Genomic DNA, 52,901 nt, shown 5'->3' with positions numbered 1-52,901 from the left:
GAGCTGCCCCGGGCCGACACCTCCTTAGAGCGCCTGGCTAAGCTCAAGCCGGCCTTCAAGGAGGGCGGCACCGTGACCGCCGGCAACGCCTCGCCCTACTCCGATGGAGCGGCGGCCCTGCTGGTGATGAGCAGGGAGAAGGCCCAGGAGCTAGGCCTGAAGCCGCTGGCCCGCTTTGTCTCCTTTGCTACGGGGGGTGTTGAGCCCGACATCATGGGGGTAGGGCCCATCAAAGCGGTACCTAAGGCCCTAGCCAAGGCCGGGGTTCGGCTGGAAGACCTGAAGCTCATCGAGTTCAACGAGGCCTTTGCCGCCCAGGTGCTGGCAGTCATGCGGGAGCTTGGGATGAACCCCGAGGTGGTGAACGTCAACGGGGGGGCCATCGCCCTGGGCCACCCCCTGGGGGCCACCGGGGCTAAGCTGACTACCCAGCTTGTGCACGAGCTGGGGAAGCGCGGGGGCGGGCTGGGCATGGTGACCATGTGTATCGGCGGGGGGATGGGGGCTGCTGGCATCTTCGAGGTCTACCCGGCGGCCTGAGCCAGCCTGTCATGCAACTAAGCTGCCCGAGCCTTAGGCTAAGGGCATGCGAAGGGTGCACCTGCTGGTTCTGCTGCTTGCGGCCTGTGCTCCCACACCTCTGGGCAGTGCCCCCTACTATCCCTACGACCTGGACGAGTTCCCCGTCTTCACGAGCCCAGCTGGGGCTCCCCTGTACGGTCTGCGCCGCTACGAGGAGCGGCGATGGAGGACCCACGCGAGTGCCCTGACCTTTGGTGTGTACTTCAGCCTCGAGCTTGGCTTCCCGGAGCGCATCGCCCCTCCCTTCCCCGATGCCCTGGTGCGCTGCCGGCAAGGAAGCCAGCACGAGCGCCCGGCGCCCGAGGTGCGGTTGGAGGTGCTGTCGGCTCCCCCGGGCTTTGGGGTGAGCCTGGAGAGGGCTGTGTACAAGTTGCAGTGCGGCCCCTTCGAGCGGGATGCCCGTGGGCTGGAGTCCTTCCGCTACCGCACCTGGCTCGAGCTGCTCTACCGCTTCGAGCCGCCTGCGGTGCCCGGCACCTACGCTCTGCGCTGGCTGGTGCTGGAGGGCACGCGGGTGGTGGCAGAGGAGGAACGCCGTTTCACCCTGAGCGAGCCCCGCTAGCCTGGGCCTCCCAGGCCGCCAGGGCTTCCAGGGCAGGTTGCAGGCCCTGGCCTCTGGCGGTGAGGGCGTAGTCCACCCGGGGGGGCACCTCGGGGTGCTCGGTGCGGCGGATGAGGCCCAGCTCCTCCAGCTCCTTGAGCCTCAGGGAGAGGCTGCGGGGGGGCAGGGCGGTAGCCTGTTGAAGGCTCCCGAAGCGCAGAGGGCCATCCCGCAGCGCGCGCAGGATGGTGTACACGCCGCGCTGGCCCAGGAGCTCCAGGAGAGCCTCCAGGGTGGGCCCTTCGTTTTTGGTCATGGGCCACAATTTATACCTCCTTCGGCCCTGGAAGTTGCACCGAGACTACAAAATCTATTGGGGAAAGCGCCCCTGCCGCACCACCTCAATCAACACCTCGGGAAGCTCCCAAGCGGCGAGGTCGAAGGCTACCTGCCCGTAGTCGTAGGGGAGTTTGAGGAAGCGGTTCAGCAGCTCCCCATGGATGTCGTCCTCTAGGATCAGCACGTCGGCTCCGGGCTCCCCACCGAGGCTGAGCCCCACCGATCCTGGGTCGAAGACCAGCCCTTTGTGCACTGCCCGGCGAAAGGGGATGTGCTTCCCTGCCACCACCGCGTAGCGGGAGCGGATGCGCTCCAGCATCCCGAGGATTTCCTGGGGGTGGGCCTCGTTCAGGTCTATTTTCTGCTCAGGGTCTTCGGGTGACCCGTGGAAGACCAGGAGGCGACCCCCGGGGGTTTCGCAGCGGTGGCGCAGGCGCAGGTTCCGCAGGAAACCCACTTCTCGCTCGCTGAGCTGTTCGCGCGTCCAGGCAATGGTTACCTCGGCGATGCCCTCGCGGCGGTGGGTGGGAAGGGGGTAGGCCACCCGCAAGTCGGCTGCTCCAGGAACGCAGGGAATGCCCTCCCGGTCCAGTTTGCGGATGACCTGCCGGGGGTGGGGCCCATACCCCACCAGATCCCCCACCGCCAGCACCTGCTCCACCCCTTCTTTGCGCAGGGCTTCCAAGGCGGCCTCGAGGGCCGGCAGATTGGCGTGAATTTCAGCGATAATTCCTATGCGCATGGCTGTTAGCCATTCTGCCACGAAAGCTCCCCTTGCCCTCGCTCATATCTGCACCTGAGCAGTCCCCGTCATGTGGCGCGCTGAGGGTGGGGGTCGTTTATGCTTGGGCCGTGCGCCTTTGGGTTCCGTTGTTGCTGGGTGGGGGTCTGGCCCTTTGCCTTCCCCCAAGCCCCCTGGGCTTCCTTGCCCCTCTGCCCTTGGCGGGTCTGCTGTTTTGGGGTGGGCTCGGCTTTGGGTTCTGGGCAGGGGTGGGGTTCTGGGGGGTACACCTGGTATGGCTTCCCTTGAGCTTTGTGCTGCTCTTTGAGACCCCTTGGGGGGCAGTGCCCTACCTGCCCCTGGTTCTGGTCAAGGCTGTCCTTTGGGCTGGGGTATTCGGGCTTACGCGGGGCCGGCCGCTGGCTCGAGCCGGGCTCTGGGTGGTGCAGGAGTACCTTACTTCTTTAGGCGAGCTGGCTTTTCCCTGGGGGTTTCTGGGCTACGCCTTGGTGGAGGCCCCAGGGCGGATGCTGGCCGCTTTGGGAGGGGTTTATCTGCTCTCTTTGGGGGTGCTGGGGGTCGCGCTGGGCTTGCTTTACTGGGGAGGGCGCCTCTGGGCTGAGGGGGTGCTCTTCTCCCGGGCAGGGCTTGGGCTGGTCGGGGTGCTGGGGGTATGGGGGGCGCTTTGGTTCTGGCCGCTGCCCCAGGAGGTAGGCAACCAAACCGCCTTGCTAGTGCAGGGCAACATCAACCCTTTGAGGAAGCTCGAGGGCTTCCCTGCCGAGGAGATCTATCAAGAACTCACCCGTCAGGGCCTGCGGGCCTACCCCGAGGCTGCGGTGGTGGTCTGGCCTGAGACCGCGGTGGCCCACCTGCCCCCCGGTTTGGCCCTCCTGCTGGGTCCCCGCGAGCTTTTGAGCGGCCTTGAGACCGGCTTTTCCAACCGAATAGTTCTGTTCAAGGAGGCTCGAATTGTCTATCAGTACGATAAAAATCGGCTGGTACCCTTTGGCGAGCGTTTTCCTTGGGATGAGGCTTTGCGTCCCCTGTATCGCTTCTTCTTCCGGGCGCTGGGCTTTGAAGGGGAGCTGGTGGGGCGAACCCCGGGCCAGGGGTACGCTCCTCTGGGACGCTATGGGGCTTTCATATGCTACGAGTCGGTTTTCCCCTCGGTGGCCCGGGCCCTGGTCCTGCAGGGTGCTGAGGTACTGGTGCTGGCCTCCAACGACGCGTGGTATGGCCCTAGCTTTGGCGGCCTGCAGCACTTTCAGATGGGCCGCTTACGGGCGGTCGAGACGGGCCGCTGGCTTCTCAGGGCGGGAAACGACGGGGTGACCGCCGTTGTGGACCCCTATGGCCGGGTGACGGCGCGGCTTCCCCAGCGCCAGGCTGGTTTTCTGGGGAGTAGCTTTGCCTATCGGCAGGCTCAAACCCCCTACGTGCGCCTGGGCGACTGGGCGGTCGGGCTGGCTGGGCTCCTTGGGCTGGTTGGCTTGCGCAGGAGGGCAAAAGGGGCTATAGTCTAGACTTGCCGGTTTGCCGGGATGGCGGAATCGGTAGACGCACCCGACTCAAAATCGGGCGGTTAGCAGCCATGTGGGTTCGAGTCCCACTCCCGGCACCAAACGAGGAGGCGCGCGTTGGAACTGCTGCAGAATGCCCTGATATTCCTCTACATCGTGGTGGCCGGTTTTCTGGTCTACCTGGTGCTTTCCCAAGAGCCCAGGCAAGGGGCAGGGGACATGTTTGGTGGCGCCACCGACCTTTTCAGCACCCGCGGGGTGACCGGTGGGCTTTACCGCATCACCATCATTCTTGGGGCTATATTCGTCCTCCTGGCCTTTTCCTTTCGCTACTTCCAGCGCTAGCCAAGGCCCCCCTCCAGCAGACCTCCTGTACCTGAAGGGGGGCTCTGCTTTTTGGCCTTGCCCTATCCACCGTTTGGTGGATGCTCATTGGTCGCAAATTCCGCGTTGAGCCCTTGACAGTCAAGAAGTGGCTGTATAGCTTTGTACCAAGTCCATGCTCGCTTCAGTTCCGTTTGCGGAGAGCGAGGGTGGTGTAGTTTAGCCTTGAATGGTACAGGAGGCATCATGAGAAAAATCCTTTTCCTAGGCTTGTTGGTCCTGGCTGGGGCGGCCCTAGCCCAGCCCAAGGTTTTCAAGGGTACCGAGATAGGCCGCCAGGGTGGCGCCTACCGGATCACCTCTATCTCTGACCCCCGCACCTGGAACCCCTTCGTGGCTCGGGAAACCTCTTCCACCGACATCATCTCGCTTTTCCTGCCCTACCTCACCTCCTACGACCCCTATACCCAGGCCCCAGAAGGTCGGTTGGCTAAGTCCTGGGAGATTCGCAACAACGGCCTTACGGTCATCTTCCGATTGCGCGAGGGGGCGCGCTGGTCGGATGGGCGGCCTATCACCGCTGATGACGTGATCTTTAGCGCGACCGTGCACGCCGACCAGCGGGTTAACTCCAATGCCCGCAGTAGCTTCATCCTGGACGGCCAGCCCATTCGCTGGACCAAGGTTGACCAGTACACCGTTCGGGCTGACTTCCCCAAGCCCTACGCGCCTGCCCTCATCCAAGGCTGGTACATCGTGCCTCAGCACATCTTTGAGCCGGCCTACCGGGCTGGGGTTCAGCAACTCCAGGCCCTGTGGAACCTGGACACCCCGCCGGCCCAGATTGTCTCGGGGGGCCCCTTCAAGCTGGAGAGCTACGTAAAGGGCGAGCGGGTGGTGCTGGTGCGCAACCCCAACTACTGGGGCGTGGATGAGCGCAACAACCCGGTGGCCTACCTCGAGCGCTACACGGTGCAGATCGTGCCTGACCTGAACGCCCAGCTGGCCCGCTTCCTGGCCGGGGATGCGGATACCTTTGCGGCGGCCAACGCTGACCAGGTGGCCCAGGTGCTGGAGCGCATCCGCGCTGGCCGTCTGCGGGCTGAAATCTTCCCCAACGTGGATGTGACCCTGGGCACCAACTTCATCGTCTTCAACTGGAACCACAAGGACCCCTTCAAGGAAAACCTCTTCCGCCAGGTCAAGTTCCGCCGGGCCATGGCCCACCTGATGGACAAGAAGTCCATGATCGAGGTGGCCCTAGGCGGCCTGGGCCAGCCCCAGTGGAGCCCCATCTCCATCCCCAACAAGGCCTTCTTCACCGATGATGTGCCCAAGTACGAGTTCAACCCCCAGCGGGCCCAGCAGCTGCTGGCGGAGCTAGGCTTCCGCACTAAGAACCGCGACGGCTGGCTGGTGAACGCCCAGGGCCGGGTGCTGGAGTTCAACCTGGTGACCAACCAGGGCAACACCGTGCGGGAGCGTATCGCCCAGATCTTCCGCGACGAGGCGCGCAAGATCGGGGTTAAGGTGGAGTACCGGCCCATCGACTTCAACGAGCTGGTGCGCCAGCTCACCAGCCCGGCGGCCGACGGCACGCGCGAGTTTGACGCCATCCTGATCGGCCTCACTGGGGGCATCGAGCCGGCCTTTAGCCGCAACGTCTGGGAGCTGGACGGTAGCCTGCACATGTGGAACCTGGGCGTAGGCGGTAAGCGCCCGGCCAAGGTGGAGGCCTTCGAGGTGCTCATCGACACCCTGATGAAGCGGGGCGCGACCACCCTCGACCAGGCCCAACGTCGGCAGATTTATGTTCAGTTCCAGCGGGTAGTGGCGGAGAACCTGCCCATCATCTACACCGTGGCCCCGGCCTACAACCCGGCCCGCCTGACCCGGCTGGGCGGGATGTTCCCCAAGGAGCAGATCAACTCCATCGTCGGCCAGGCCCCCTACATCGAGACGGTTTTTGCCAAGGAGTAGGCATCTCCTGGGGGCAAGGGGTGGCCCTCCACCCCTTGCCTTCGTGCTGAGGTCTTATGTTTGGTTACGTCGTGCGAAGGTTGCTCCAGCTCGTCCCCACCTTTTTTGGGGCTACCCTGCTGGCCTTTCTGGTGATTCAGCTGGCGCCGGGTGATTTTGTGACCCGGCTCGAGCTCGACCCCACCCAGGACCGCGAGTCCATTGCCAATCTGCGCCAGCAGCTTGGCCTTGACCAGCCTCTGCCGGTTCAGTACGCCAAGTGGCTCTCGGGAATTTTTCAAGGGTATTTGGGCCTCTCCCTTTCCTACAAAACCGACGTGTGGAGCGTGATAGGCCAGCGCATTTTGAACTCTATGGTGCTGGTGGTGCTGGCTACCCTGATGATTTACCTGATCGCTATTCCCATCGGGGTCTATTCGGCGATTCACAAGTACACCTGGCCCGACCGCATCTTTACGGTGTTGGCCTTTTTGGGGCTGGCGATTCCCAACTTTTTCTTCGGCCTTATCATGCTCTTCCTGGCAGTCTGGCTCAATGACCTGACCGACATGCGCATCCTCCCCATTGGCGGGATGACCAACGAGTTCCTGCATCTGGGCAATATGACCCGTGCTGCCCAGTGGCTCTTCCCTTTTGCCCTTGTGGGTACCCTGGTCTACGGGACTCTCTTCTGGTTGCGTAGCCGCCGCGGCCAGACCCCTACCTTCGGTGTGTGGTTGGGCCTGGTGCTGTTTGGCGTGAGCAGCCTGTTGATGTTGGCGCCGCTTCTGCAAGGGCCGGGCCTGCCTGAACGTCTGCCCTACACCGAGTCGCCCCTTTGGGCCCGGGTCACCAACGTGCTGTGGCATGCTTTCCCGGTGGTCATCGTGGTGGGCACCTCAGGTCTAGCTGGGCTGATGCGGGTCATGCGGGGGCAGATGCTGGATGTGCTCTCCCAGGACTACATTCGCACCGCCCGGGCCAAGGGGCTCTCGGAGCGGGTGGTTATCTACAAGCATGCTCTTCGGAACGCGGTGATACCCTTCATTGCAGGGATTGGCGGGCTGTTGCCGGGCCTTATTGGCGGGGCGGGCCTGGTGGAGGTGGTCATGGCTTGGCCGGGCATTACGCCGGCCTTGCTGGAGGCCATATCGGCCATCGATGTCTACGTGATTATGGGCCTCATCACCATTACCACGGTGCTCCTGATGGTTGGAAACGTCATTTCCGACCTGCTCCTGGCCTGGGTAGACCCGCGCATCCGCTATAGCTAGGGGGTTGGGATGCCGAACCATAGCAAAGCTAACACTTCTGCTCAGAGCCGAAGCTTTTTCCAGCAAGCCTGGGTGCGCTTCAAGCGGCATCCCCTGGCCCGACTGGGCGCAGCGGTGCTCTTGGTCTTCTACCTAGGGGCTTTGTTCGCCGATTTTTTGGCACCCTATCCCGAGGAGAAGAGTTTTCGGGACTTTTCCTACGCACCCCCTACCCAGATTTTCTGGCGAGACGAGAACGGGCGCCTAACCCGCCCCTATGTCTGCGCTTCAGAACGGCGCAGGAATCCCGAGACCTTCAAGGTTGAGGTCATCACGGATTGTGAAAAGGGGCGTTACCCCATCTACTTCTTTGTAGAGGGTGAACCTTACCGGTTCTTGGGGGTCATTCCCTCCAACCTACACCTCTTCGGGGGGCCGTGGCTTCTGGAGGATAAGGCCAAGCTCTTCCTGTGGGGTGCCGACGATTTTGGCCGGGACATCTGGGGACGCATCTGGTTTGGGGCGCGCATTAGCCTCACCATCGGTATTTTTGCGGTAGCCTTGGCCCTCATCATCGGCATTTTCATGGGCAGCCTTGCGGGGTACTACGCGGGTCGTCCAGTCACCTTCAGCATCGGGGTTCTGAACCCCCAGTTCTGGCGTTTTATCCGGGCCAATCGCCCGGTGGATCACCTGATGGCCCTGCTGGGCCTCCTGCTCCTTTTGGGGCTAGTGTGGGCCATGGGCCAGGGCTACCAGCAGTACATCCGCCCCGACCTGCAGCGGGTGAGCACCCTAGCCCTAGCTGGCTTAGGCTTGGTTGTGGGTACAGCGCTGATGGGTATGTTGCTCTACTTTCTGGTCTGGCGCAGCCATCTGGCTCGAGCCTTGCTCTGGCTTTTGGTCTGGGTGGGGGTGGCCTGGTTGGTCTGGATTACGGTCTACGGCTTTTTGCAGACCAGCCGCGGCCTGGAGGCGGTCCTGGCCGGACTGGTTGGGGCGGTTTTGCTCGCGGCCATCGGCTACGTGCTGCTCTGGCCGCGGGTGGAGTTCGACCTGGACACGATTATCATGCGCACCGTGGAGGTGCTGGCGGCCATTCCTGACCTGTTCTTGCTTATCATCCTCTCGGTGCTCATACCCATGGAGGTGCCTCCCGCGGTGCGGTTTGTGTTGGTAGTGACCATTCTCTCCTTTGTGAACTGGGGGGGGCTGGCCCGGATTATCCGCAGCCAGGTGCTGCAACTTCGGGAGATGGAGTACGCCCAGGCTGCCCAGGCCCTTGGGGCTGGAGATGCCCGCATCGTTCTTCGGCACGTGCTTCCGGGGACCTATACTTACCTGATCGTGGCGGTCACCCTGGCGATTCCTGGGTTTATCCTGGGAGAGTCAGGCCTTTCGTTCCTGGGGTTGGGTATTCAGGAGCCAGCCACCTCCTGGGGGCTCATGCTCTCCAAGGCTCAGGCTACCGGCATTACTGCCTTTACTGAGCGACCCTGGCTTTTGATACCAGGGGTGTTCATCCTTTTGGCGGTGCTGGCCTACAACTTTTTGGGCGATGGTCTTCGCGACGCGTTGGACCCGCGCACCAAGGTGTAGGGATATAATGACCTGACGTTTGGGAGTAAGAATGGACGAGAACAGACTGGTTGAGGTCAAAGACCTAAAGGTGCACTTCTTCACCGACGACGGTGTGGTGAAGGCGGTGGATGGGGTTTCCTTCCACATCAATAAGGGGGAGACCCTGGCGGTGGTAGGGGAGTCGGGTTCAGGTAAGTCGGTAACCAGCCTGGCGATGATGCGCCTGATTCCCACCCCGCCGGGGAAGATTGTGGGTGGTCAGATGCTCTTTCGCGGCAAGGATGGAAAGCTGCGCGACCTGGCCAAGGAAGATGAGGCCACCATGCGGAGGATTCGGGGCAACGATATCGCCATGATTTTCCAAGAGCCCATGACCAGCCTGAACCCGGTTTACACTGTGGGCGACCAGATTGCTGAGGCCATCGTGCTGCACCAGGGTAAAAGCAGAAAGGAGGCCCTCGAGCAGGCCGCCGAGATGCTTGACCTGGTGGGCATCCCCGAGCCCAGGAAGCGCCTAGCCAACTACCCCCATCAGATGTCAGGGGGGATGCGCCAGCGGGTGATGATCGCGATGGCCCTCTCCTGCAACCCCTCCCTCCTCATCGCTGATGAACCCACCACGGCCTTGGATGTGACCATCCAGGCCCAGATTCTGGAGCTGATGAAGAAGCTTCAGGAAGAGATTGGTATGAGCATTCTCTTCATCACCCACAACCTGGGGGTGGTGGCCGAGATGGCTGACCGGGTGGTGGTGATGTACGCCGGTCGGGCGGTAGAGGAGGCCGATGTGGTGCCTACCTTCAAGAAGCCCCTGCACCCCTACACCATGGGCCTTCTGAACTCGGTACCCCGGCTCGATCTGGCGGCAGACCACCAGCAGCGGCTGGAGGCCATTCCGGGTAACGTGCCAAACCCCTTGGACCTGCCGCCAGGGTGCGCGTTTCACCCCCGCTGCAAGTTTTACAAGCCGGGCCTTTGCGACCAGGAGATACCCGTGCTTCAGGACGCGGGCGGCGGCCATATGGTGCGTTGTGTGCGCTGGGCTGAGATTGAGCGGGGAGAGGCGGTGGAGGCATGAGCGCGGTTGCTCCTGAGGTGGCCACCAAACCCTTGGTAGAGGTGAAACACCTCAAAAAGTGGTTTCCCATCCGGGGAGGGGTGCTCTCCCGGGTGGTGGCCCACGTCAAGGCGGTCAACGACGTGAGCTTCGCGGTGAGGAAGGGGGAGGTGCTGGGCCTGGTAGGGGAGTCAGGCTCGGGCAAGACCACCGTGGGCCGGACCATTTTGCGCCTTATTGAGCCCACCGAGGGCGCCATTAGCTTTGATGGGGTGGACATCACCCACCTTCCCAAGAACCAGCTCCGGGCCTACCGGCGCAAGATGCAAATCATCTTCCAGGACCCCTTTGCCTCCCTCAACCCGCGCATGACGGTGGGGGACATCATCGCCGAACCTTTGGTAATCCACAACCTCGAGAACTCCCCCAAAGCTCGGACCGAGCGTGTGGCGGAGCTTTTGCGAATGGTGGGATTAAACCCCGACCATGTGCGCCGCTACCCCCACGAGTTTTCCGGTGGGCAGCGGCAGCGCATCGGAATCGCCCGGGCCCTGGCGGTGCGCCCTGAGTTCATTGTGGCTGACGAGCCGGTCTCGGCGCTGGATGTTTCCATCCAGGCCCAGGTGGTGAACCTCCTGCAGGACCTCAAAGAGCAGCTTGGCCTGACCATCCTCTTCATTGCCCACGACCTGGCGGTGGTGGAGTACATCTCCGACCGGGTGGCGGTGATGTATCTGGGCAAGATCATGGAGCTGGCCACCTCCAAGGAGCTCTACCGCAACCCCCGCCACCCCTACACCGAGGCCCTGCTCTCGGCAATTCCCATGCCCGACCCCACCTTGAGGCGGGAGCGCATCGTACTTCAGGGGGATATCCCGAGCCCCATCAACCCCCCCTCGGGTTGTGTTTTTCGTACCCGCTGCCGCTACGCCATTTCCGAGTGCGCCCAGGTGGTGCCTGAGCTGAAGGAGGTGGCCCCCGGTCACTTCAAGGCCTGCATTCGCGACGACATACCGGGCCTTAGCTAGCGCCAGCCCCCATTTGCAGCGCCCTGTCCGCCGAAGGTGGGTTGCTAGCGGGCTTAGTTTGTGGGGGCGTACGGTAAGGGGAGTTTTGAGCTCCCTCTCACGCGGGCCTCTTGCTGTGGTGGTTAACTAGCCCTGTGCGGCGGGTTTGGTTCTGCCTGTTGGTGGCTGCGGTGGGGTTTGCAGAGGGTCAGGAAGCCTCGGTATACAAGGGTTTTGCCGAGCTGCGGCAGCCGCAAAACCTGCCTCCCAGGGAGTGGGTCTGGGAGCCGGGGGCGGCCCTATTTGAGAGCCTGGTGCCGGGCACGCTACGCCTTTTGGGGGTAGAGGAGCTCTCCCGTTGGGTAAGGGAGCCGGCTAAGTCAAGCCCTCTAGAGGCCTACGTGGGTAAGGAGGTGCAGTTCTATTGGGAGGGGCAGTGGCGTCGCGCCACCCTGGTGAGTGCCCAGCAGAACCTCTACCTCTACGAAGGGCGCTACTTGGTAGGCCTGCCTGGGGTGGTGGCCTACCCTGACCCCGGGGGTTTTAGCCTCCCTCCGGGCCCAAGGGTGGTCTTCCGCTACCGGGGAGGTGGGGATGCGGTGCTGGCCTACCTGACACGGGGGCTGAGTTGGAGCCCGCGCTACTCCTTGGAGGACGGGGTGTTGGTGGGGTGGGCTGCTCTAACCAACACCCTAGGCTACCCTTTGCGGCTGGGCCGCACCGAGTTGGTTGCGGGGCAGGTGCCGTTGGTGCAGGGGGAGCTCGCTGGGGCTGCCGTGCTGCGGGCCGCTCCGGTCATGGCGGAGGATCTGGGGGAGGTGGCTGGCACCTACCGGTACCGCCTCCCCGGGGAGGTAGAGGTAGGACCCGGGGTCACCGAGCTGCCCTTCCTGCAGGCCCAGGTGCAGCCGGTCTACGTCTGGCGCTTGCAGACGGGCTTCAGCACTGGCCGGGAGCTGTTTTTCAACCGAGGCTTCCGCTTTGTGGCGCCCCAGGGTCTGGCCGCTGGGGTGGTGAGCCTTTGGGAGCGAGGGGTTTTTGTGGGGCAGGCCGCCTTGGGGGATACCCCTAGGGGGGCGTCGGTGGTTCTCGTGCTCGGTCCTGACCCGGAGGGACGGGCTAGCCGGCAGGTGCAGGAAGTGGCCCGCAACCGCTTCCGGGTGACCACCGCCGTTCGCAACCCGAAGGCCTACCCCCTAGAGGTGGAGATACAAGAGGTCTTTCCCCAGCCTTTTGAGCTCGAGGCCGACGGCCTGGAGCGCCTGCCCGAGGGCTACCGCCTGCGCTTTGCCCTAGCCCCAGGCCAGAGCCACAGCTACGCTTATACCCTGGTTCTCCAGCCACGGTAGCGGTTTTCAGGTGCACAAGCATGGAGGTTGCTGGGCATGGATAGTTGCAGGCGTTTTGGGTTGGCGCTGGGGGGTGGGGGCGCGCGGGGCTATGCCCACATCGGGGTCATGCGGGTGTTGCAACGGGAGGGCTTCAAGCCCTGTTCCATCGCTGGCACCAGCATGGGCAGCATTATGGCCGCGATTTTCGCGGCGGGCCACAGCGCCGATAGGGTACAGGAACTGCTTTCGCAGACCTCTTTTTGGCGCTTCCTGGACATCAATCCCTTTGACGACATGCTCAACTTCAGCGAGCTGGTGCGGGTGCTGGAGCCCTTGCTGCCCCGGAGGATAGAGGATTTTCCCATCCCCCTGGGCATTACCGCCACCGACCTGGTTACCGGTACCGAGGTTTACTTCCGCCAGGGGGATGTTTTTCAAGCTATCCGAGCCTCCATCGCTTACCCCGGCGCCATCAACCCCATATGGGTAGACCACCAGCTTTTGGCCGATGGGGGTATCCTCAACCAGATTCCCGTGGACTTGGTGCGCTTCTTGGGGGCTGAGCGGGTGATTGCGGTGGACGTGACCCCCCTCCAGGTTCTGCGCGAGCAACCGCACAAGAAAACCTGGTGGGAACGGGTTTTTCGCCGAGGAATTGAGTCCAACCCCATTCAGAACGTTTACCGGGCGGTGGAGATCATGCAGATCCGGTTGGCTGAGGTAAAGCTGGCGGTTGCCCGCCCGGACCTGGTGCTGCGGCCTAGGCTAGAGGGGATTGGTCTTTTTAGCTTTCAGCAGCTCGAGCAGGCCATCCGAGATGGTGAGTCTGCGGCTGAAGGCGCACTGGAGGCCATTCGCGAGCTACTGCTGGACGGCTCAGACCAGGGGTCGGCTCAGCCCCCAGGCCTCTAGGGTACGGAACAACAGCTCCCGGGCTTCCTGGTCATCGGCGTAGTTGATGGTGTCGGTAGAGACCACCAGCACTGGAGAGAGGTCGTAAGCGGTTATCCAGGCCTCGTAGAGCTGGTTGAGCGAGGCCAGGTAGGCCTCCGGTATGCTCTGCTCGTAGGCCCGCCCCCGCCGGGCGATGTGGGCCTTCAGGGTCTTCACCGAGGCCCGGACGTAGATTAGAAGGTCGGGTTTGCGCAGGGCTGGGGCGATGCCCTCGTACAGGGCCAGATAGGTCTGCCAGTCCCGCTCGGTAAGATACCCCTGAAGCCTGAGGTTTTGGGCGAATATGAAGGCGTCTTCGTAAATGGTGCGGTCCTGAACCACGTGCTGGGCCGGGTTGATCTCCTCTAAGTGCTGCTTGAGCCGCTTTGCCAGGAAAAAGACCTGGGAGTGAAAGGCGAAGCGGCCCATGTCGGCGTAGAAATCGCTCAGGTAAGGGTTTTCATCTACCGCTTCGTAGACAGGGTGGAGCCCGTAGCGCTCCGCCAGGAGCTGGGTGAGGGTAGACTTGCCGGAACCGATATTGCCCGCGATGGCAACGTACATAGGACCCCTAAGACCAACCCAGACGACGCTGTACCTCTCCTACAACCCACTCCCGGTCGCTCTCCAGCTCGGCGAAGTTGAGCGTCTCGGTGTCCAACGTCAGCAGGGGATGGGGGTAGGTGGCAAAGTGCTGCTCGTAGGCCTCCTGAAGGCGCTCCAGGTAGGTGGGGGATATCCCCTCCTCAAAGGCCCGTCCCCGCCGGCGGATGCGCTCTAGGACAACGGGAAGGGGTGCCCTCAGGTAGAGGGTAAGGTTTGGGGTGGGTAGCTTGAGGGAGAGGCTGTTGTACAGCTCCCGGTAGAGCTCCCACTCTGCGCCGTTGAGGTTTATGGAGGCGAAGATGGCGTCTTTGTCGAAGAGGTAGTCGGCCACCACCCCCCGCACGAAAAGGCTTGGTTGGGCCAGGGGTAAGAGCTGCTTGTAGCGTGAGAGGAGGAAAAAGACCTGGGCTTTGAAGGCGTAGCGCGGGGGGTCTTGGTAGAAGAGGGGCAGGAAAGGGTTTTCCTCCACCACCTCCAGCAGGCTCTCGGCGCCTAGCCGCTGGGCCAGGAGGCGGGCCAAGGTGGTCTTTCCGACGCCAATGATGCCCTCAACAGCGACGTACACGCCCCATAGCCTCCCGGTTGGTGGCGGGGCTGTCAAGCGGGGGCTAGCGTCGGGCAATCATGGTCACCGTTACCTCCAGGCGCCGGCCGTTGCGCCAGACGGTGAGGTTGACCCGATCCCCCGGCCGAAAGCGAGCGATGGTCTGGGTGATCTCGCTGGCGTTGCGGACGGTGCGGCCGTTGATGGCCAGGATGATGTCTCCCAGGCTGACCAGCCGGCCCCTCGAGTCTCGCTCGGCCGCGCGCAGACCAGCCCGGGCTGCCGGTCCGCCAGGCTCCACCTTTTCAATCATGGCTCCGCGGGTGGAGAGCAGCCCGACCCGGCCCAGGAGGAGGGGGTCGAGCTCGTCCAGGTTGCGCAGGGTCACGCCCAAGTTGCCGCGTTGGGGTACGCCAAAGCGCTCGAGGTCGCTCACGCTTTGCCGAACCAGGTCAGCGGGAATGGCCACCCCCACCCCGCCCACCCCGCTCAGGTCGCCCAGCGTAGCGTTGGCCACGCCTACCACCCGCCCTTGCAGGTCGAGAACCGGCCCCCCGGAGTTTCCCTGCACGATTCGCGCGTCGGTAAAGAGCAGGTCGCCGATTTCCGAACCTACCTCAGGGTCGAGGTCGTTTTTCTCTGCCGTGGTGGGGCCAACACCGGCTAGGATTCCGTAGGAGGCCAGGTTGCGCTGGCCAAAAGGGCTACCGATCACCACCAGGCCCATCCCCACCGGCAGATTTTGGGAGCTGCCGAAGGCGAGTTGGGCTGGAGCGGTTACTCCCTGGACGCTCAGGATGGCGATGTCTATGCCTTTGTCCACGGCGAAAATTTGGGCAGGGAAGCTCCGCCCATCGAAGAGTTCTACGGTGATGTCCCGCAGGTCTTGAACGACGTGGTAGTTGGTGATGATGCGGTTGGGTGCGTAGAAAAAGCCAGAGCCGTTGGTGGGGCCTTCGTTTCCGGTTTGCGGGTCCCGCAGAATGCCGGTGACCTTGACCACGGCCGGCAGGGCCCTGCGAATTACCTCCACCCGGGCCACTTCCTCAGGGGTAGTCAGGCGGGGGGGTTGGGCTAGGGCCATGGAGAGAGCCCAGGTGAGGATGAGGAGGGGACGCATCATCGGCAAACCGCCCTCATTCTCATATGCCCTGGATAAGTAATCAATAGCCGTGCTGTTTAGGGTCTGCCTCGGGGATGGCTGGGCGGTTTAGCAGACCCCCAATAGGGGCCCCTTCTGAGAGGTGAAGAAGCCCCCTGCACAGCTGCTTGGGCAAAGAGGGGCCTCGGTAGACCAAGGCGGTGTACACCTGCACCAGCGTGGCCCCCTGCTCGAGCCGCTCCCAAACGTCCTTTGGGGTGAAGATGCCCCCCACCGAGACAATGGGCATACGGCCCCCCAGCTGCTTGTTCAGGTAGCGCAACACCTCCAGCGACCGCTGGGCCAAGGGGCGCCCTGAGAGGCCTCCCTCTTCCGGGTAGGGGGTCTTCAGCCCTTCCCGCTGGGTGGTGGTGTTGGTGGCGATGAGGCCCGAGAGGCCAAACCGCTCGGCCAGTTCCAGCACCTCGTCTATCTGGGGCCAGGTGAGGTCCGGGGAGATTTTGAGGAGAAGGGGTTTGCGCCCTTGCAAAAACCCGCTCAGCGTTCCCAGCAACTCTGCCAACAGCTCCTTCTCCTGCAACCTACGCAGGCCCGGGGTGTTGGGGGAGCTTACGTTGACCACAAAGTAGTCGCCGTAGGGCAGCAGCAAGGCCAGGCTCCTCAGGTAGTCCTGCGCGGCCTCCTCCAGGGGCGCGGCCTTGGACTTGCCCAGGTTGATGCCCAAGGGTACCGGAAGCTTGCCGTAGGCCTGCTGCCAGGCTGCGAGCCGCTGGGCCAGGGCCTCCGCACCGTCGTTGTTGAAGCCCATCCGGTTGACCAGGGCCTCCTCCTGGGGTAGGCGGAAGAGGCGGGGCTTGGGGTTGCCGGGCTGTGCCAAAGCGGTGACCGAGCCTATTTCCACAAAGCCAAACCCCAAAGCGGGCCAGGCCCGCAGGGCCAGGGCATTCTTGTCCAGACCGGCCGCCAGCCCCACTGGGTTGGGAAAGCGCAGGCCGAAAGCCTCTACCTCAAGACGCTCATCCTGCAACGAGAACAGCCGCTGAACCAGCCTCAACAGGGGGCCTCTTCGGGCCAGCCAGGCCAGCCCCTCGAGCACCCGGTCGTGCGCGGTTTCAGGGTCTTGCCGGAAAAGCCAGGGTCTGAGGAACGCGTACACGCTAGAGCATAGCACCCACCGAAGGACCCTAGCGGTAGCGCTCCAGCAGGTTTTTGGCGATGATAACCCTGAGAACCTCGCTGGTGCCCTCGCCAATGCGGGTCAGACGGGCGTCCCGCCAGTAGCGTTCCACCGGATACTCCTTGGTGTAGCCGTAGCCTCCTAGAATTTGGATGGCCTCGTCGCAGGCCCGCACCGCTGCTTCGGAGGCAAAGAGCTTGGCCTGGGCCGCGGCATGGCCGTAGGGCTTTCCCGCATCGCGAAGCTCAGCGGCTCTAAGGTAGAGCAGGCGGGCGGCTTCTAGCTCGGTCTCCATCTCGGCCAGTTTGTGGGAGATGGCCTGGAATTCGGCGATGGGCCGACCAAACTGCTCACGTTCCAGGGCGTACTTGGCTGCAAACTCCAAGGCGGCCCGCCCCAGCCCTACGGCCATGGCCGCGATTCCGATACGCCCCCCTTCCAGCACCTTCATTACATCGTAAAAACCTCTGCCGCGCTGCCCCAGCAGGGCCTCCTTGGGTAGCCTCAGGTTTTCAAAGATGAGCTGAGCCGTGTCGGAAGCGTTGAGGCCCAGCTTTCTCTCCTTGCGCCCCACCCTTAGGCCCTCAACGGGGGCGCTGAAGACCAGGGCCGAAATCCCCAGGTGCTTCTTCTGAGGGTTTGGAGCGGGGTCGGTGCGGGCGTTGATCACGTACACACCGGCCACCGAGCCCTGAGTGATGAACTGCTTGCTTCCGTTGAGCACGAACCCCTCGGGGGTTTCCTCGGCCCGGGTGCGCAGGGACGCCGCGTCGGAGCCACTGCCTGGTTCGGTCAGCCCCCAGGCCCCGAGGACCTCGCCGGAGGCCAGCGGGGGTAGGAACCTCCGCTTTTGTTCCTCGTTGCCTGCCAGGAGGATGTGACCCACGCAGAGGCTGTTGTGGGAGGCCACGGTAAGGGCCAGCGAGCCATCTACCGCTGCGATTTCCTCTACGATCCGTGCGAAGACGCGGGTGGGAAGCCCTGCACCTCCGTACTTCTCGGGCACCTGCGCCCCCATCACCCCCATCTGCCCCAGCTTGCGCACGATTTCAAAGGGGAAAGCCCCGCTCTCATCCCGTTCGGCTGCTGTGGGGGCTACCTCGGCCTGAAGGAATTCGCGCAGCGCGCCGATGATCTGGCGCTCCTCTGAGTCCAGCTCAAACCAAAGCTCCCGGGGGCGTTCGGCGGTCATGGTGGGTTTCCTCCTGTCAGGAGTATATCACTTTTTTGGTTGTGTGTTTTAAATACGTTACAAAATGACCCTGGCCCTTTCCAGAGGTGCGGGGAGTGGTATAGTGAGGGCACCGTGAATCCCCCACAGCTTGCCCATGCAGTTGTTTTGGGATTTCGCGCGGTGCTGGAGGAGCCTTTGAATGGAGCTTGAAGCCGGAGCCATCGTGGAAGGCCGAGTTACTCGGATTACCGATTTTGGCGCTTTTGTAGAGTTCCCCAACGGGGAGTCGGGCCTGGTGCACATTTCCCAGATCGCCCATCAGTTCGTGCGCAACATCCGGGACCACCTCCAGGAAGGGGACGTGGTTTCGGTTCTGGTCCTCGGCCGCGACGAGAGGGGTCGCCTCGACCTTTCTATCAAGGAGCTGACCCCGGCTCCGGTTGAACCCCCTCGGCCCAAGCGTCTGCCCCGCCAGGCCCCCGAGTTTGAGAACAAGCTCAAGAGCTTTTTGCGCGGCTCCGGGGGTGGGGGAAAGAAGCCAGGGGGGAAGGGAGGTCGCAAGCGTCGCTGAGGGCTAGCTGCCCTCTTCCTCAAAGCTCATTCCCATGATGCTGTAGCCCGCGTCCACGTAGATGGTCTGCCCGGTGGTACCGCTGGACAACGGGGAGAGCAGGTAAAGGCCCAGGTTGCCCACTTCCTCGTGGGTGATCATTCGGCCCAGGGGGGCGGTGGAGCTGTATTTGGCCACCATTTTGCGGAATCCGGGGATGCTCATGGCGGCTACAGTCCGTACAGCACCGGCGCTTATGGCGTTGACACGGATGTTTTTTCTCCCCAGCTCGTAGGCCAGGTAGCGCACGCTGGCCTCCAAGGCAGCTTTGGCAATGCCCATGACGTTGTACCGGGGTACTACCTTTTCCGAAGCATAGTAGGTGAGGGTGACCAGGCTTGCTCCTTCCCGTAAGAGCGGTTCGGCCTCGCGGGCCACGGCTACCAGGGAGTAGGCCGAGACCTGTAGAGCAGTGTTCCAGTCGGCAGCGGTGGTGTCTATGAAGCGCCCTTCCATAGCCGCTCTGGGGGCGAAAGCGATGGAGTGCACCAGACAGTCTAGCCCCCCCCAGGCGGCCGCCAGGTCGGCGAACATGGCCTTTAGGGCGGCCTCGTCGGTAACGTCCACCTGGTAGAGACGCCGATTGGGGTAGTCTGCGGTGAGCTTTTCCAGCTTTTCCCGCAGCCGCTCACCTTGGTAACTGAAAGCCACCTCGGCGCCGGCGGCACGAAGCTTCTGGGCGATGGCCCAGCCCAGGCTGTGTTCGTTGGTAACCCCCATGACCAGGGCCCTCTTGCCGGTTAGGTCTATGGCAACCATGACCCCCGTATCTTAACCCCTCCGGGCCCGTGGTAGGACATTTTTCTCTTTACAAAAAGAGTCAAGTAAGGCCAGACTGGACTCAAGAAGGGGGCTTTGTGGGAGGGTAGTTATGACAGCTGAGCGGGTGCAGAGGTTGGGTATCCAGTGTGAGTGGGTTCCGGGCACCATGGACCGGGTCTGGGTGCATCTTCCCGATCACGACCTGGAGGTTTCGCTCGAGCAGCTCCAGCGGGTGGCGGGGGTGGATGCTGTGTGGGAGCTTTACCTAAAAGGGCTGGTAACCCTTCCCTCCAGAGAGGAATTCTTCGAGGCCTTTGAGAAGCTGTAGGGCGTGCCGGGGGGCCGAAAAGCGTTGGCCCAACCAAGGGTGCCCCGCAGCTGAGGTGCAGGGAGACGGGGAGGGGCGGCTCCGTCCCCCCACCCATGTTTGCCCTAGCCTGCCGGTTTGGGCTGGCTTTAGACCCCGCTCCACCGCGAGCGGCGACACCCAGATACTTCCATTCCGGAGCGCTTACGCTATGATGGCCTGCTGGGTGGCCTTAGCCCCAAGCGCAGGCGGGCGGGCCTCTATTCCCCTTGGGAGGAAGCTTCGATGCCGGACCAGAACCGCTTTGGTGAGGACCGCCCCCTACGGGTGGCCGTGATTGGCTCAGGGCCTTCGGGTATTTACGCCACCGAGACCCTAATCAAGCAAGGTGAGGTGCCCGTGCGGGTGGATGTTTTTGACCGCCTACCTACACCTTTTGGTCTGGTTCGATATGGGGTAGCCCCCGACCATCAGACCATCAAGTCGGTCACCAAGGTCATGCAGAAGGTACTTCAAGACCCCAAGGTGCGCTTTTTCGGAAACGTAGCCTTTGGGCGTGACCTGAGCTATGAAGACCTGCGCCGCCACTACGATGCGGTGATCTATACCGTGGGCGCCTCGAGCGACCGCCACCTGAACATCCCCGGGGAGGACCTGCCCGGAAGCCTGTCGGCCACGGAGTTTGTGGCCTGGTACAACGGCCATCCCGACTACAGGGGCCTGCCTATGCGGCTGGATGCGCGCGGCGTGGCGGTGGTGGGGGTGGGCAATGTCGCGGTGGACGTAACCCGCATCCTGGCTAAGTCGGTGGAGGAGTTGGGCCGCACCGATATCGCTGACCACGCCCTGCCGGTGCTGGCCGAGAGCCGGGTTACCGATATCTACATGCTGGGTCGGCGGGGTCCGGCCCAGGCCAAGTTCACCACCAAGGAGCTCCGCGAGCTGGGGGAGCTGCTCAACGCGGATGTGGTGGTGCGCCCCGAGGAGCTGGAGCTTGACGAGAGAAGTGCGGCCTCCATCGCCGACCAGCCAAGCTTGCTCAAGAACCTGGAGGTGTTGCGGGAGTTTGCCGCGCGGCCCCTTTCAGGGAAGCCCCGCCGGGTGCACATCCGCTTCTTGGTCTCGCCGGTAGCTATCTTGGGCCAGGGCCGGGTGGAGCGGATTCGTCTGGAGAGGAACCGCTTGGACGAGAACCTGAACGCGGTGGGCACCGGGGTGTACGAGGAGCTTGAGGTAGGCCTGGTGCTGCGCTCGGTGGGCTACAGGGGAGTGCCGTTGCCGGGGGTGCCCTTCGATGAGCGCAGGGGCATCATCCCAAACCAGAGCGGTCGGGTTTTGCGGGACGGGGCGGTGGCCCCAGGGGAGTACACCGCGGGCTGGATCAAGCGGGGTCCCAACGGCGTGATAGGCACCAACAAGGCCGATGCAGCGGAGACGGTAAAGCTCCTCTTGGAGGATGTCCCCTACCTGCCGCTGGCCCAGGAGCCGAACCTCGAGGCGGTGCCCAGGCTTTTGCGGGAGCGGGGGGTGCGGTTTGTGAGCCTGGAAGGTTGGCTGAGGCTGGATGCGCTGGAGACCCAGCGAGGCCAGGCCCAGGGCCGCCCTAGGGTTAAGCTGACCAGCGTAGAGGAGATGCTCGAGGCGTTGCAGGACTAACAGTGGCTAAGGAGCGCCTGGACAAGGTGCTGAGCCACCTGGGGGTGGGCAGCCGAAGCGAGGTCCGCCGCATGGCTAGGGCGGGCCGGGTTAGGGTGGACGGCCAGGTGGTGCGCGACCCATCCTGCAAGCTTGACCCAGAGCGGGTTCGCATAGAGGTGGACGAAGCCCCTTTGGTCTACCGCCGGTACTTTCACCTCTTGCTGAACAAGCCAGCTGGCTGCATCACCTCTACCCGGGAGAGGGAGGGTGTGCCGGTCACCGCCCTCCTCCCCCCTCCTTGGCAGCGCCCCGACTGGATGCCCGTGGGGCGTTTGGACAAGGACGCTGAGGGGCTTTTGCTCCTCACCACCCATGGCGAGCTGGCCCACCGGCTGACCCACCCCCGCTGGAAGGTGTCCAAGCGGTACTACGTGGAGCTCGAGGCCCCTGCTACCCTCGAGGATGTCCAGGCCTTCGCCTCTGGACGGCTTTTGCTGGATGGCAAGCCCCTAAAGCCAGCCGAGCTTCGGCTCGGCCCAGACCCGCGGAGGGTGGAGCTGGTCCTGCTCGAGGGGCGTTTTCACCAGGTGAAGCGGATGTTTGCAGCTCGGGGAAACCGCGTGCTCTACCTACGCCGCATTTCCTTTGGCCCGCTGGAGTTGCCTGCCGACCTCTCTCCAGGGATGGCTCGAGCCCTGGAGCCGCAGGAGCTCGAGGCCCTCTACCGGACCGTGGGCCTCTCCTGCACCGGCTAGGGGCCTGTTCGTGCTTTGACAGCGCACAGCAAAAGGGAGGGTTCCGCTGGGCCTGGGCCGAGGGGCTGCCCCAGGGGCTACCCCACCGGCGCCCGCCCCAGCATCCTGTGCACCGCCCGGCCCAGGCGCCGGAGGCCCTCCTCGGTCTGCTCGCGGGTGGCGCTGGAGTACGAGAGGCGCAGGGTGTTCTTCCCGCTGCTGTCGGCAAAGAAGGGTTGGCCCGGTACAAAGGCCACCTTCTCCCTCACCGCCTGCTTCAGGAGCTCCAGGCTATCCAACCCCTCGGGAGCGGTCAGCCAAAAGAACATCCCCCCCTGCGGCACAATCCAGCCCATGTCCTCGGGCATGTATTTCTGCAGGGCCGAAAGCATCCAGCTGCACCGGGTCTGGTAGGTTTGGCGGATGCGCTCAATCTGGCCCCGGTACCACCCCTCGTCCCGCACCAGCTCGTAGACCAGCATCTGGTTGAGGGTGGGGGAGTGCAGGTCGGCCCCTTGCTTGGCGTACACAATCTTCTGGATGACCGGCTTGGGGCCCACCACCCAGGCCACCCGGAGCCCCGGGGCCAGGGTCTTGGAGGCGGTGGAGAGGTAGACCACGTTGCCCCCGCCCAGCTCCTGGTCCAGGGCGTAGAGGGTGGGGAGGGGCTGGCCGCTGAAGTAGAGTTCGGCGTAGGCGTCGTCTTCCAGGATGGGGGTCTGGTACTTGCGGGCCAGTTCCACGATGGCCCTGCGCCGTTCCAGGCCCATCAGGCGGCCCGAGGGGTTCTGGAAGGTGGGCATGACGTACATGAACCTGGGGCGGTGGGCCTCGAGGGCGGCCTCGAGCTCGTCCAGCCTCAGCCCTTCCTCGTCCATGCCAACCGAGATGTACTGGGGTTCGTAGGGGTTGAAGGCGCTCAGGGCCCCAAGATAGGTAGGGGCCTCAACCAGGACTTTTGAACCGGGGTCTATGAAGACCTTGCCAAAGAGGTCTAGGCCCTGTTGCGAGCCCGAGACGATCTGCACGTTTTCGTCCCTCGCTCCGGGCATCCGGCTTGCGACCCACTCCCTGAGGGGCAGGTAGCCCTCGGTGGTGCTGTACTGCAGGGCCTGAGGGCCGTGCTCCAGCAGGATGCGCTGGGTGGTCTCGGCGATGCGCTCGATGGGGAACAGGTCGGCAGCGGGCAGCCCCCCGGCAAAGCTGATAAAGCCCGGCTCTTGGGTGAGCTTTAGGATTTCTCGGATGGTCGAGGCCTGGATGCGTTGGGTGCGGGTGGCAAAGCGACCCTGAAGGTGGCTTTCTAGGTTTTTCACCCCTGTAGTCTACCCCCAAAGTGCTGCGGCCTCTATGGTTCCTGTTGCAAAGCCGTTAGGGTTCCTGGAACTCTCCCCTGACCCCCTCCAGCACCACCACGTCGCCGCTGTCTAGGTTGTAAAGCAGCTTTCCGCCCTCCACAAAACCGTCTTTGTTCTCGCTGCGCACGGGCTTCTCCTTGGTGCCGTAGAGAAAGGCGACCCGGTCTTTTTCCTGCACCACGGCAAGGGCTGCGGTGGTGGTGCGCCCTTCCTGCACCAGCCGCACCCCTCCAAGGAGCCGCAGGATTTCGTCGTCCACGTTGTAGACCATGCGCTCGGCGCTGCCTTTCAAGGGTTTTTCGCCCTGCCGCTCGAGCTCAATGGGCCCCGCGACCTGGGCCTCCCCGCTTTGGTTGTCGTAGTCCAGCCGACTGCCCCAGGCCCGGCTCTTTCCCTGCTGCACCTCTACCGCCCGGGGCTCGGGCTTGAGGTCCAGCTCGAGCCGGTCCTCCTCCTCGATGTAGCGGGCGGTGCCCCCGGTTAGGTAGACGTGGTCGTTCACCTCGCGGACCTGCTCCACCCGGGCAATGGCCCCATAGGCCCGCGCATCTTCCCCAAAGGTAATCTGGACCCGGAAAGGCGGCGGGTCGGCGAAAAGGGAGCGGGTCAGGGCCTTGCCCTCAGGCCTGGCGCCAATCCTCACGTCAAAAGCCTTCAGACTGCCGTCGTTTTGCTCGGCAGCCTCGAGCCGCACCTCCTGCCCCACCTGGAGGTCGGAGAACTTTGCGGGTTTGCCCTCCAGCCAGTAGCGGGTCAGGGCGTCGGTGAGGAAGACCTTATCGCCCAGGCTTAGGGTCTTCTTCTCCGGGTCCAGGGCGGTGATGGCTCCCCCATACAGGTCGCGCAGCTCGATGATGGCCGGGGGGTTGTCGGGGCCGGTCTTGACCACCACGATTCGCTTTCCCCGCCGCTCAATCTCGGCGGTGGTCTGGAAGGCGGGCTCGGCCTCGGGCTGGGCTAGGGCAAGAAGGAGCAGCAAGCCCGCCAGCCACCATGCCCAGCGCATGAATGGCATTATGGCACGCCTTGGATGAGTAGGGTAATGCCGCTCGGCTATACTGGTCCTTTGGCTATGGAGCTGCTGGGAAGCCTGGACTTTCACCGCGTTCGCGAGGCCCTGGCGGAGCGGGCCTCCACCCTCATGGGCCGGGAGGCCCTCCTGTCCCTCGAGCCCAAAGGGAGCCTGGAGGAAGCCCTGGCCCAGCAGGCGGCCGTGGCCGAGGCGCTGGCCTACCCCTACCGCATGGGAGGGCTTTCTGACCTGAGGCCGGCGCTGGAGGCCGCCCGGAGGGGCCTCCGGCTAGAAGGGGCGCAACTCCGCGAGGTGGCGGCCAGCCTGGAGGCGGCCGTGAACCTCAAGCACGAGCTGCTGGCGGTGGGGGAGCACCTCAGCCGCATCGCCCAGAGCATAGGGGAGCACGCCTACTTCCTTCGGCGTGTGGAGGAGTGCCTGGACGAGTCCGGTGATGTCCGCGACGAGGCCACCCCCCGCCTTCGGGAGATTCGGCGCAAGCTGAACCCCTTGCGCGAGCAGATACAGCAGCGGCTTATGGTCCTGATGGACCGCTATCCAGAGGCGATTCAGGAGCGGTTCATTACCCAAAGGCGGGAGCGCTACGTTGTTCCGGTGAAGGCCAGCTTCCAGCACCGGATTCCGGGCATTGTCCTTGACCAGTCCGACTCCGGCCTGACCCTCTACCTCGAGCCCGCCTCGGTGGTCCCGCTCAACAACCAGCTTGCGAGCCTGCGGCTTGAGGAGGAGGCGGAGGTAGGTCGGGTGCTCTTTGAGCTTTCCGCCCTGCTCGCCCAGGATGCGGAAGTGGACTCAACCCTAGGCGCCCTGGAGGCGCTTGACGTGGTCCGGGCGGCGGCCCTGCTGGCAGAGGACTGGGGGCTTACCCGGCCCCGCCTGAATGCCGAGGGGCGCTACCGGCTCAAGGGGGGCCGCCACCCCCTTATAGCCAGCCCGGTGCCCAACGACCTCGAGCTGGATGGGGAGCGGCGCATCCTGCTGCTTACCGGCCCCAACATGGGGGGTAAGACCGCGCTTTTGAAAACCCTGGGCCTGGCGGTGCTCATGGCCTGCTGCGGCCTCTACGTGGCTGCCCAGGAGGCCGACTTGGCCTTCCCCGACCGCATCTTCGTGGACATCGGCGACCGCCAGTCCATCCAGGAGAGCCTCTCCACCTTCGCCGCCCACCTGGTTCGCCTCAAGGCCGTGCTGGACTCAGCCAGCGAGCAGAGCCTGGTTCTCATAGATGAGCTGGGCTCGGGCACCGACCCAGAGGAGGGAGCTGCGCTGGCCCAGGCCATTCTGGAGGCTTTTCTGGCCCGGGGGGTGCGGGGCCTCATCACCACCCACCTCTCACCCCTCAAGGCCTTTGCCCAGGATACCCCGGGGTTGGTCAACGCCTCCATGCACTTTGACCTGACCCATCTGCGCCCTACCTACCGCCTGGTGGTCGGGGTCCCGGGGCGCAGCTATGCCCTTTCCGTTGCCCGGCGGCTGGGCCTGCCGGAGGCGGTGATGGTGCGGGCCGAGGCCCTCTTGGGGCCTGAGGGGGGGCGGCTTGAACGCCTGCTGGCCCTGCTGGAGCAGGAGCGGGAAGCCCTGCGGCAGGCTCGAGAGGCGGCCGAGGCCGAGCGGTCCTTGGCCGAGGAGAGGGCCCAGGCCCTATCCCACCGGCTGGCCGAGCTGGAGGCCGAGCGGGAGCGGTTTTTGGAGGAGGCCCGGGCAGAGGCTTTGCGGCTGGTCAAGGAGGCCCAGGAGCGCATCCAAGGGGTCCGCGAGCGGGCCAAGGCTCAGGGGCAGGGCCGGGCGCTGCAGGAGCTCCTGGCCCTGCGCGACCGCTACCGCCCCAAGGACTCCTCCACCGCTGCCCCGCCGGTCTGGCAGGTGGGCAGCCAGGTGTTGGTGCCCTCCTATGGGCCGGGCCGGATTGTGGAGCTGCGCGGGGAGGAAGCCTTGGTGCAGCTTGGCGCGGTGCGCCTGGTGGTGCCGTTGGCCTCCCTGAGACCAGCGGCACCAGCGGGGCCGGCCCGTCAGCCCTCGGCCTCCCGTAAAGCCCGGGTGGCCTCGGAGCTTGACCTGAGGGGCCTCACGGTGGAAGAGGCGCTTTTGGCGGTGGACGACTACCTGGATGAGGCCCAGGCCACCGCTACCACCCCGGTGCGCCTGCTGCACGGCAAAGGAACCGGGGCTCTGCGCAGCGCCCTGCGGGAGTTTCTCCGGCGGGACCGGCGGGTGGAACACTACCACGACGCCATGCCCTATGAAGGGGGGCACGGGGTTACGGTGGTGCACCTGAGGGGTTCCGGTTGAGGCCTGCAGGCTCCTTCGCTCATCTCATGCGGCGAGATTAGAGAAAAATTACTTTCAGGGCCACCCTTCTCATGAGAACCCCGGCTACCCTGTCCATATGGAAGCCATCGAACAACCCCTGATTCTGATTGTTGAGGACGAGAAGGACATCGCCCGGTTTATTGAGCTCGAGCTGCAGGCTGAAGGCTACCGAACCGAGGTAGCCTACGACGGCATAACCGGCCTCTCCCGCTTTCGCGAAACCAACCCCAACCTGGTGGTGATGGACTTGATGCTGCCGGTGATGGATGGGCTGGAGGTGGCCCGGCGCATCCGAAAAACCTCCAACGTGCCCATCATCATCCTCACGGCCAAGGACCGGGTGGAGGACAAGGTGGAGGGGCTGGACGCCGGTGCGGACGACTACCTGGTCAAGCCCTTTTCCATCGAGGAGCTCCTGGCCCGTATCCGGGCCCACCTGCGCCGGGTTACCCCAGCTATCACCGGGGAGATACGCGTTGCTGACCTGATCATCAACCTCGAGGGACGCGAGGTCTACCGGGGTGGCCGGCGCATTGAGTTTTCCAACAAGGAGTTTGAACTCCTGGAGCTCTTAGCCAAGAGCCCCGGCAAGGTCTTCAGCCGCTTTGAGATTGAGGAGAAGGTCTGGCCGGGCTACCAGGGCGGATCAAACGTGGTGGACGTCTACATCGGTTATCTGAGGAAGAAGCTCGAAGGGGCGGGGGAGCGCCGCTTGATCCACACCGTGCGCGGAATTGGCTACGTTTTGAGGGAGGATTAGGAAGGTGGCTGGGTTCCTGCCCGCCAACACCGCGCTTGTGCCGGGGCCACCCGTACGGCCCGAATTCTGGAGGGGAAGAGGGGCCTCAGGCTGTCCGTTTGCCGCTGCCCTTACTGCGGTCGTCGGCACTTGGACCGCCCTCCCCTAAGGCCTTTGCTAGCCTGAGGGAGATGGGCTATGGACGATAGAAGGCTCAACCTCCTGCGTCTGCTGATCGGTGTGGGCATCCTGGCCTACTTTGGCGGGCTGGCCCTGCGGCCCAGCCCGCAGCCGACAGAGGAGGCTGCACCATCCCCGGCAGCTAGGCCTGTACAGCTCAGTGCCCCAGCCTGCTCTGGCCGGATTGAACAGGTGACCATAGGCAACTACGAGGTGCGGTTGCGCATAACCGGCTCAGCCAGCATCATCCTGGTCTACACTGACCAGGGCAACGTAACCGCCTCCACCACCGAGGCCGGCAGCGCGGGCGAGTACCGGGTGCGCACCCCAGGGCCGGCCACGGCCGTACAGCTCGACGGCTGCCCTCCCCTGAACCTGAGGTAGGCCGGCCAGGGAGGGCTACATCGGACGCTCAGCGTTTTGCCCTGCAAGGTCAGCCCCACCGCCCCAGCGCCGGGCAACGGGCCGAGCAGTGGCAGGGTGCGGGGAGGCCTCAAAAGCGCGACTCCGGGGATGGCTGGCCCCGGAGTCTTCGCTTCCTGGTACTGGTGGGCGATGTAGGATTTGAACCTACGACCCCACGCGTGTGAAGCGTGTGCTCTCCCGCTGAGCTAATCGCCCAAACGCAGAAGTAAGGGTAACACCGGCTTGGGGTGGTGTCAAGCTATGATGGGCCGCATGGCGCAAGCGTTGCTGGTCAAAATCGGAGGCAGCCTTAGAGAGGCAGGGGAACTCTTGGACGAGCTGGCCGGCTATCCAGGCCCGCTGGTTCTGGTCCATGGAGGGGGGCCCCGAATAGGCGAGTGGCTTGCACGGATGGGCTTTGAGACCCGCTTCCAGCGGGGCTTGCGGGTAACCCCGCCCGACCAGATGGAACTGGTGGAGATGGTCCTCACCACTTTGGGAAAGGAGCTGGCGGCGGGCCTTTCCCGCCGGGGGCGGCCCACGGTGGCCCTTTCGGGGCGGGATGGCCTGATGCTGCAGGCCCGGGTGGTGGACGAGGCCTTGGGGAGGGTGGGGGAGGTGGAGCGGGTTAGGGCCACCTTGCTCGAGCAGATGCTCCAGGCGGGTGTGACCCCTTTGGTGGCCCCCATCGGGCTAGACGAGGTAGGGCCGCTCAACATCAACGCCGACACCGCTGCGGGGGCTGTTGCCGGGGCACTGGGTCTGCCGGCGGTTTTTTTGACCGATGTGGAGGGGGTGCTGCGCGATCCCAAAGACCCTTCCAGCCGCCTCCCCGTCCTAAGCCGGGCAGAGGTGCGGGTGCTGATGGACCAAGGCGTCATCTCGGGGGGGATGATTCCCAAGGTGGAGGCAGCCCTGAACGCCCTGGCCCGGGGAGCCCCGTGGGCCGCTGTGGCCAAGGGGGGACCTGGGGTGCTGCAGGGCTTGTTGGAGGGCACCTTGGGGACCCGGTTGCTGGGCTAGCGGCCCTGGCTCAGGACCTCGCCGATCCTGCGGCGGACGGCCTCCAAGGTTGCAGGGTCCTTCTGCCAGTCGCGCATGCTCCGGGCCATGGCCTGCTCGAGCCCGTCCAGCCGTAGGCTTAGGCCCCGCTCCCGCAACAGCCGGAGGTACTCGTAGTCCTCCACCCCATCCCGCAGCCACTTGGCCCGGATGGAGGGCACCACCCGGTCGGGCCAGCCCACCTCGCGCCCCGGGTAGAACCAGAGGCCGTCCCCGTTGTAGGCGCGCCCCGCATTGAAGTAGCGCACATCCGTCCAGGGGTCCTGGCCCCGGTCGGGGTCGTAGTGGTCCGCTGCCCAGCCTAGGACTCCGCTGAAGCCAAGGTTGTGGGCCAAAAACCCTGTGGATATTCGCCAGTTGAGGGGGCTGTAGTCAAGGAGCCACTGGGGGGCGTAGGGGGTCTTGGGATTGATTAGGGCGGTGTAGTACCAAAAGCTACTGCCCTTGCTTCGCGCGGCTTCCCATAGGCCGTTTTTCTGGGCTTCCTCGTACATCTCGGCGTTGATGGCAAAGATGTCCACCAGCGGCCGGCCGTTGCCGTCGTCTAGGAGCTCCGGGCGGGGGGAGAGGGTGCTCAGATGGAGCACACCGGCTGCCCGCAGGTTGGCCGCCCAGGCCCGGATTTCGGGCAGTAGGCTCTGAGGACAGACGTCTAGCTCGTCAAAGGTGAAGTTGTAGATGGGCACCCCCACCTGTCGGGCGGCCTTGGCCGCGGCCAGTTCGGCCACCGGGGGGGCGGGTTTGGCCCGGCAGGTGTGGGCGTTGGCCCCACTCCAAAACCCCAGGTCAATGCTGTTGAGGCCGTGATTGCGGGCGAACTCCAGGGCCTCTTCTGGTTCAACCCGTCCTGGCATCAAGCGATGCCTGAGCAGCTCGAGCCGAGCAGCTTTGCTCTTCGTCCGCCAAAGGGGGACAAAGGAGTAGAGGCTGGGCCGCAAGGGCAGCTCGAAGCCCCATACGACCAGACGGATACGCCCCTCCAGGCTTCCGTTCTCCGCCAGAATGCGGTAGCTGCCCTCGTAGGTCCCCGCCGGTGCCCCGCGGGGCACCGCGATATCCACCCAGAAGGGCTGGTTGCGCCCTGGGCTTACATCCACCGGAACCGCCCGGTAGCGTCCGCCTGGGGCCTCAAAGGGGATTAGCGCATCGGGGTACCAGCCTGCTCCCTGCGAGCGGTTCCCCTCCTCCAGGCTAGGGCTGGGCTCACGCACCTCCACGTAGTGCTGCCGGTAGAGGCTCAGGTGTTCTGTCCCGATGACCGCCCCTCCAGGGCCCCTGAGCGCGGAGAACTCCAGGCGGGCATTTCTGACCCCTCTGGGGCCGCTTAGCACCACCTGGAACGACTCCACCTCGCCCCGTGCGGCATAGAGCGTGAAGGGTTCCAGGGGACGGGGCGGTTCCTCTGGCCGGATGCGCTCGAGGGAGCCCGTGGCCCAGGCCTGGATGGGGCCTTGAGGGTCAATGGTTGCGCGGGGGGCTGGGCAACCGGTTAGGAGGCCTGCTAGAAGAAAAAGTGGCCAAAACCGCCTCCTCATAGTCTTCAATTTAGCTGCGTGGACGGCGGGGGGTTCGTTTCTAGGAGCGTTATCCGGCGTTTAGCCTCCGATGCCCACCATCACCCGCTCCCGCAGGGTGGGCAGGGTATTTCCAAAGGCTGGTTTCCGGTTGGTGGCAACCAGGATTGCATCTATCAGGGCCTCGATTGGATTAGGGGCTTCAAAGGCCCAGGCGATGTCCATCTCCAGTTCGGTGAGGAGGCAGGGGCGGATTTTCTTGTCCGCGGTTAGTCGAAGCCGGGAGCAGTTGGAGCAGAAGGGTTCGGTGACCGGGTTGATGAAGCCTACCGTTCCTGCCGCTCCGGGGATGCGGTAGACCCGGGCCGGGGCACTGGGGTCGTTTTCCACCCGCTCCAGGGGGCCAAAGTGGGCCTCAATCCGGGCTTTGGTTTCGGCGCCAGGGATGAAGCGGCTGCGGTAGAGCCCGGGTTCGGAGTTGTCCAGGTGCATGTACTCCAGGAAGCGCACTTCCAGGGGGTGCTCGAGGGAGAGCGAGGCCAGGGGAATGACCTCGCCCTCATTCATACCGCGGATCATCACCGCGTTGATCTTGACCGGGCGTATTCCCAGCGCCCAGGCGGCCTCTATGGCCTCCCAGACCTTCTCCACCTGGCCCCCTCGGGTCATGGACCGGAAGACCTCCGGGGTCACCGCATCCATGGAGAGATTGATGCGCTTGAGGCCCGCTGCCGCCAGCTCTTTGGCCTTTCGGGCAAAGAGCAGCCCGTTGGTGGTGATGGCGATGTCGGGAATTCCCAGCTCCGCAGCTGCTGCAATCATCTGGGGTAGCTCCTTGCGCACCAGGGGCTCTCCCCCCGTAAAGCGCACCGACTCCAGACCCAGCTGCTGCATAGCCTGGAGGAACAGGCGGGTCTCCTCCACCGTGATAACCCCTGGGGGCTCGGCCTGTTCGTAGCCCAGGGGCTGGCAGTACAGGCAGCGCAGGTTGCAGCGCGGCGTAACGGAGAGGCGCAAATCCTTAATGATGCGTCCGTACCGGTCGGTGAGCCTCACCTGAGCCTCCGTGTTGCACAGTTTTACAACACGACTTCGGGTTTTTCAAGCTGGCCGAACCCCTTTTAAGATAGGGGCATGTCCGAGAGCAGCGCAAAGCACAGGGAAATTGCCAGGGCCAGAGGGCCGGTGCGGGTGGCGGTGGTGACGGTTTCCGATACCCGTACCCCCGAGACCGATACCAACTTCCACTATCTAAAACCCGAGGTTGAGCGCCTGGGCCACCAGGTGGTGGGCTACCGCATCATCAAAGACGAACCGGAGCAGGTGGCCGCGGCCTTGGAGGAGATGGTCCAAGCGGGTGCGCAGATTATCCTGTTCAACGGCGGTACCGGCATCGCTCCGCGGGATACCACCTACGATGTGCTGGCCCGGAAGATTGAGAAGCCCATGCCGGGCTTTGGGGAGCTCTTCCGGATGCTTTCCTATCAGGAGGTGGGCGCTGCGGCCATGCTTTCCCGGGCCACCGCGGGTACCTACCGGGGACGGGTGGTCATCTCCACCCCGGGCTCGCCCAATGCGGTGCAGGTGGCCTGGACCAAGCTTATAAAGCCCGAGCTAGAGCACCTGGCCTGGGAGGTGGCCCGCTAGTCAGGCTTTTGAGGCATCTCCAGGCTCCGGGATGGCGCCGTAGGTCTCCTCATAGCGCTGGATGTTCTCGGCCAAGCTGCGCAGGAGGGCCTTGGCGTGTTGGGGGCTGGTGATGATGCGGCTGGTTACCAGGGCCACCACCTGATTGGGCTGGCTGCCTGGTTGCATCAGGGCGAAGTCTAGGTAAAACTCATTTTTCTGGTGTGAGAAGATGGCAAAGTTGGCGTATTTGCCTAGTGCGGTCTCGCGGTCTATGTCTACGCGTAGTTCGGGTACCTGAACGTCGCTCACCTTAGGGCCTCCTTGAGGCGTGGAACGCTTTTTTTGAGCTGGAAGCGCACCCGGCCCAGGCTTTGCATGGTGTCCATCAGCACCACCAGCAGGTATCCACCCTCGAGGGGGACCAGCAGAACCGGCCCCTCGGGGTACTCTACCATGACTTCCTCCACATCGCCGCGGCCCAGCTCCTGGGAGAGGGCCCGCGCTGAGGCCAGCGCAGTGGAGGCTGCACCTCCCAAGAAGTCCAGGTCGGGGGCTCTTTCCGTTCGGGTGCTCTCCACCACAAACCCATCCTCCGCGACCAGCGCAGAGGCCAGCACCCCTTTGGTGGCCTGTAGCTCGCTCAGCACTTCCTGTACCATATTCCTAAAGGCTCTGGGCCAGTCGTAGGGCCAGCCTGGACAGCTCCTGACCAATGCTCTTGCGGTCGCTGCCCTTCTCTACGACCGCCCCCAGGCAGTACCCGTTGAACACCACCACCAACACCTCGCGGTGCTCCGTGGCCAGGGTGAAGCGGCGCAGCTCGCCCCCCAGGTGTCGGGTAAGGGTTCGGCTGGCCCGGGCCAAGGCTGCTAGCTCGGCAGCCAGCAGTTCAGGCTCAGGGGTTGTCTTGCCCGTGCTCTCTATCACCAGGCCATCCTGGCTGGCCAGCACGGCCTGCCGCACCCCGGCCATAGAGAGGCTCTCGAGCATCCTCATACCGCGCTCCGTGGGTTGCTCCAAACCATACGGGGTCTAGCCTAGCACAGCCACCCGACGGCGGTGTGGGAAAATTGCACCGAGGGGCGTTACTCGGGATGCTCAGTAGCCCCGTCGGTTTTCCAGGGCTCGAGCCAGGGTTACCTCGTCGGCGTACTCCAGGCTGCCCCCTACCGGAAGCCCGTAGGCCAGGCGGCTGGAGCGCACCCCGCGGGCGCTGAGCCGCTCGGCCAGGTAGGCCGCGGTGGCCTCTCCCTCCACGGTCATGCTTGTGGCTAGAATCACCTCCTCCACCCCCTCGAGCCGCCCGAAAAGCGGCTCCAAGAAGAGTTGCTCCGGCCCGATGCCCTCCAAGGGGTTCAGGGCTCCTCCCAGCACGTGGTAGAGCCCGGCGTACTCCCCGCTGCGCTCGAGGGCCATCAGGTCGGCAATGGTCTCCACTACGCAGATAACCCTTCGGTTCCGCTCAGGGTCCGCGCAGATAGGGCAGAGGGCGTCCTCGGCCAGGTTGCCGCAGGCTGGGCATGGGTGAAGGGCCTGCGCTGCCTCCAGGCCGCCGATCAGGGCCGCACGGGCCTCGGGGTTTTGCACCAGGAAGAGCCCCAGCCTCTGGGCGCTCTTGGGCCCTACCCCGGGCAGGGCCGCCAGGGCCCGCACCAGCTTGAGGAGTTTCTCGGGATAGCGCATGGGGCCCCGAGTTTTCTAGAACATCTTTCCAAGCAGGCTGCCGATGCCCCCCAGCTCCCGGCTCATCTCCCTTTCGGAGAGGTCGTGGGCCTTTTTTTGGGCGTCCTGGATAGCTACCAGGATTAGGTCTTCTAGGGCCTCAAGGTCGCTTTTGTCCAGAGCTTCGGGTTTGAGTCGAACCCCCTGGATTTGCCCGTGGCCGTTGGCGGTGATTTCCACCAACCCACCCCCAGCGCTGCCCACCACGCTCATCTGGGCCAGCCGTTCCTGCACCTCGGCTGCTTTGCGCTGGGCCCTCTGGGCTTCTTTCATGATTTTCTGTAGGTTCATTTACCCCTCCAAAGGCACCCTTATTATTGCATGGGCCCTAGGCGGCCTCCTGTTGGGAAGGCCGGGGGATACCCCCCCGGAGGCGCACGGTGAGCGCGATGAGGGAAACTGCCATCCCTGAGAGGAACAGCACCGCCAGGACGCCCAGACGGGGCTCGAGTACCCCGGCCAGAAAGGTGCCCATAAGCACGGCGCTTTGCATGGTTGCCCCGAAGGCGGCCATAACTCGCCCCCGCACCTCGCTGGGGGCGGCGAGCTGGATGATGGAACGGGCCGGTACAATGAACATGGTGTTCAGAAAGCCCAGGGCCAGCATGGCCACCCCGGCCCAGAGGGGGTGAGGGAAAAGCCCGGTAGAGGCCATAAAGACCCCAAAAGCCCCGAGCCCTGCCAGGAAGACGGCTTCTCTTGAGAAGCGCCTGATAAGGGGCATGGTCGCGAACAGCCCCAGGATGGCTCCCCCGGCCATCAGGGCCTCCAGAACCCCAAACCCCTGGACCCCCACTTTCAGCGCGCCCACCGCGTATACGATTCCCAGGGCAGCCTCTACCGAGCCAAAGGCTGCGGCCAGGGCCAGCGTACCGACGGTGCGGGAGAGCACCGGGTTTTGCCACAGGATTTGCAGACCTGTGACCACCGAGGCGAAGTAATTGCCCCGGCCATCCTTGCCTCGCAGGGGGGGGAGGAGGGCGAGGAAGGCGGAGGAGATCAGGTAGGAGGTAGCGTCAATCCAGAAGGCTGGAGCCGGGCCCACATTTGCCACCAGCACCCCGGCTAGGGCTACAAAGGTCACGTCGGCAAAACGGGCCACAAAGGTCATCAGGCCGTTGGCGGCGTCCAGGGAGGATTCGGGCACCAGCTCGGGAATGGCGCTTTGGCTGGCCGAGTAGTGCAGGGCCTCCAGGGCCGCCATGGAGAAGGCTATGAGCATCAGCAGGGGCATGGTGTCCATGGCGAAAAGAGGTATACAGGCCACCAAAAACGCCCGTGCCAGGTCGGCGATGACCATCAGAACCCGACGGTCGTAGCGGTCGGCTAGGGGGCCCAGCAAGGGCCCCAGCAGCGCGCTGGCCACGAATTGAGCCCCTAGGATGAGGGAGACCCAGACCGCGTTTTGGGTTTCCTGATAGGCTACGAAGAGCAGGGCCACCCGGTGAATCTTGCTGCCAATGGTGGAGATGAAGCTAGAGATGAATAACCAGCGGAATCCAGGGTGCCCCAATGCGCTCCACATGTGTGCCCCAATCATAAACCGTTGGGTGGGGTGGAGAGGACAAAGGTTTATTGCCTTGGCGGAATGAGGATTAGGTTGTAAGCTACCCGGGCGCCTTCCCGGGCCAGCACCAGCCCTCCTTCGGGGACCACCCAGACCAGCAGGTCGGCCAGCTTACGGGGCACCAGGCCGGTGGAGGAGACATAGATTACGCCGTCCTGGTAGCGCAGGGAGAGCGCCGTGCTTCCGGCTTTGATGGTGCTGGGGGCCTCGCTCACGGTGGTAGAGCCTGCCCCTTGCCCTAGGGTGTCCCTCGAGGGTGGGCTGAAGCCCAGCCATTCGGAGAGTTCAATGTAGAGAACCTGCGCGTAGTCCTCCAGCCCCATCCCCTGGGCCACCTCGCTCAGGTAAGCGGCCCAGCTCGAGTGGCGCTGGATGCGGCCGCGGACAACCTCGAGCCCCTTTCGGGCGAACTCCTGCAGGTTGTCTATGGGGGCCTCAGCGTACTTGCTGGCTGATTCCGGCTGGAAGGCGGCGTAGTTGACCGGACCCTTGAACCTGGCCGAAAGAGCCCTGAGCAAGCGCAGGTAGGCGTAGTGGTTTTCCGGCCACATCAGGTGGGCCAGCACCCGGCCTTCGGCTAGAAGGCTGGAAAGGGTGGCCGCCTCTCGGGGCTCCAGCCAGAGGTGAAGGTAGTCTTGGTAGCGCACCCCGCGCATCTCTGCGTTGGGCAGGGTGAGGCTGAAAGCGGCGTTCCCCTCCAAGATGCGCTCCTGCCCTTCCACGCTGACGGAAAAGACCGGGCCTGCTTGGGAGATGGCCACCTGGTAGCCCCCGAGGGTAAAGCGCAGGGGCATCAGGCGCAGGCTGAGGGCCTTGGCCTCTGGGGGGACCTCGGAGAGCGCGTAGGTTGGGTTGGGGCTGCCCAGAATCTTCTGGGGGAGCTGGGGCCAGCTCGCCTCCCCTCGAGGGCTGGGGAGGTAGCGGGAGAGCAGGTTGGAAAGCCGCTCGATGGCGGCTGAGAAGCGCACCCGGTCCTCCTCCATGACCAAAGCCAGCCGACGCTCCTCCGCCGCCGCAGCCTGAAGGCGCTCCTCCAAGGTTCGAATCTCTGCCGGGCTCAGCCCCTGCCGGTGGGCCTCCTCCAGGGCCCTGCGGAGGCTCTCTAGGCTGGGGCCGCGAAGGGGGCTTTTCAGGGCGCCCTCGCTCTCCAATACCCTTCGGGCGAAGCGGCGCAGGTAGGGTACGGTCTCTTCAGGGGGAAGGTGGAGCCTTTCGGCGATGGAGAAGGCTTCACGGAAAAGCTCCAGCAGGAGACTTTGAGCGGTTGAGGGGTCGTCTATGCGGACCAGGGGGTCGGAGACGCTCGGAATGGGGTGGGCCAGGGTAAACCGGGAAAGGTTGTAGTCCTGTGTGAAAAGGGGGTTTTTGGCGTAGGCCTCGAGGTTCTGCAGGATTGCGTAGACCAGCCTAAGCTCATCGCGCTTGCCCTGGTTGAGGGTTTTGGCTACCCGGCCCATCTCGCGCTCCAGCCGCGCCCAGTACACCGCCTCGGCCAGCTTTTCCAGGGTTTGGCGCTCAGGGTCTGGGGGGTTGGGCTCCTCTTCTACGAGGATGGCCCCCAGATCGGAGGTGGGGCCTTCTTCCACGGTGGTCTTGTACCCCAGGCGGTGGGCCTTGAAGCGGGCATCTATGTCGCGGAACTTCTTGGCCAGGGGGCCAGGTAGATTGGCTTGGATTAGGGCCTGGCGCAGCCGGGTCAGGCCGGCCATCCCACCCTTGGGCTCTTGGCCGGCCACCAGATCGTCCACCTTGTACTCGTAGAGCTCGAGTAATTCAACCAAACCCGGCTTCATTCAGGGGGTATTATAAGGTGTCATGCGGCTGGCCCGGCTGGAAATTGCCACAGAATCCAACATCGGACGTCGTCGTCGGAGCAACGAGGACTTCCACCGGGTTGCGGTCCACCCCACCCCTTTGGGCTACCTGGTTTTGCTGGCGGTGGCCGACGGCATGGGTGGGGCCGAGGCTGGGGAGTTGGCCAGCAAGTTGGCCATCGAGGGGGTTAGCGTGGCCGCCAAGTCCTACGCGGAGCACACCGCTACTGGGAGGCCTGGGATAGGGCTCCCGCTGGTCATGGACCGAGCCTTCAAGCTGGCCCAGCGGCGCATCCTGCAGGAGGGTGAACGGGTGCCCTCGCGCAAGGGCATGGGTACTACCCTCACCGCGGTGTTGCTCACCGAGTGGAACCGGCAGGCGGTGGTGGGGCATGTGGGGGATACCCGGGCCTACCGTTACTCCTCAGGGCGCTGGACGCTGCTCACCCAGGACCACTCCTGGGTGGCCCAGCAGGTGCGCCAGGGGGCCCTTACCCCTGACCAGGCCAAGGACCATCCTTGGAAGCATATGCTGACCCAAGCCCTGGGCTTGGCTGAGGTGCGCTACGACATATTTTCGGTTAGCTTTGCCCCGGGCGAGGTGTTGGTGCTGGCTACGGATGGTCTGTACGGGCTGGTGCCTCCTGAGGAGTGGACCCTCGGCAACGACCTGCAGTCCTCCTTGGAGAACTGGGTGGGCAAGGCCTTGATGCGGGGGGGGACCGACAACATCACGGTGGTTGCGGCGAGGTTCAGATGAGCTACCTGATTGCCCTTCTGCTGGTAGGGATTACCACGGCACTCCTGCTGCGTGCCGGTTTGAACTGGGCCGTGCTGCTTCTGTTGGCGTTGGTGCTGGGGGGGGTGGCGGTGTTGGGGGCGGTGCCCTGGGTGCTGGCCGTGCCCCTGCTGCTGGGTCTTGGGGCGATGTGGCTACCCCGCTCCGGATGGGTTTCCTACAGGCCTCGTAGGCCCCGCTCCAGGCCCAACAGAAAGCCTGCTAAGGCAAAAGCCGACCCTAGGGTTTCCCTTAGCGGCGTAGCCGGTCTGGAGGCCCTCTACGAGATTCAGGAGAAGGTGGGCATCGGGGGCATGGCCACAGTGTACAAGGCCCGTAGCAAGAGGGACGGCCGGTTGGTAGCCCTCAAAATTCCCCAGGAAAAGTATGTGGGTGACCCCCGGTTTGTACGCCGCTTTCACCGAGAGGCCGAGCTTCTGGCCCGCCTGGATCACCCTAATATCGTCAAGGTCTACGATCACGGCAACCAGGGCGATACCCACTACATCGCTATGGAGTTTTTGGAGGGCGAGGGTTTAGACCGCCTCATTGAGGGGCGGCGCCTGGGCATCAGGAGCTTGGTGGAGGTGATGATCCGGGTGGCGGAGGCCCTGCAGCACATCCATGCCCAGGGCATCATCCATCGCGATATCAAGCCGGGCAACATCATGGTGCTCAGGAATGCGGTGCGGGAGGATGGCAGTGTGGACCCTCGAGGTGTGCGCCTGATGGATTTCGGTATTGCCGCGGGGAAGGTTCTTACTCGGCTGACCATCACGGGGGCCCGCATTGGAACCCCTGTCTACATGAGCCCTGAGCAGGCCAAGGGCCAGCGTATTGACCACAGGTCCGACATCTACAGCCTAGGGGTGGTCTTCTACGAGGCCCTTTGCGGACAGCCGCCTTTCCAAGGGGCCTACGAGGCGGTCATCCACCAGCAGATCACCCAGATGCCGCCACCCCCCAAGCAGCTCAACCCCGAGGTTCCCCAGGTCCTCTCCGACCTGGTCTACAGGATGCTGGAGAAGGACCCTGAGAAAAGGCCAGGGCTGGAAGCCGTCCTGGATGTGCTGCGGGGCAACTGGCAGGAAGACCCAGGGTTGGTGGCCCCGGTGTACCTGGCCCTGGCAGTAGAGACCAAGAAGGGGACCCTGCGCCTGATGGACCCCAGCGGTACCCTGGTGCGGATGTGGAGCGGTGTGGGAAGCGGGCGGGGGATGTTTTCCTCCCCACCCCTGTCCGTAGCGGTGGACTCGGAGGGGGGGTTTTGGATCAGCCTCTTTGAGTACGGAGGTGGGGCTACCCGGTTGCTGCATCGCTTCGATGTGGAGGGGGAGGTTACGCAGTCCATAGGGCCGTACGGAATGAAGCTGGGGGAGCTTCTATACCCCATTTCCTTGGCCCCTTTGCCAGATGGTCTTCTGGTTTTGGACGGAGAGGCCTGCACCATCACCCGTTTTGACCGAGAGGGCAAGCCGGTGGCCCGCTTTGGTGGTGTGGGCCAGGGCCGGGGGACCTTTGAGTCCCCTCGTGCGATTCTGGCTAGCTCGAGCTACATCTTCGTTCTGGACTACGGAAACCGCCAGGTGCAGCGCCTTTCCTTGGATGGGCGGTACGTGTCGCGCTACGCTTTTCGCAAGAGCCGTGAGTCCCAGGAACTCAGGGTTCTGGGCGGCCTTGGCCTGACCCCCGACGAGCAGCTCCTCATCTACGATGCGGACAGCCAAAAGGTTCGCCAGCTCTCCCTAGAGGGCGAGGTGCTGCTTTCGCTCCCGCTGCCTGTGGCCGAGGGAGAGGACCCCGCCAGCCAGGTGGAGATGGTGGTGCTGGGGGACGTGTTGTACGCCATCCGCAGGGGCAGTAGCAAGATACATCGCGTTAGGATGGATGGTCAGAGCCTTCCCAGCCTCGAGGTCTATGCGCCCTTGCGTGGTATTGCCCTGTGGCACAACGTTTTGCTGACTGAGCGCAGTGCCCGCACTGGACTATCGGCCCAGCCCTCTAGCTGAACCGACCTTGTTCCCGGAGACACCATGGCTAGGTGGGGTAGCCCCTACCCTTGGGGTATGGCAAGGCTGAAACCTGGTGACCCCGCGCCTTTGCCCAGCGTGCAGGATGCCCATGGGCAGACCGTGGACCTGGCCGAGCTGGTGCGGCAGGGCCGCTACATCGTGCTCTGGTTTTACCCCAAGGCCCATTCCCCCGGCTGCACCGCCCAGGGAAAGCGCTATGCTGAGTTGCAAGAGGAGTTCAGAAGGCTGGGGGCCGAGGTGTTTGGGGTAAGCGCTGACCCAGCCGCCGAGCAGTGCCGCTTCATTGAGCGCCTGGCCCTGCAGGGGCGGATGATACCCGACCGCTCGGGAGCGTTGGGGCGGGCTTTTGGGGTAGGGGGATTCCTGGGGGTAGGGGCCCTGCTGGGTCTGTACAGCCGGGACACCATCCTGATCAACCCGGAGGGGAAGGTTGAGCGGGTCTGGCGCAACGTGAATCCCTTCCGCGATGCGGAGGAGGTACTGGCTTACCTCAGGGCCAGGCGGCAGGCTCCTACCTGAAGCCTGGCCTACAGCTGCTTGGGGCATTTTGCGGCAGTCTAGGGGTGTGCGTTGGTTGCTCTGTCTGTGCGTGTTTTCCCTCTCAGCCTGGGCCCTCTCGCCGGGCGACCCCGTGAACCTGCCCCGGGTACAGGACTCCTACGGCCGCACCGTAGACCTGGCGGCCCTGGCCCGGGAAGGGCGCTACCTCCTGTTCTGGTTCTACCCCAAAGCTAGCTCGCCGGGCTGCACCGCCCAGGGCAAGCGCTATGCTGAGCTTTACGAGCAGTTTCAGGCCCTGGGGGTGGAGGTGTTCGGGGTGAGCGCCGACCCGGCCGCTGAGCAGTGCGCCTTCATAGAGAGGATGGCCCTAAAGGGGGCCATGCTGCCCGACAAGGATGGAACCCTAGCCCGGCTGTTTGGGGTGGGGGGTTTTGGGGGCTTCTACAACCGGGACACCATCCTGGTCAACCCAAAGGGCCGCATTGAGCGGGTCTGGCGCAGCGTGAACCCCTTTAGGGATGCCGATACGGTCCTGGCCTACGTCCGCACGCTAAGACGCTAGACCCAATGCGGGCGGTGGTGATCGGCGCAGGGGTGGGGGGGCTGACCGCCGCCGCCCTGCTGGCGAAGGCGGGCCTGGAGGTCACCGTTCTGGAGCGGCACACCTACCCTGGGGGGTCTGCAGGAACCTTCTTTCACAAGGGGTTCCGCTTTGATGCGGGGGCCACCTTGCTGGCAGGGTTTGACCAGGAGGGGGTGTTCGCCCGGCTCGAGGCCCTCCTGGGGGTGCGCTTTCCCGTTCGGCGGTTGCCGGAGGGGGCTCCCTTGATGGAGGTGTGGCTGCCGGACGGGCGGCGGGTGATGCGGCCGGTGGGGCGGGGGTTTGAACTGGAGGCCCAGCTTCAGGCCTTTGGTCCAGAGGTGAGGCCCTTTTGGGGCTGGCAGGCCCGGCGGGCCGAGGCCCTGTGGCGGCTTGCCCCGGGCCTGCCCTTTCCCCCCTCGGATGTTGCGGAAGGGCTGGCCCTGCTCCGGAGAGCTTGGGCCTGGCTCTGGGAGCGCCCATCCGAACGCTTAGGGCTTCTACCCGACCTGTTCCGTCGGGCTGCTGCCTATGCGCCTGAGGACGCGCTTTTCCGCCGCTTTCTGGACGCGCAGCTACTGATTGCTGCTCAGGCCGACAGCCAGCGCACCTATGCCCTCTTCGCCGCTGCCGCACTGGACCTGCCCCACCGGGGTCCCGCGCTGCCCTTGGGGGGGATGGGGGCGGTGGCCGAGACCCTGGCCGAGGCGGTGCTGCGCCACGGGGGGCGGGTGCTCTACCGGCACCGGGCGGAGCGGTTGGTGGTGCGAGGAGGGCAGGTGCGGGCGGTGGAGGTGGTGCTGGGGGGGCGGCGCAGGGGGGAGCGGGAGGTTGTTGAGGCCGAGCTCTTCGTGGCCAACCTGACCCCTGGCGACCTGGCCGCCCTGCTGCCGCAGAGGGGGGAGGCCACCCCGCCCCCGGACGCCTGGGGGGCATTCGTCCTCCACGCGGTGCTGCCCGAAGCCCAGGTACCCCCAGGGGCCCCCTACCGCCAGTGGGCTGGGGATGGGGACTGGGTTTTTGTGAGCCTCTCTGAGCCGGGCGATCCTGAGCGGGGTCAACCGGGTTTTCGGGTGCTTTCGGCCTCGGTGCACACCCCGCTTTCGGTCTGGCGTGGGCTTTCCCGTGAGGAGTACCTTCGCAGAAAGGCCCTCTGGCAGGCCCGCGTGGAGGCCCAGGTGGAGCGGCTCATACCGGGCTTCAGATCGGCTGCCCGCTTCATTCTGGGGGCTACACCCCACACCTTTGAGTTCTACACGGGCCGGCAAGACGGCTGGGTGGGCGGGTACCCCCAGGTGCATCCCTTGCGAACCCTGAGCCCCCGCACCCCCTACCCCAACCTGTGGCGGGTAGGGGAGACCATTTTCCCCGGGCAGTCGGTTCCAGCGGTGGCCATGGGGGGTGAGCGGGTGGCGGCGTTGGTGCTGGCTCGAGCCGGGATCAGTGGGTCTCGAAGGCTGTTCCTACCTTCCAGTAAGCAGCCATGACCTTGCGCGCGGCGGGCAGGGCCACCCCGCTCCCCTCGCCGCCGTTTTCGAAGAAAGCCACCACCACCAGGGGAGGCCGAGGGTCAGCGGGGTCGGTTGGGCCATAGCCCATGTACCAGGCGTGCTCAAGGCCTGGGGTCAGGGTCTCGTTCTGGGCAGTTCCGGTTTTCCCTGCAGTGGCCACTGGGAACTCGGCCAGCACGTGCCGTGCGGTGCCCCAGGTTACGGTTCTGCGCAACCCTTCCTGTAGCTCCCTCCAGTAGCGCCCACTCACCGAGGCGACGGGCCGCCGGACCTCTTGGTTCCCAATCCGGCGGACCAGGTGAAGCTCGGGTTGCCGGCCGTTTTGGGCAATGGTGGCCAGCATCCGGGCAATCTGGACAGGGGTGGCCTTGTTGTAGCCCTGCCCGATCACGATGGAGAGGGTTTCTCCCGGCCACCAGCGCGGGTCTTTGGGGATGTTTTGCCGCTTCCATTGCAAAGAGGGCACGACGCCGGTTTGTTCCCCGATCTCAAGACCGGTGGGGCGCCCTAGCCCTAGCTCTAGGGCCCGCTTGTGCAGTCTGTCCACCATCCCAATGGGGTCCAGCAGGGCCATCTGGTAGTACCAGGTGTTGCAGCTTTGGGCGATGGCCTCCTTGACGGTCATCATCCCCATGTCGTAGCGGGCCCAGTTGCGCCGGATACCGCCGTAGACGATGTAGGGGCTGCAGCGGAAGGTGGTGCTGGGGGTTACGTAGCCGCTTTCCAGGGCCAGGCTCGAGCTCACCAGTTTGTAGGTAGAGCCGGGAGGGTAGGCGTTTACCGCGCGGTTTAGGGTGGGACGGTCGGGGTCGCTGAAAAGCGCTCGGATTTTGTCGCTGGGCCTTGGTCTGCGGCCAAACAGGTTGGGGTCGAAACTGGGCGAGGTGGCCATGGCCAGCACCTCCCCGTTTCGAGGGTCTAGGGCTACGATGGCACCCTTGGCCTGCCTCGCGGGCGGAAGGCCGTTGCGCTGGCGGATGCGGTTGATGTCGGCCACGGCCTCTTCCAAGGCGCGTTCGGCCGCCCGCTGTAGCGGAAGGTCAATGGTCAGGTAGACGTCGCTGCCCGACTGGGGTTCGCGTAGCTCCTGGAAGCGAACCCGCTGACCCCTGGCGTTCACCTCGACCAGTACCACCCCCTTGATGCCCTTGAGGTGGCCTTCTAGGGCTGCCTCGAGGCCTGCTACGCCCACCAGCTCCTCTGGAGCGTAGCCTTCCTCGAGCTGCGCCTGGTTGGGCAGGGCAGTGTACCCGATCACCGGCCCCGAGATGGGGTTGGGGTAGACCCGCTCAATGCGCTCCAGAAGCTTGAGGTTGGGTTCCACCGCGCTCAGCTCGGCCAGGGTGGGCACCAGCGCCTCAGGGATGTTGGTCATGAGCTCTACCGGTCCTGTCTTGGGCAGCTCCTTGAGACCGGTGAGGGCCAGAAGGCGCTCTTTTAGGTGCACCTCGCCGCCCAGGTAAAGCAGGTCCACTGCCAGGCGGTTGGTGGCGATGACCTGGCCGTTTCGGTCCAGGATTCTGCCCCGGGGGGCTAGGATGGTCTCGGTGCGGAGGTAGTTGCCCTGGCTTTTGGTGGCGTACTGCTCGTACTGGAGGACTTGGAGTTGCCACAGACGCCCTACGAAGACCAGGAGCAGGGCGTAGAAAAACCCCAGCAGGATCCAGACCCGCCCGTTCATACACCCCCATCACGGACTTGGCTTCCACCGCTGGAAAATCCCGAAGAAAAACGGGGCCGCCAGCAGCGTCAGGACCATCTCCGGTAGGATAACCGGCCACAGGGTGAGAGGGTTGAAGGCTTCCAACCGCATCCAGAATGCCACCAACCATAGGCCGATCCACTTGGCCAGATAGCTTCCACCCAGAATCACCATCCGCCCAACCGGCTCATCCCAATGAACCAGCCTGGAAAGCCGGTAGTAGCCATAGGCGGCGAATAGGAGACCTACCCCGTGCAGCCCCGGGTACCCTGCCGAGAGCAGGTCCTGAAGAACCCCCACGGCAAAGGCCAGGGGAAGCCCTGCGTAAGGAGGGGTGCGGGCGGCCAGCAGCAGGGCGCATAGGTAGATGAGGTCGGGGGGAACCAGGCTGTCGCCCAGTAGACCCGAGACGAGGCTCTGCAGCAAAAAGGCTAGGAGAATGATAATGATCAGGAATAGCATACCAAGCGCTCTTGGCCCGATTTTCCCCTATCTGGGGTCTCACGGGAAGCCTGGGCCTTGGGGGCGTTTGGCGGATTCGGGACGCGCAGGTGCTCAGAGGGGTTTGAGCACCTGCACTTCTTCCAGCAGGGATAGCTGGACTGCAGGCTGCACCAGCAGCACTTTTTTCAGGGCTCCAGGCGAGTGGGGAAGCACCTGTACCACCGTCCCTACGGTGATGCCAGCTGGGTAGAGGCCTTGCAGGGCGCCCGTGACCACCTTGTCCCCAGGTTTGACCTCAGCTTCGGGGGCGATTTCCACCCGCAGCATTCGGGGTGGGGCCCCGTAGGCGATGCCCCGCCCTGGCCCGTTGGCCAGGCGCACCCCCACCCGTGACTCTGGGTCAAGGATGGTGCGCACCACCGCTTGGTTGGGGGTGACCTCGGTGATGATGCCCACCAGCCCGGTGGGGGCGGTCACCGGCATGCCCACCCGGAGCCCCTGGGCTGAGCCAGCCCCCAGAAAAATGCGCTGGTAGAGACCCGAGGGGTCCTCATCTACCACCGGGGCCACCGCGGCCACCCCTAGACCCTGACCTGCCTGCACCCTTAAGGTCGCCTGCAGCCTGCGGTTTTCCAGCACAAGGCGCTGGTTTTCCTGTTTTAGCTGCATCAGCTCAGCCTGAGTCCGGCGGAGTTCAGCCCGTAGGTCGCGCCGGTCAAAAAAGGCTGCCAGGCCGGCTCTTAGGTTCTGCCCCAGCCTGAAGGAGAGGCCGAATAGGGGTGCGGTGCGGGCAGCGAACTCCCCCGGCAGGGTGGGGGCGGACTGCCGGGTAAGGGTGGCCAGCAAGACCCCAAGAACGAGGAGTCCTACCAGCAGGATGCGGCGGGCCAGGGTGTCGCTCATGGGGTACCTCTGGGGCCATGCCCCGCAAGAGTCTAACCTAGGAGCGGCTTTTCTCAGTGAAAGTTCAGGCCAAGGATGCGAAATAGCCGTACTCCAGTAGGCGCTGCCAGACCCGGCTCACGGGCAATCCCATTACGGTGTAAAAGTCGCCCTGGATGCTTTCAATGAAGACCATACCCAGCCCCTGAGCCCCGTAACCCCCGGCTTTGTCCAGGCCCTCGCCGCTTTGCAGGTACCAGTCGAGTTCCCACTCCCCTATGGTGCGAAAGGTTACCTGGGCCTCCACCACCTCGTTGTGCAGGTGGCCATCCGGCCTTAGGAGGGCGAAGCCGGTGTGGACGGTGTGGGTGCGTCCTGAGAGGCGGCGCAGGAAGGCCCTGTTTTCTGCGGTGTCCCGGGGCTTGCCCAACGCTTCTTGGCCCAAAGCCACCACCGTATCGGCGGCCAGCACCCAGCGGCCCGGCCTCTGGACGGCTCGAGCCTTTTCCACCGCCAGGGCCCGGGCCATAGCTGCCGGAGGGAGGTGGGATAGCCTGCCCTCGTCCAGGTGGGCCGGGACCATCTCAAAGGGCAGGCCGAGCCGCCTCAGCAGCTCAGCCCGGCGGGGGCTTTGCGAGGCCAGCACTAAGGTGGGGAGGTTCATAGGGGTTTCCCAGCTCGCCATATCCGCTCTACCTCCTGCCGGTAGCGTTGGGCCAGTTCTGGACCGTTTAGGACCAGTAGGTTTTCGTTGTTGCGCCGGAAGGCTGAATTGGTGAAGTTGTAGCTGCCTGTAACCACCCAGGTGCCGTCCACCACCATTACCTTGTGGTGCATGGTGTAGGGGTTCCCGTCCTGGCGCACATCCACACCGGCCCTTCTCAAGGGCCCGGTGCGGGAGTTGACCAGGTTGCGGCCGTCTATAACCACCCGTACCTCTGCGCCCCGCTGATGGGCCCTCACCAGGGCTTCCACCACGCGCTCATCCGTGAGGACATACGCCGCCACAAGAACCTCTTGGCGGGCGCCCTCCAGAACCTTGAGAATGGCTTCCCGTCCCTGGTGCCCTCCAGCGGGGCTGAAATAGACGGTGCCTTGGGTGGACCCTACTTGGAAGCGCGCGGGGTGGCCTAGGCCGCTTTCCTGACCGGAGAAAAGCGCCTCGAACTCTGCCCGGTAGGCTGCTACCAGCCCTTCCACAGGCAGCCAGAGGCTGTTTTCATCATTGCGCTCAAAGGCGTTCCAGGTCAGGTTGCTGCTGCCCGTCCAGACCCCTTTTTGGTCAATCAGCACAAACTTGTGGTGCATTAGGGCGTTGTCGCGGCCGTCATAGCAGACTGCAACCTGCCTCAAAGTTTCGCAGCGCTCCTGGCTTTGGCTGGGGACGCCCAGGCTCTCCCGCAGCTCACGGCGGTAGTCTGATTCAACAAAAAGCCGCACCCGCACGCCCCGCTCGGCTGCCCGTAGCAGGGCCTGGCCGATCTCGCGGTCCTCCAGCTCCAGAACGGCCACCTCAACCTGCTGCTGGGCCGAGTCTAGGAGTTCGATCAGGCGCTGTTTGGCCGCAGGGCCCTGTTGGGGGGCAAAGTACAGCTCCAGCCCCCCTTCTGCCCGGTAGACTGGGGGTATAGCTTGGGGAAGGTTCTGCCAAAGGAGGTATACGAGCAGGCCGACCAGGAGGAACGCCGCACCCCACTCCCTCTGGCGGCGTCTGCGGGTGGGTCGTGGATACCGCTGCATGGCAGGTGCCTACTCTACAACCCGGCCCGGGGAATTGTCTGCTATGCTTTCAGGCGGTTATGGAGCGACCCTTGATGGTCTTCAGCGGCCAATCCAACCCCGCGCTAGCCCGGGAAATCGCAGATAATTTGGGAATACCTCTGGGGAGGAGCACCACCCAGCGTTTTGCCAACGACTGCCTCTTTGTTCGCTACGAGCAGAGCCTGCGGGAAGGGGACATTTTTATTATCCAGTCCCTCACGCCGCCGGTGCAGGACCACCTGGTGGAGTTGCTGATGATGATAGATGCTGCCAAAAGCAGCAGCGCAGCCCGGGTCACGGCGGTGATCCCCTACTATGCCTATGCCCGCAGCGATAAAAAGGACGCCCCGCGCATCTCCATTGCCGCTCGGCTGGTGGCCGACCTGATCCAGACCGCCGGGGCCGACCGGGTCTTGACCATGACCCTGCATTCAGCCCAGGTGCACGGCTTCTTCAAGGTTCCGGTGGACCACCTCTCGGCTGAGCCGGTCATCGCTAACTACTTTGCTACCCGGCTGGAGGGCCTGGAAAACGCTGTGGTGGTGGCCCCAGACGCGGGCGATCTGAAACGGGCCAGCTCGCTTGCCCGCAGGCTGGCCTTACCCATCGCTTTTATTGACAAACAGCGCCTCTCGGATACAGAGGTGACCTCGAGGGGCCTCGTAGGGGATGTTCGGGGCAAGACCGCCCTGATCGTGGACGACGAGGTTTCCACTGCCGGCACCCTGGTGCAGGCCGCTGAGCTTCTGGTACAGCATGGGGCCGAAGCGGTCTACGCGGCCTTCACCCACGGGGTGTACGTGGGGCCGGCCATTGAGCGAATTGAGCGAGCGCCCATTGCGGAGGTAGCGGCCACCAACACCTGTGCCTACCGGGCCCAGGCGAGCCAGAAGATCAAGCAGCTCAGCGTGGGGCCGCTTTTTGCCGAGGCCATCTGGCGGATTCACCGGGGTGAGTCGGTTTCCTCGCTCTTTACGTAGATGGACGAGGGGGCTGCTGGGCTTTCCTGCCGCTAAACTCCTCCGCCCCGGAGGGGCCAGCGGGGGGTTGGATGGCCTCGATCACCAAGGCCCCCATCGCCCCCAGAACAAATCCCAGGACCACCGCCAATGCGGTGAATAGGGCGGGCCTGGGGAAGCTGGGCCGCAGGGGCTCGGCAGGGGGTACGAGCACCTGAACAAGAAGCGCTTGGCTGACAAGCCGACTGATGGAACTGGGATTTTTCAGAAGTTCGCTGAGCACCGCAATGCGGGCCTCGAGCTGGGCAATCTGCGAGCGCAGGCGGGACTCGTCCAGGCTGAGGCTGGTGTAGGCGGGGGTGGGGCTGCGGGCGGTCTGAGGGTCATTTCCCCGCGCCTCGAGGGCTGCGGCCAGGGAGGGGTCGGTGCTGAAGCGGTCGGGGGCTTGGGCGAGCTGGGCCTGGATGCCCTTTAGGCCGTCCTGGGCCGCCTTGAGGTCAAATTGGGCCTGGGTTAGGGCGGCCTGGAGGTTGGCTCGGGCTCCTTCCAGAAGGGTTTGCTCCAGGTAGCCTCGGGCCACCTGGAGGAATCGCTCGGCGCGCTTGTGGGCCTCCTGAGGGGTGCGGCCCTGAGCGGTGAGGAAGAGCAGACCCCGTTTTTCGTCAAAGCGGGCTCGGTAGTAGCGGCTGGGGTCGTCGACCCCGAGCTGGTCGGCCAGGAGGCGGGTTTGCTGAAGGTCCACGAACCCCTGGGCCAGCCCGGGTAGGGAAGGCAGGTTGTTGAGCAGGCCTTGGTTAGACTGGTTGGAAAGGGAGAGGCTGACCACCACCTGGCTGGTGTAGGTCTTGGGCCACAGCAGGCTGAAGGCCAGGACGGCCAGCCCCAGCCCTAGAGGCAACCCCAGGACCAGCCAGGCCCGGCGTTTGAGCATCAGGTAGATTTCTCTCAGCGAGACCTCATCGGGAGCTTGCGTTTCGCTTGGCATCTTCGCGGCATTCTAACAGAATCTTTGAGGGCTTGCTCGTGGTAAACTCTAGCCCGAGCATGACCCTCTTTGAACAGTTTGAGCGGCACATCAACCCTGGTTTGGCGGGGCTTCTTCGCTTTACCGGCCTGGACAAGGTGGAGTCCCACGCTGAAGGGGTGTACGTGTGGGACACCGAGGGCAAGCGCTACCTGGATTTTTTGGGCCTCTACGGTACGCTTTCCCTGGGCCATCGCCATCCCAAGGTGGTGGCCGCGGTGGAGCGGCAGCTTGCGCGCATGCCCATGTCGGTGCGGGTTCTGGTCTCCGAGCCCACCACCCGTCTGGCCGCCCGGCTGGCTGAGCTGGCCCCAGGGCCGCTCTCCATGGTCTACTTTGGCAATTCCGGGGCCGAGGGGGTAGAGGCCGCGCTCAAATTTGCCCGCTTTTACACGGGGAAGCCCGGCTTTATCACCACCGAGGGAGGGTACCACGGCAAAACCTTTGGTGCCCTCTCCGTCACCCCACGCGAGCCCTACCAGGCCCCGGCCCGTCCCCTTTTGCCTGGGGTGAAGGTGGTGCCCTTTGGCGATGCTCAGGCGGTGGCCCAGGCCATTGATTCCGACACCGCGGCGGTGATTGTGGAGCCCATCCAGGGCGAGGGGGGCATCCGGGTGCCGCCCGAGGGGTACCTCCGGGAGTTACGGCGCATCACCCGGGAACGTGGGGTGCTGCTCATCGCCGATGAGGTGCAGACCGGCCTGGGCCGCACTGGAAAGCTCTGGGCGGTGAACTGGGAGGCGGTTGAGCCGGACATTCTGGTAAGCGCTAAGGCCCTGGGGGGTGGGGTGATGCCCATCTCGGCCACCCTGGCCCGCCCAGAGGTCTTTGCCATCTACAAAGATCAGCCTCTCATCCACTCCTCTACCTTTGGGGGCAACCCCCTCGCGGCAGCAGCGGCCCTGGCGGCCTTGGAGGTCATTGTGGAGGAGGACCTGCCCGGGCGCGCTTTGGAGATGGGGGCTTACCTGATGCAGGGCCTTTTGGAGCTGCAGCGGGCTTTCCCTGAGTTCATTCAGGAAGTGCGGGGCCGAGGCCTCATGCTGGGTTTGGAATTTGCTGACGCCGATATTGGGGCGGTGGTGGTGGCCGAGTTGGCCGCTCGAGGGGTGATCACCGCCTTCGGCCTCAACAACCCCAAGGTGGTGCGCCTGGAACCCCCTCTTATCGTGGAGAGGGCCCACATTGAGGAGGCCCTGGCGGCGCTGGCCGGGGCTCTGGAGGCCACCCGGGTGGCCTTTGAGGGCGTGCTCTAGGGCGCTTTATGCTCGAGCAGATCTACGAGTTTTTGAAGAAGCGCCCAGATAAGCGCCACAGCCTGCGCGAGGTGGTGCGCGGCCTGGGGCTGGACAAGGAAGAGGCCAGGGCCGCTCTGGAGCTTCTGGTGGCGGAGGGTAAGGTGCTGGAGCCCCGCCGCAAGCTCTACGAGCTGCCCAAGGTTCGAGCGGAGAAGGGCCTGAAGGGCCGCCTCCAGGCCCATCCAGCGGGCTTTGCGTTTGTGCTGCCCGAAGACCCCAACCTGCCCGACCTCTACATCCCCAAAGGGCATCTGGGGGGGGCCTGGCACGGCGACCTGGTGCGGGCCGAGGCCCGTCCACCGGGCCGCGACGGTCGGCCCTGGGGGGTGGTGGTGGCGGTGCTCGAGCGGGCCACCCACCAGGTGGTGGGCCGGCTTTACTTCAAGAAGGGCTACGCCTGGCTCAAGCCGGATGACCCGCGCCTACCCTCCCTGAAGCTCAGGCCGGAGGGCCTAGAGGGGTTGGAGGCAGGAAGCCGCCTCTCTGCGCGGGTGGTGTTCCCCCCCCGAGGCGAGCCTTACGGCGAGGTACTGGCCTACCTGGGGCAGGGCGAAGGGCCGGAGGTGGAAACCGAGGCCATCATCGCGAAGTATGGGTTGCGGAGCAGCTTTCCTCCGGAGGTCGTGGCTGAAGCAGAGCAGGTGGCCCGCATTGAACCTGAGGAACTGGCCCGCCGGGAGGACTTTCGGGCCCTTAGGGTCTTCACCATCGACGGGGCCGATGCCAAGGACTTTGACGACGCCATTCACATTGAGCCCCTGTCGAATGGGAACTACCGGGTGGGCATCCACATCGCCGACGTCTCCCACTACGTCCGCGAGGGCGGCCCTCTGGACCGGGAGGCCTACGAACGGGCCACCAGCGTCTACCTGCCGGGCCGGGTGCTGCCTATGCTACCTGAGGCCCTGTCCAATGGGATTTGCTCCCTGAAGCCGGGGGAGGACCGGCTGGTCCTTTCGGTGTTGGTGGAGCTGACCCCCGAAGGCAAGGTCAAGGGCTACCGCTTTGCCGAAGGGGTCATCCGCAGCGTGGCCCGCCTGACCTATGAGGACGTGGAGGCCTTTGCCGAAGCCAAAGATAGGGGAGAGTCTCCTCCAGATGGGGCCATCCCGCCGGCTTTGCACCCCGACCTCGAGCTTCTGCTGAGCCTGACCCAGGCCCTGAAGCAGCGGCGGCTCGAGCAGGGCGCGCTGGACTTCAACTTTACCGAGGTCAGGGTGGAGGTAGACCCCGAGGGAAACCTCCACCTCATCCCGTTGCGCGAGCCCAGGGCCCGGAGCCTAATCGAGGAGCTGATGTTGCTGGCTAACCGCACGGTGGCCAAACACCTGGCCGACCGCAAAATTCCGGCGCTTTTCCGAGTACACGAAGACCCCAGCCAGGAGGCCTTTGCCAGGCTGGTCGCTGCCCTAGGCCGGCTTGGCTACAGCCTACCGGGGGGTGAGCCCACCCCCAAGGCCCTTCAAGCGGTCCTCCGGCAGGCTGAGGGTCGCCCGGAGGCCCCGGTGGTCTCCACCTTGCTCCTGCGCTCCTTGCGGCTGGCCCGCTACGCGGCGGAGAACCTGGGCCATTTTGGCCTTGCGGCGGAGCACTACCTGCACTTCACCAGCCCTATTCGGCGCTACCCTGACCTGGTCGTGCACCGGGTGCTGCGGGCCCTCCTGCGCCGTCGGGCTACCAAGGCCCGCAAGGAAGACTGGGCCCGCCGGTTTCCCAAGATGGCGTTGCACGTTTCTGAGCGGGAGCGGGCCGCAGAGAATGCCGAACGGGAGCTGACCAAGTACTACCAGTGCCTTTGGGCCCTGCGCCACCGGGGCGAGGTGTACACCGGCACCGTTTCGGGGGTGACCGGCTTCGGGGTTTTTGTGAGCTTGCCCAATGGGGTAGAGGGCATGGTGCGGCTTGGGGCTTTGCGGGACGACCAGTACCACTATCATGAGGACCTGCTGGCCCTGGAGGGCCTGCGGAGCAAACGCCGTATTTGCATAGGAGATGAGATGGAAGTGAAAATCGAGGGGGCTGACCCCGCCGCACGGCAGATCGACCTTGTGCCGACCGAGCGTTTTCTTGAGGTAGGAACAAGCGCCCCCGCCGCGGGCAAGAGCAAGAAGCCGCCCAAGAGGGGGACAAAGGCCCGCCGGAAGGTGGGGTCTGCTGAGCCGAAGGGCTCGCCGCCTCATGCGAAGGCCCGGCCACGGCGGGTGGTGGGTCCGCCGGAGGAACGCCGGGGCTTCGTCAAGCCGGTAAAGGTCAGGGTGCAGAGAATCTACTTTGGCGCTTGGGGAGGAGA

At 64.4% G+C, this 52,901-nt stretch carries 53 protein-coding genes and 2 tRNA genes; 29 read left to right on the top strand and 26 right to left on the bottom strand.

Features of this window, described 5'->3' with window-relative positions; genetic code table 11:
* Both NZ849_RS10330 and NZ849_RS10325 read left to right on the top strand, forming a co-directional pair.
* The coding region (locus NZ849_RS10330) for a thiolase family protein (protein ID WP_295406906.1) at positions 1-540 on the top strand (540 nt) is incomplete at its 5' end.
* Positions 541-586: 46 nt separating this feature from the next.
* Positions 587-1,144, top strand: a complete 558-nt coding sequence (locus NZ849_RS10325; RefSeq protein ID WP_295406903.1) for a hypothetical protein — start codon at positions 587-589, stop codon at positions 1,142-1,144.
* On the opposite strand, the gene NZ849_RS10320 is transcribed toward NZ849_RS10325, so the two are convergent.
* Together NZ849_RS10320 and NZ849_RS10315 are read right to left on the bottom strand one after the other, a co-directional pair.
* The gene (locus NZ849_RS10320; RefSeq protein ID WP_295406900.1) at positions 1,122-1,439 is read right to left on the bottom strand and encodes a helix-turn-helix domain-containing protein; all 318 of its coding nucleotides are present in this window, start codon (positions 1,437-1,439) and stop codon (positions 1,122-1,124) included. The two genes, NZ849_RS10325 and NZ849_RS10320, sit on opposite strands and share 23 nt — an antisense overlap.
* A gap of 54 nt (positions 1,440-1,493) precedes the next feature.
* Entirely contained in the window at positions 1,494-2,204 is a 711-nt protein-coding gene (locus NZ849_RS10315; RefSeq protein ID WP_295406898.1) for a metallophosphoesterase family protein, read from the bottom strand.
* Between the two features lie 110 nt (positions 2,205-2,314).
* On the opposite strand from NZ849_RS10315, the gene lnt reads away from it, so the two are divergent.
* The 10 genes from lnt (at position 2,315) to NZ849_RS10265 (ending at position 13,130) form a co-directional block, all read left to right on the top strand.
* Positions 2,315-3,709 carry an apolipoprotein N-acyltransferase gene (gene lnt / locus NZ849_RS10310; protein WP_295406894.1) on the top strand — a complete coding sequence of 465 codons (1,395 nt, stop codon included), beginning with the start codon at positions 2,315-2,317 and terminating at the stop codon, positions 3,707-3,709.
* A gap of 12 nt (positions 3,710-3,721) precedes the next feature.
* A tRNA-Leu gene (locus NZ849_RS10305) sits at positions 3,722-3,807 on the top strand.
* A gap of 16 nt (positions 3,808-3,823) precedes the next feature.
* A complete protein-coding gene (gene secG / locus NZ849_RS10300) occupies positions 3,824-4,051 on the top strand; it encodes a preprotein translocase subunit SecG (protein ID WP_295406891.1) in 228 nt (75 codons plus the stop codon).
* 225 nt (positions 4,052-4,276) lie between these two features.
* Positions 4,277-6,010 (top strand): ABC transporter substrate-binding protein, encoded by a 1,734-nt coding sequence (locus NZ849_RS10295; RefSeq protein WP_295406888.1) that lies wholly within the window; start codon positions 4,277-4,279, stop codon positions 6,008-6,010.
* A gap of 56 nt (positions 6,011-6,066) precedes the next feature.
* Positions 6,067-7,263 (top strand): ABC transporter permease, encoded by a 1,197-nt coding sequence (locus NZ849_RS10290; protein WP_295406885.1) that lies wholly within the window; start codon positions 6,067-6,069, stop codon positions 7,261-7,263.
* Between the two features lie 9 nt (positions 7,264-7,272).
* The gene (locus NZ849_RS10285; protein WP_295406882.1) at positions 7,273-8,841 is read left to right on the top strand and encodes an ABC transporter permease; all 1,569 of its coding nucleotides are present in this window, start codon (positions 7,273-7,275) and stop codon (positions 8,839-8,841) included.
* Between the two features lie 31 nt (positions 8,842-8,872).
* On the top strand, positions 8,873-9,901 hold the full coding sequence (locus NZ849_RS10280; RefSeq protein WP_295406879.1) for an ABC transporter ATP-binding protein: 1,029 nt from the start codon (positions 8,873-8,875) through the stop codon (positions 9,899-9,901).
* Positions 9,898-10,908 (top strand): ABC transporter ATP-binding protein, encoded by a 1,011-nt coding sequence (locus tag NZ849_RS10275; RefSeq protein ID WP_295406876.1) that lies wholly within the window; start codon positions 9,898-9,900, stop codon positions 10,906-10,908. The genes NZ849_RS10280 and NZ849_RS10275 overlap by 4 nt, the downstream gene beginning before the upstream one ends.
* A 134-nt stretch (positions 10,909-11,042) precedes the next feature.
* The gene (locus NZ849_RS10270) at positions 11,043-12,236 is read left to right on the top strand and encodes a hypothetical protein (RefSeq protein ID WP_295406873.1); all 1,194 of its coding nucleotides are present in this window, start codon (positions 11,043-11,045) and stop codon (positions 12,234-12,236) included.
* A gap of 36 nt (positions 12,237-12,272) precedes the next feature.
* Complete coding sequence (locus NZ849_RS10265; protein WP_295406870.1) at positions 12,273-13,130, top strand: patatin-like phospholipase family protein; 858 nt, start codon at positions 12,273-12,275, stop codon at positions 13,128-13,130.
* Here NZ849_RS10265 and NZ849_RS10260 read toward each other — a convergent pair.
* From NZ849_RS10260 to NZ849_RS10240, 5 genes are read right to left on the bottom strand one after another with little or no spacing between them, the layout of a single operon-like run.
* Positions 13,095-13,715: a deoxynucleoside kinase gene (locus tag NZ849_RS10260; RefSeq protein WP_295406866.1), complete on the bottom strand. Its 621-nt coding sequence runs from the start codon at positions 13,713-13,715 to the stop codon at positions 13,095-13,097. The two genes, NZ849_RS10265 and NZ849_RS10260, sit on opposite strands and share 36 nt — an antisense overlap.
* Before the next feature lie 7 nt (positions 13,716-13,722).
* The gene (locus NZ849_RS10255; protein WP_295406862.1) at positions 13,723-14,322 is read right to left on the bottom strand and encodes a deoxynucleoside kinase; all 600 of its coding nucleotides are present in this window, start codon (positions 14,320-14,322) and stop codon (positions 13,723-13,725) included.
* 43 nt (positions 14,323-14,365) lie between these two features.
* Complete coding sequence (locus tag NZ849_RS10250; RefSeq protein ID WP_295406909.1) at positions 14,366-15,421, bottom strand: trypsin-like peptidase domain-containing protein; 1,056 nt, start codon at positions 15,419-15,421, stop codon at positions 14,366-14,368.
* Between the two features lie 43 nt (positions 15,422-15,464).
* On the bottom strand, positions 15,465-16,559 hold the full coding sequence (locus NZ849_RS10245) for a quinone-dependent dihydroorotate dehydrogenase (RefSeq protein ID WP_295406859.1): 1,095 nt from the start codon (positions 16,557-16,559) through the stop codon (positions 15,465-15,467).
* A 28-nt stretch (positions 16,560-16,587) separates the two neighbouring features.
* Positions 16,588-17,772: an acyl-CoA dehydrogenase family protein gene (locus NZ849_RS10240; RefSeq protein ID WP_295406856.1), complete on the bottom strand. Its 1,185-nt coding sequence runs from the start codon at positions 17,770-17,772 to the stop codon at positions 16,588-16,590.
* 181 nt (positions 17,773-17,953) lie between these two features.
* Between NZ849_RS10240 and NZ849_RS10235 the strand changes: the two genes are divergently transcribed.
* Positions 17,954-18,325: a S1 RNA-binding domain-containing protein gene (locus NZ849_RS10235; RefSeq protein ID WP_295406852.1), complete on the top strand. Its 372-nt coding sequence runs from the start codon at positions 17,954-17,956 to the stop codon at positions 18,323-18,325.
* Positions 18,326-18,328: 3 nt separating this feature from the next.
* Here NZ849_RS10235 and NZ849_RS10230 read toward each other — a convergent pair whose 3' ends face one another.
* Positions 18,329-19,123 (bottom strand): enoyl-ACP reductase, encoded by a 795-nt coding sequence (locus tag NZ849_RS10230; RefSeq protein WP_295406849.1) that lies wholly within the window; start codon positions 19,121-19,123, stop codon positions 18,329-18,331.
* Positions 19,124-19,235: 112 nt separating this feature from the next.
* On the opposite strand from NZ849_RS10230, the gene NZ849_RS10225 reads away from it, so the two are divergent.
* From NZ849_RS10225 to NZ849_RS10215, 3 genes are all read left to right on the top strand, one after another.
* Positions 19,236-19,454 carry a hypothetical protein gene (locus NZ849_RS10225; protein ID WP_295406846.1) on the top strand — a complete coding sequence of 73 codons (219 nt, stop codon included), beginning with the start codon at positions 19,236-19,238 and terminating at the stop codon, positions 19,452-19,454.
* Between the two features lie 264 nt (positions 19,455-19,718).
* Positions 19,719-21,089, top strand: coding sequence for an FAD-dependent oxidoreductase (locus tag NZ849_RS10220; RefSeq protein ID WP_295406843.1), 1,371 nt, complete (start codon positions 19,719-19,721; stop codon positions 21,087-21,089).
* Positions 21,090-21,091: 2 nt separating this feature from the next.
* A complete protein-coding gene (locus NZ849_RS10215; RefSeq protein WP_295406840.1) occupies positions 21,092-21,826 on the top strand; it encodes a pseudouridine synthase in 735 nt (244 codons plus the stop codon).
* A gap of 77 nt (positions 21,827-21,903) precedes the next feature.
* Here NZ849_RS10215 and NZ849_RS10210 read toward each other — a convergent pair whose 3' ends face one another.
* A complete protein-coding gene (locus NZ849_RS10210) occupies positions 21,904-23,121 on the bottom strand; it encodes a PLP-dependent aminotransferase family protein (RefSeq protein ID WP_295406837.1) in 1,218 nt (405 codons plus the stop codon).
* A 55-nt stretch (positions 23,122-23,176) separates the two neighbouring features.
* Positions 23,177-24,169 carry a DUF5666 domain-containing protein gene (locus NZ849_RS10205; protein ID WP_295406834.1) on the bottom strand — a complete coding sequence of 331 codons (993 nt, stop codon included), beginning with the start codon at positions 24,167-24,169 and terminating at the stop codon, positions 23,177-23,179.
* 66 nt (positions 24,170-24,235) lie between these two features.
* Between NZ849_RS10205 and NZ849_RS10200 the strand changes: the two genes are divergently transcribed.
* The 3 genes from NZ849_RS10200 (at position 24,236) to NZ849_RS10190 (ending at position 27,809) form a co-directional block, all read left to right on the top strand.
* A complete protein-coding gene (locus tag NZ849_RS10200; RefSeq protein WP_295406831.1) occupies positions 24,236-26,485 on the top strand; it encodes a Smr/MutS family protein in 2,250 nt (749 codons plus the stop codon).
* Between the two features lie 97 nt (positions 26,486-26,582).
* On the top strand, positions 26,583-27,266 hold the full coding sequence (locus tag NZ849_RS10195) for a response regulator transcription factor (RefSeq protein WP_295406827.1): 684 nt from the start codon (positions 26,583-26,585) through the stop codon (positions 27,264-27,266).
* A gap of 177 nt (positions 27,267-27,443) precedes the next feature.
* A complete protein-coding gene (locus NZ849_RS10190) occupies positions 27,444-27,809 on the top strand; it encodes a hypothetical protein (RefSeq protein WP_295406824.1) in 366 nt (121 codons plus the stop codon).
* Between the two features lie 162 nt (positions 27,810-27,971).
* Here the strand turns inward: NZ849_RS10190 and NZ849_RS10185 are convergent.
* Positions 27,972-28,046: transfer RNA gene (locus NZ849_RS10185), tRNA-Val, on the bottom strand.
* 57 nt (positions 28,047-28,103) lie between these two features.
* On the opposite strand from NZ849_RS10185, the gene argB reads away from it, so the two are divergent.
* Positions 28,104-28,853 (top strand): acetylglutamate kinase, encoded by a 750-nt coding sequence (gene argB, locus NZ849_RS10180; RefSeq protein WP_295406821.1) that lies wholly within the window; start codon positions 28,104-28,106, stop codon positions 28,851-28,853.
* Here the strand turns inward: argB and NZ849_RS10175 are convergent.
* Entirely contained in the window at positions 28,850-30,427 is a 1,578-nt protein-coding gene (locus NZ849_RS10175) for a glycoside hydrolase domain-containing protein (RefSeq protein WP_295406818.1), read from the bottom strand. The genes argB and NZ849_RS10175 overlap by 4 nt on opposite strands.
* 60 nt (positions 30,428-30,487) lie before the next feature.
* Entirely contained in the window at positions 30,488-31,462 is a 975-nt protein-coding gene (moaA, locus tag NZ849_RS10170; protein WP_295406816.1) for a GTP 3',8-cyclase MoaA, read from the bottom strand.
* A 78-nt stretch (positions 31,463-31,540) separates the two neighbouring features.
* Here moaA and NZ849_RS10165 point away from each other — a divergent pair, with 78 nt between their 5' ends.
* A complete protein-coding gene (locus NZ849_RS10165) occupies positions 31,541-32,053 on the top strand; it encodes a molybdenum cofactor biosynthesis protein B (protein WP_295406813.1) in 513 nt (170 codons plus the stop codon).
* On the opposite strand, the gene NZ849_RS10160 is transcribed toward NZ849_RS10165, so the two are convergent.
* The 7 genes from NZ849_RS10160 to NZ849_RS10130 form a co-directional block, all read right to left on the bottom strand.
* Positions 32,054-32,344: a DUF3467 domain-containing protein gene (locus NZ849_RS10160; protein WP_295406809.1), complete on the bottom strand. Its 291-nt coding sequence runs from the start codon at positions 32,342-32,344 to the stop codon at positions 32,054-32,056.
* Positions 32,341-32,694 (bottom strand): roadblock/LC7 domain-containing protein, encoded by a 354-nt coding sequence (locus tag NZ849_RS10155; protein WP_295406806.1) that lies wholly within the window; start codon positions 32,692-32,694, stop codon positions 32,341-32,343. Before NZ849_RS10155 ends, NZ849_RS10160 begins: the two co-directional genes overlap by 4 nt.
* Positions 32,695-32,698: 4 nt before the next feature.
* A complete protein-coding gene (locus NZ849_RS10150) occupies positions 32,699-33,031 on the bottom strand; it encodes a roadblock/LC7 domain-containing protein (protein ID WP_295406803.1) in 333 nt (110 codons plus the stop codon).
* Positions 33,032-33,133: 102 nt separating this feature from the next.
* Positions 33,134-33,718 (bottom strand): recombination mediator RecR, encoded by a 585-nt coding sequence (recR, locus tag NZ849_RS10145; protein WP_295406800.1) that lies wholly within the window; start codon positions 33,716-33,718, stop codon positions 33,134-33,136.
* Between the two features lie 15 nt (positions 33,719-33,733).
* Positions 33,734-34,048, bottom strand: a complete 315-nt coding sequence (locus NZ849_RS10140; RefSeq protein WP_295406796.1) for a YbaB/EbfC family nucleoid-associated protein — start codon at positions 34,046-34,048, stop codon at positions 33,734-33,736.
* Positions 34,049-34,085: 37 nt separating this feature from the next.
* Complete coding sequence (locus NZ849_RS10135) at positions 34,086-35,282, bottom strand: MFS transporter (RefSeq protein ID WP_295406793.1); 1,197 nt, start codon at positions 35,280-35,282, stop codon at positions 34,086-34,088.
* Between the two features lie 47 nt (positions 35,283-35,329).
* Positions 35,330-37,117 (bottom strand): hypothetical protein, encoded by a 1,788-nt coding sequence (locus tag NZ849_RS10130; protein ID WP_295406790.1) that lies wholly within the window; start codon positions 37,115-37,117, stop codon positions 35,330-35,332.
* A gap of 22 nt (positions 37,118-37,139) precedes the next feature.
* On the opposite strand from NZ849_RS10130, the gene NZ849_RS10125 reads away from it, so the two are divergent.
* Genes NZ849_RS10125 through NZ849_RS10105 form a run of 5 tightly spaced genes read left to right on the top strand, consistent with a single transcriptional unit; the run spans position 37,140 to position 42,517 of the window.
* A complete protein-coding gene (locus tag NZ849_RS10125; protein WP_295406787.1) occupies positions 37,140-37,898 on the top strand; it encodes a protein phosphatase 2C domain-containing protein in 759 nt (252 codons plus the stop codon).
* Positions 37,895-39,925: a protein kinase gene (locus NZ849_RS10120; protein ID WP_295406784.1), complete on the top strand. Its 2,031-nt coding sequence runs from the start codon at positions 37,895-37,897 to the stop codon at positions 39,923-39,925. Before NZ849_RS10125 ends, NZ849_RS10120 begins: the two co-directional genes overlap by 4 nt.
* A gap of 57 nt (positions 39,926-39,982) precedes the next feature.
* Complete coding sequence (locus NZ849_RS10115) at positions 39,983-40,468, top strand: peroxiredoxin (protein WP_295406781.1); 486 nt, start codon at positions 39,983-39,985, stop codon at positions 40,466-40,468.
* A 46-nt stretch (positions 40,469-40,514) separates the two neighbouring features.
* The gene (locus NZ849_RS10110; RefSeq protein WP_295406779.1) at positions 40,515-41,012 is read left to right on the top strand and encodes a peroxiredoxin; all 498 of its coding nucleotides are present in this window, start codon (positions 40,515-40,517) and stop codon (positions 41,010-41,012) included.
* A gap of 5 nt (positions 41,013-41,017) precedes the next feature.
* Positions 41,018-42,517, top strand: a complete 1,500-nt coding sequence (locus NZ849_RS10105) for an NAD(P)/FAD-dependent oxidoreductase (RefSeq protein ID WP_295406776.1) — start codon at positions 41,018-41,020, stop codon at positions 42,515-42,517.
* Here NZ849_RS10105 and NZ849_RS10100 read toward each other — a convergent pair.
* From NZ849_RS10100 to NZ849_RS10080, 5 genes are all read right to left on the bottom strand, one after another.
* Positions 42,471-44,222 (bottom strand): penicillin-binding transpeptidase domain-containing protein, encoded by a 1,752-nt coding sequence (locus tag NZ849_RS10100; RefSeq protein WP_295406773.1) that lies wholly within the window; start codon positions 44,220-44,222, stop codon positions 42,471-42,473. The genes NZ849_RS10105 and NZ849_RS10100 overlap by 47 nt on opposite strands.
* A gap of 9 nt (positions 44,223-44,231) precedes the next feature.
* A complete protein-coding gene (gene mreD / locus NZ849_RS10095; protein WP_295406770.1) occupies positions 44,232-44,705 on the bottom strand; it encodes a rod shape-determining protein MreD in 474 nt (157 codons plus the stop codon).
* Between the two features lie 93 nt (positions 44,706-44,798).
* Entirely contained in the window at positions 44,799-45,590 is a 792-nt protein-coding gene (mreC, locus tag NZ849_RS10090) for a rod shape-determining protein MreC (RefSeq protein ID WP_295406766.1), read from the bottom strand.
* A gap of 64 nt (positions 45,591-45,654) precedes the next feature.
* Positions 45,655-46,233: a nucleoside triphosphate pyrophosphatase gene (locus NZ849_RS10085; protein WP_295406763.1), complete on the bottom strand. Its 579-nt coding sequence runs from the start codon at positions 46,231-46,233 to the stop codon at positions 45,655-45,657.
* Positions 46,230-47,309, bottom strand: a complete 1,080-nt coding sequence (locus NZ849_RS10080) for a phospholipase D-like domain-containing protein (RefSeq protein WP_295406758.1) — start codon at positions 47,307-47,309, stop codon at positions 46,230-46,232. Before NZ849_RS10080 ends, NZ849_RS10085 begins: the two co-directional genes overlap by 4 nt.
* A 59-nt stretch (positions 47,310-47,368) precedes the next feature.
* On the opposite strand from NZ849_RS10080, the gene NZ849_RS10075 reads away from it, so the two are divergent.
* Positions 47,369-48,310 (top strand): ribose-phosphate pyrophosphokinase, encoded by a 942-nt coding sequence (locus tag NZ849_RS10075; protein WP_295406755.1) that lies wholly within the window; start codon positions 47,369-47,371, stop codon positions 48,308-48,310.
* On the opposite strand, the gene NZ849_RS10070 is transcribed toward NZ849_RS10075, so the two are convergent.
* Positions 48,303-49,274, bottom strand: a complete 972-nt coding sequence (locus tag NZ849_RS10070) for a Wzz/FepE/Etk N-terminal domain-containing protein (protein WP_295406751.1) — start codon at positions 49,272-49,274, stop codon at positions 48,303-48,305. The genes NZ849_RS10075 and NZ849_RS10070 overlap by 8 nt on opposite strands.
* Before the next feature lie 59 nt (positions 49,275-49,333).
* Here NZ849_RS10070 and NZ849_RS10065 point away from each other — a divergent pair, with 59 nt between their 5' ends.
* Both NZ849_RS10065 and rnr read left to right on the top strand, forming a co-directional pair.
* Entirely contained in the window at positions 49,334-50,569 is a 1,236-nt protein-coding gene (locus NZ849_RS10065) for an aspartate aminotransferase family protein (RefSeq protein ID WP_295406748.1), read from the top strand.
* Between the two features lie 8 nt (positions 50,570-50,577).
* Positions 50,578-52,901: ribonuclease R (gene rnr, locus NZ849_RS10060; RefSeq protein ID WP_295406744.1), on the top strand; the 2,324-nt coding region annotated here is incomplete at its 3' end.

It is taken from the genome of Meiothermus sp. (assembly GCF_025060375.1).
In the GTDB taxonomy this organism is placed as follows: Bacteria; Deinococcota; Deinococci; order Deinococcales; family Thermaceae; genus Meiothermus.
Note: the sequence above shows the minus strand (reverse complement) of the source record. Positions and strands in the feature narration are given on the sequence as shown.

Bases quoted from the DNA above. Each gene is read 5' to 3' on its own strand.
- NZ849_RS10065 (WP_295406748.1), top strand. From the start codon at position 49,334: ATGACCCTCTTTGAACAGTTTGAGCGGCACATCAACCCTGGTTTGGCG.
- NZ849_RS10070 (WP_295406751.1), bottom strand. From the start codon at position 49,274: ATGCCAAGCGAAACGCAAGCTCCCGATGAGGTCTCGCTGAGAGAAATC.
- NZ849_RS10150 (WP_295406803.1), bottom strand. From the start codon at position 33,031: ATGAGGATGCTCGAGAGCCTCTCTATGGCCGGGGTGCGGCAGGCCGTG.
- NZ849_RS10320 (WP_295406900.1), bottom strand. From the start codon at position 1,439: ATGACCAAAAACGAAGGGCCCACCCTGGAGGCTCTCCTGGAGCTCCTG.
- NZ849_RS10140 (WP_295406796.1), bottom strand. From the start codon at position 34,048: ATGAACCTACAGAAAATCATGAAAGAAGCCCAGAGGGCCCAGCGCAAA.
- NZ849_RS10080 (WP_295406758.1), bottom strand. From the start codon at position 47,309: ATGCAGCGGTATCCACGACCCACCCGCAGACGCCGCCAGAGGGAGTGG.
- NZ849_RS10165 (WP_295406813.1), top strand. From the start codon at position 31,541: ATGTCCGAGAGCAGCGCAAAGCACAGGGAAATTGCCAGGGCCAGAGGG.
- NZ849_RS10085 (WP_295406763.1), bottom strand. From the start codon at position 46,233: ATGAACCTCCCCACCTTAGTGCTGGCCTCGCAAAGCCCCCGCCGGGCT.
- NZ849_RS10265 (WP_295406870.1), top strand. From the start codon at position 12,273: ATGGATAGTTGCAGGCGTTTTGGGTTGGCGCTGGGGGGTGGGGGCGCG.
- recR (WP_295406800.1), bottom strand. From the start codon at position 33,718: ATGCGCTATCCCGAGAAACTCCTCAAGCTGGTGCGGGCCCTGGCGGCC.
- NZ849_RS10100 (WP_295406773.1), bottom strand. From the start codon at position 44,222: ATGAACGGGCGGGTCTGGATCCTGCTGGGGTTTTTCTACGCCCTGCTC.
- NZ849_RS10115 (WP_295406781.1), top strand. From the start codon at position 39,983: ATGGCAAGGCTGAAACCTGGTGACCCCGCGCCTTTGCCCAGCGTGCAG.
- NZ849_RS10105 (WP_295406776.1), top strand. From the start codon at position 41,018: ATGCGGGCGGTGGTGATCGGCGCAGGGGTGGGGGGGCTGACCGCCGCC.
- NZ849_RS10125 (WP_295406787.1), top strand. From the start codon at position 37,140: ATGCGGCTGGCCCGGCTGGAAATTGCCACAGAATCCAACATCGGACGT.
- NZ849_RS10285 (WP_295406882.1), top strand. From the start codon at position 7,273: ATGCCGAACCATAGCAAAGCTAACACTTCTGCTCAGAGCCGAAGCTTT.
- NZ849_RS10250 (WP_295406909.1), bottom strand. From the start codon at position 15,421: ATGCGTCCCCTCCTCATCCTCACCTGGGCTCTCTCCATGGCCCTAGCC.
- NZ849_RS10295 (WP_295406888.1), top strand. From the start codon at position 4,277: ATGAGAAAAATCCTTTTCCTAGGCTTGTTGGTCCTGGCTGGGGCGGCC.
- NZ849_RS10235 (WP_295406852.1), top strand. From the start codon at position 17,954: ATGGAGCTTGAAGCCGGAGCCATCGTGGAAGGCCGAGTTACTCGGATT.
- NZ849_RS10200 (WP_295406831.1), top strand. From the start codon at position 24,236: ATGGAGCTGCTGGGAAGCCTGGACTTTCACCGCGTTCGCGAGGCCCTG.
- NZ849_RS10195 (WP_295406827.1), top strand. From the start codon at position 26,583: ATGGAAGCCATCGAACAACCCCTGATTCTGATTGTTGAGGACGAGAAG.
- NZ849_RS10225 (WP_295406846.1), top strand. From the start codon at position 19,236: ATGACAGCTGAGCGGGTGCAGAGGTTGGGTATCCAGTGTGAGTGGGTT.
- NZ849_RS10280 (WP_295406879.1), top strand. From the start codon at position 8,873: ATGGACGAGAACAGACTGGTTGAGGTCAAAGACCTAAAGGTGCACTTC.
- mreC (WP_295406766.1), bottom strand. From the start codon at position 45,590: ATGAGCGACACCCTGGCCCGCCGCATCCTGCTGGTAGGACTCCTCGTT.
- mreD (WP_295406770.1), bottom strand. From the start codon at position 44,705: ATGCTATTCCTGATCATTATCATTCTCCTAGCCTTTTTGCTGCAGAGC.
- NZ849_RS10240 (WP_295406856.1), bottom strand. From the start codon at position 17,772: ATGACCGCCGAACGCCCCCGGGAGCTTTGGTTTGAGCTGGACTCAGAG.
- NZ849_RS10075 (WP_295406755.1), top strand. From the start codon at position 47,369: ATGGAGCGACCCTTGATGGTCTTCAGCGGCCAATCCAACCCCGCGCTA.
- NZ849_RS10130 (WP_295406790.1), bottom strand. From the start codon at position 37,117: ATGAAGCCGGGTTTGGTTGAATTACTCGAGCTCTACGAGTACAAGGTG.
- NZ849_RS10135 (WP_295406793.1), bottom strand. From the start codon at position 35,282: ATGTGGAGCGCATTGGGGCACCCTGGATTCCGCTGGTTATTCATCTCT.
- NZ849_RS10155 (WP_295406806.1), bottom strand. From the start codon at position 32,694: ATGGTACAGGAAGTGCTGAGCGAGCTACAGGCCACCAAAGGGGTGCTG.
- argB (WP_295406821.1), top strand. From the start codon at position 28,104: ATGGCGCAAGCGTTGCTGGTCAAAATCGGAGGCAGCCTTAGAGAGGCA.
- NZ849_RS10190 (WP_295406824.1), top strand. From the start codon at position 27,444: ATGGACGATAGAAGGCTCAACCTCCTGCGTCTGCTGATCGGTGTGGGC.
- NZ849_RS10205 (WP_295406834.1), bottom strand. From the start codon at position 24,169: ATGCGCTGGGCATGGTGGCTGGCGGGCTTGCTGCTCCTTCTTGCCCTA.
- NZ849_RS10175 (WP_295406818.1), bottom strand. From the start codon at position 30,427: ATGAGGAGGCGGTTTTGGCCACTTTTTCTTCTAGCAGGCCTCCTAACC.
- NZ849_RS10220 (WP_295406843.1), top strand. From the start codon at position 19,719: ATGCCGGACCAGAACCGCTTTGGTGAGGACCGCCCCCTACGGGTGGCC.
- NZ849_RS10325 (WP_295406903.1), top strand. From the start codon at position 587: ATGCGAAGGGTGCACCTGCTGGTTCTGCTGCTTGCGGCCTGTGCTCCC.
- NZ849_RS10230 (WP_295406849.1), bottom strand. From the start codon at position 19,123: ATGGTTGCCATAGACCTAACCGGCAAGAGGGCCCTGGTCATGGGGGTT.
- NZ849_RS10260 (WP_295406866.1), bottom strand. From the start codon at position 13,715: ATGTACGTTGCCATCGCGGGCAATATCGGTTCCGGCAAGTCTACCCTC.
- NZ849_RS10315 (WP_295406898.1), bottom strand. From the start codon at position 2,204: ATGCGCATAGGAATTATCGCTGAAATTCACGCCAATCTGCCGGCCCTC.
- NZ849_RS10290 (WP_295406885.1), top strand. From the start codon at position 6,067: ATGTTTGGTTACGTCGTGCGAAGGTTGCTCCAGCTCGTCCCCACCTTT.
- NZ849_RS10120 (WP_295406784.1), top strand. From the start codon at position 37,895: ATGAGCTACCTGATTGCCCTTCTGCTGGTAGGGATTACCACGGCACTC.
- NZ849_RS10275 (WP_295406876.1), top strand. From the start codon at position 9,898: ATGAGCGCGGTTGCTCCTGAGGTGGCCACCAAACCCTTGGTAGAGGTG.